Source organism: Streptomyces sp. 3330, assembly GCF_031456635.1.
Taxonomy (GTDB): domain Bacteria; phylum Actinomycetota; class Actinomycetes; order Streptomycetales; family Streptomycetaceae; genus Streptomyces.
This window is the reverse complement of sequence record NZ_JAVDVA010000012.1, coordinates 228,155-277,522: the sequence shown is the minus strand read 5'-3', so window position 1 is coordinate 277,522 and position 49,368 is coordinate 228,155. Positions and strand designations below refer to the sequence as shown.

Annotated in this window: 37 protein-coding genes and 1 pseudogene (1 of these 38 running past the window's edge); 10 read left to right on the top strand and 28 right to left on the bottom strand. The window is 72.4% G+C overall.

The features are described from left to right. From J2X68_RS21920 to dxr, 3 genes are all read right to left on the bottom strand, one after another. Window positions 1-230 (bottom strand): flavodoxin-dependent (E)-4-hydroxy-3-methylbut-2-enyl-diphosphate synthase (locus J2X68_RS21920; RefSeq protein WP_310434220.1); only part of this gene is annotated, 230 nt, incomplete at its 3' end. Between the two features lie 235 nt (window positions 231-465). Beyond that, window positions 466-1,770, bottom strand: coding sequence for a site-2 protease family protein (locus tag J2X68_RS21915; RefSeq protein WP_310434219.1), 1,305 nt, complete (start codon window positions 1,768-1,770; stop codon window positions 466-468). Next, a complete protein-coding gene (gene dxr / locus J2X68_RS21910; protein ID WP_310434218.1) occupies window positions 1,767-3,020 on the bottom strand; it encodes a 1-deoxy-D-xylulose-5-phosphate reductoisomerase in 1,254 nt (417 codons plus the stop codon). Before dxr ends, J2X68_RS21915 begins: the two co-directional genes overlap by 4 nt. A 279-nt stretch (window positions 3,021-3,299) precedes the next feature. On the opposite strand from dxr, the gene J2X68_RS21905 reads away from it, so the two are divergent. Further along, window positions 3,300-3,875: a hypothetical protein gene (locus J2X68_RS21905; protein ID WP_310434217.1), complete on the top strand. Its 576-nt coding sequence runs from the start codon at window positions 3,300-3,302 to the stop codon at window positions 3,873-3,875. 38 nt (window positions 3,876-3,913) lie between these two features. On the opposite strand, the gene J2X68_RS21900 is transcribed toward J2X68_RS21905, so the two are convergent. Next, window positions 3,914-5,848: an acyl-CoA dehydrogenase family protein gene (locus J2X68_RS21900; RefSeq protein ID WP_310434216.1), complete on the bottom strand. Its 1,935-nt coding sequence runs from the start codon at window positions 5,846-5,848 to the stop codon at window positions 3,914-3,916. 416 nt (window positions 5,849-6,264) lie between these two features. Between J2X68_RS21900 and J2X68_RS21895 the strand changes: the two genes are divergently transcribed. Continuing rightward, entirely contained in the window at window positions 6,265-7,278 is a 1,014-nt protein-coding gene (locus J2X68_RS21895; RefSeq protein ID WP_310434229.1) for a LacI family DNA-binding transcriptional regulator, read from the top strand. Window positions 7,279-7,362: 84 nt separating this feature from the next. After that, window positions 7,363-9,405 (top strand): TIM-barrel domain-containing protein, encoded by a 2,043-nt coding sequence (locus J2X68_RS21890; RefSeq protein ID WP_310434215.1) that lies wholly within the window; start codon window positions 7,363-7,365, stop codon window positions 9,403-9,405. Window positions 9,406-9,593: 188 nt separating this feature from the next. Here J2X68_RS21890 and J2X68_RS21885 read toward each other — a convergent pair whose 3' ends face one another. The 7 genes from J2X68_RS21885 to J2X68_RS21855 all read right to left on the bottom strand — a co-directional run bounded on the left by J2X68_RS21885 (window position 9,594) and on the right by J2X68_RS21855 (window position 20,654). Next, complete coding sequence (locus tag J2X68_RS21885; protein ID WP_310434214.1) at window positions 9,594-10,307, bottom strand: GH12 family glycosyl hydrolase domain-containing protein; 714 nt, start codon at window positions 10,305-10,307, stop codon at window positions 9,594-9,596. Window positions 10,308-10,333: 26 nt separating this feature from the next. After that, window positions 10,334-12,574, bottom strand: a complete 2,241-nt coding sequence (locus J2X68_RS21880; RefSeq protein WP_310434213.1) for a glycosyl hydrolase family 95 catalytic domain-containing protein — start codon at window positions 12,572-12,574, stop codon at window positions 10,334-10,336. After that, entirely contained in the window at window positions 12,571-14,550 is a 1,980-nt protein-coding gene (locus J2X68_RS21875; RefSeq protein WP_310434212.1) for a beta-galactosidase, read from the bottom strand. The genes J2X68_RS21880 and J2X68_RS21875 overlap by 4 nt, the downstream gene beginning before the upstream one ends. Next, window positions 14,547-16,745, bottom strand: a complete 2,199-nt coding sequence (locus tag J2X68_RS21870; protein ID WP_310434211.1) for a 1,4-beta-glucanase — start codon at window positions 16,743-16,745, stop codon at window positions 14,547-14,549. Before J2X68_RS21870 ends, J2X68_RS21875 begins: the two co-directional genes overlap by 4 nt. A gap of 222 nt (window positions 16,746-16,967) precedes the next feature. Next, window positions 16,968-17,903 (bottom strand): carbohydrate ABC transporter permease, encoded by a 936-nt coding sequence (locus J2X68_RS21865; RefSeq protein ID WP_310434210.1) that lies wholly within the window; start codon window positions 17,901-17,903, stop codon window positions 16,968-16,970. Further along, the gene (locus J2X68_RS21860) at window positions 17,900-18,934 is read right to left on the bottom strand and encodes an ABC transporter permease subunit (protein ID WP_310434209.1); all 1,035 of its coding nucleotides are present in this window, start codon (window positions 18,932-18,934) and stop codon (window positions 17,900-17,902) included. The genes J2X68_RS21865 and J2X68_RS21860 overlap by 4 nt, the downstream gene beginning before the upstream one ends. Window positions 18,935-18,959: 25 nt before the next feature. Further along, the gene (locus J2X68_RS21855; RefSeq protein WP_310434208.1) at window positions 18,960-20,654 is read right to left on the bottom strand and encodes an extracellular solute-binding protein; all 1,695 of its coding nucleotides are present in this window, start codon (window positions 20,652-20,654) and stop codon (window positions 18,960-18,962) included. A 326-nt stretch (window positions 20,655-20,980) separates the two neighbouring features. On the opposite strand from J2X68_RS21855, the gene J2X68_RS21850 reads away from it, so the two are divergent. Next, on the top strand, window positions 20,981-23,869 hold the full coding sequence (locus J2X68_RS21850) for a glycoside hydrolase family 3 C-terminal domain-containing protein (protein WP_310434207.1): 2,889 nt from the start codon (window positions 20,981-20,983) through the stop codon (window positions 23,867-23,869). A 132-nt stretch (window positions 23,870-24,001) separates the two neighbouring features. Here J2X68_RS21850 and J2X68_RS21845 read toward each other — a convergent pair whose 3' ends face one another. The 4 genes and pseudogenes from J2X68_RS21845 to gabT form a co-directional block, all read right to left on the bottom strand. Beyond that, the gene (locus J2X68_RS21845) at window positions 24,002-25,447 is read right to left on the bottom strand and encodes an aldehyde dehydrogenase family protein (RefSeq protein WP_310434206.1); all 1,446 of its coding nucleotides are present in this window, start codon (window positions 25,445-25,447) and stop codon (window positions 24,002-24,004) included. 36 nt (window positions 25,448-25,483) lie between these two features. Continuing rightward, the gene (locus tag J2X68_RS21840; RefSeq protein WP_399040512.1) at window positions 25,484-26,371 is read right to left on the bottom strand and encodes a phosphatase PAP2 family protein; all 888 of its coding nucleotides are present in this window, start codon (window positions 26,369-26,371) and stop codon (window positions 25,484-25,486) included. A 333-nt stretch (window positions 26,372-26,704) separates the two neighbouring features. Continuing rightward, window positions 26,705-26,923: pseudogene (locus J2X68_RS21835) on the bottom strand (phosphoesterase); the annotation flags it as partial. Between the two features lie 122 nt (window positions 26,924-27,045). Next, on the bottom strand, window positions 27,046-28,380 hold the full coding sequence (gene gabT, locus J2X68_RS21830) for a 4-aminobutyrate--2-oxoglutarate transaminase (RefSeq protein ID WP_310434205.1): 1,335 nt from the start codon (window positions 28,378-28,380) through the stop codon (window positions 27,046-27,048). Window positions 28,381-28,617: 237 nt separating this feature from the next. Between gabT and J2X68_RS21825 the strand changes: the two genes are divergently transcribed. Continuing rightward, window positions 28,618-30,999: an ATP/GTP-binding protein gene (locus J2X68_RS21825; RefSeq protein ID WP_310434204.1), complete on the top strand. Its 2,382-nt coding sequence runs from the start codon at window positions 28,618-28,620 to the stop codon at window positions 30,997-30,999. A 104-nt stretch (window positions 31,000-31,103) separates the two neighbouring features. Then, window positions 31,104-32,729, top strand: coding sequence for a PucR family transcriptional regulator (locus J2X68_RS21820; RefSeq protein ID WP_310434203.1), 1,626 nt, complete (start codon window positions 31,104-31,106; stop codon window positions 32,727-32,729). Window positions 32,730-33,166: 437 nt separating this feature from the next. Here J2X68_RS21820 and J2X68_RS21815 read toward each other — a convergent pair whose 3' ends face one another. The 7 genes from J2X68_RS21815 to J2X68_RS21785 all read right to left on the bottom strand — a co-directional run bounded on the left by J2X68_RS21815 (window position 33,167) and on the right by J2X68_RS21785 (window position 40,907). Continuing rightward, a complete protein-coding gene (locus J2X68_RS21815; RefSeq protein ID WP_310434202.1) occupies window positions 33,167-33,619 on the bottom strand; it encodes a hypothetical protein in 453 nt (150 codons plus the stop codon). 135 nt (window positions 33,620-33,754) lie between these two features. After that, window positions 33,755-35,173 (bottom strand): FAD-dependent oxidoreductase, encoded by a 1,419-nt coding sequence (locus tag J2X68_RS21810; protein ID WP_310434201.1) that lies wholly within the window; start codon window positions 35,171-35,173, stop codon window positions 33,755-33,757. 28 nt (window positions 35,174-35,201) lie between these two features. Continuing rightward, the gene (locus J2X68_RS21805) at window positions 35,202-36,002 is read right to left on the bottom strand and encodes an ABC transporter permease (RefSeq protein WP_310434200.1); all 801 of its coding nucleotides are present in this window, start codon (window positions 36,000-36,002) and stop codon (window positions 35,202-35,204) included. After that, entirely contained in the window at window positions 36,003-36,932 is a 930-nt protein-coding gene (locus J2X68_RS21800) for an ABC transporter permease (RefSeq protein WP_310434199.1), read from the bottom strand. Next, window positions 36,932-38,083 (bottom strand): ABC transporter ATP-binding protein, encoded by a 1,152-nt coding sequence (locus tag J2X68_RS21795; RefSeq protein WP_310434198.1) that lies wholly within the window; start codon window positions 38,081-38,083, stop codon window positions 36,932-36,934. The genes J2X68_RS21800 and J2X68_RS21795 overlap by 1 nt, the downstream gene beginning before the upstream one ends. A gap of 5 nt (window positions 38,084-38,088) precedes the next feature. Beyond that, window positions 38,089-39,336 (bottom strand): spermidine/putrescine ABC transporter substrate-binding protein, encoded by a 1,248-nt coding sequence (locus tag J2X68_RS21790; RefSeq protein WP_310434197.1) that lies wholly within the window; start codon window positions 39,334-39,336, stop codon window positions 38,089-38,091. 56 nt (window positions 39,337-39,392) lie between these two features. Next, window positions 39,393-40,907, bottom strand: coding sequence for a gamma-aminobutyraldehyde dehydrogenase (locus tag J2X68_RS21785; RefSeq protein ID WP_310434196.1), 1,515 nt, complete (start codon window positions 40,905-40,907; stop codon window positions 39,393-39,395). A gap of 222 nt (window positions 40,908-41,129) precedes the next feature. Here J2X68_RS21785 and J2X68_RS21780 point away from each other — a divergent pair, with 222 nt between their 5' ends. After that, window positions 41,130-41,690 carry an NADAR family protein gene (locus tag J2X68_RS21780; protein WP_310434195.1) on the top strand — a complete coding sequence of 187 codons (561 nt, stop codon included), beginning with the start codon at window positions 41,130-41,132 and terminating at the stop codon, window positions 41,688-41,690. 358 nt (window positions 41,691-42,048) lie between these two features. Here J2X68_RS21780 and J2X68_RS21775 read toward each other — a convergent pair whose 3' ends face one another. Then, entirely contained in the window at window positions 42,049-42,984 is a 936-nt protein-coding gene (locus J2X68_RS21775; protein WP_310434194.1) for a DUF4190 domain-containing protein, read from the bottom strand. Window positions 42,985-43,315: 331 nt separating this feature from the next. Between J2X68_RS21775 and J2X68_RS21770 the strand changes: the two genes are divergently transcribed. The 3 genes from J2X68_RS21770 to J2X68_RS21760 all read left to right on the top strand — a co-directional run bounded on the left by J2X68_RS21770 (window position 43,316) and on the right by J2X68_RS21760 (window position 47,195). After that, a complete protein-coding gene (locus J2X68_RS21770; RefSeq protein WP_399040497.1) occupies window positions 43,316-44,452 on the top strand; it encodes an adenosine deaminase in 1,137 nt (378 codons plus the stop codon). 26 nt (window positions 44,453-44,478) lie between these two features. After that, entirely contained in the window at window positions 44,479-45,165 is a 687-nt protein-coding gene (locus tag J2X68_RS21765) for a glycerophosphodiester phosphodiesterase (protein WP_310434193.1), read from the top strand. Window positions 45,166-46,037: 872 nt separating this feature from the next. After that, window positions 46,038-47,195, top strand: a complete 1,158-nt coding sequence (locus J2X68_RS21760) for a serine hydrolase domain-containing protein (RefSeq protein WP_310434192.1) — start codon at window positions 46,038-46,040, stop codon at window positions 47,193-47,195. A 13-nt stretch (window positions 47,196-47,208) separates the two neighbouring features. Here J2X68_RS21760 and J2X68_RS21755 read toward each other — a convergent pair whose 3' ends face one another. The 5 genes from J2X68_RS21755 to J2X68_RS21735 all read right to left on the bottom strand — a co-directional run. Then, window positions 47,209-47,733, bottom strand: coding sequence for a hypothetical protein (locus J2X68_RS21755; RefSeq protein ID WP_310434191.1), 525 nt, complete (start codon window positions 47,731-47,733; stop codon window positions 47,209-47,211). Continuing rightward, entirely contained in the window at window positions 47,717-48,217 is a 501-nt protein-coding gene (locus J2X68_RS21750; protein WP_310434190.1) for an RNA polymerase sigma factor, read from the bottom strand. Before J2X68_RS21750 ends, J2X68_RS21755 begins: the two co-directional genes overlap by 17 nt. After that, window positions 48,214-48,834 (bottom strand): class F sortase, encoded by a 621-nt coding sequence (locus J2X68_RS21745; protein WP_310434189.1) that lies wholly within the window; start codon window positions 48,832-48,834, stop codon window positions 48,214-48,216. Before J2X68_RS21745 ends, J2X68_RS21750 begins: the two co-directional genes overlap by 4 nt. Continuing rightward, window positions 48,831-49,196 carry a sortase-dependent protein gene (locus tag J2X68_RS21740; RefSeq protein WP_310434228.1) on the bottom strand — a complete coding sequence of 122 codons (366 nt, stop codon included), beginning with the start codon at window positions 49,194-49,196 and terminating at the stop codon, window positions 48,831-48,833. The genes J2X68_RS21745 and J2X68_RS21740 overlap by 4 nt, the downstream gene beginning before the upstream one ends. Window positions 49,197-49,311: 115 nt before the next feature. Further along, window positions 49,312-49,368, bottom strand: the end of a protein-coding gene (locus tag J2X68_RS21735) for a spermidine/putrescine ABC transporter substrate-binding protein (RefSeq protein WP_310434188.1). The gene runs 1,137 nt beyond the window's last position; the window shows 57 of its 1,194 coding nt (coding positions 1,138-1,194); its start codon lies off the right edge, out of view; it ends in the stop codon at window positions 49,312-49,314.

Genomic DNA, 49,368 nt, shown 5'->3' with positions numbered 1-49,368 from the left:
TCGTCCTGCGTGGGACAGGCCACCCGCACGATCTGGCAGCCCGACGCGGTCAGCTCCGCGATCTGCTGGAGCGTGGCACCGATGTCCGAGGTACGGGTGGTGGTCATCGACTGCACGGAAACCGGGGCGTCTCCACCGACCGCCACGGAGCCGACCTGGATCTGCCGGCTCTTCCGGCGCTCGGCAACCCTGGTCGGAACGGACGGCATGCCGAGAGAAATCGCAGTCATCTGCTGTGCAACCCCAAGTCGTGGATCAAGGCCCAGGTCCCGTCTTCAGGCGGGTTCCAGGCTTCGAGATTACGGCACCGGCCCCGGCCCGAGCACTCCCCCACCGCGAACCACTCGGTGGGGGGACCCCGTCCGCCGTCAAACCCACTCGATGGAAGGCGGCCGGGAACACGACGGGGACGGCCCGGAACATATCGTCCCGGGCCGCCCCGAACCGCGTGTGACGGGAGAGCGGCTACGAGATGCGCACCGGGTTCACCACGTCCGCGATGAGGACCAGCACCGTGAAGCAGATGAAGATGCCCGCCACCACGTAGGCCACCGGCATCAGCTTCGCCACGTCGAACGGGCCCGGGTCCGGCCTGCGCAGGACCTTGGCCAGGTTGCGGCGCAGGGACTCCCACAGCGCGCCCGCGATGTGCCCGCCGTCCAGCGGCAGCAGCGGGAGCATGTTGAACAGGAACAGGGAGAGGTTGAAGCCCGCGACCAGCATCACGGCCATGGCCAGCTGCTGCGAGGCCGGGATGTCGAGGGTGAAGATCTCACCGCCGACCCGGGCCGCGCCGACCACGCCCATGGGCGAGTCGGGCTCGCGCGGGGCGCCGTCGAAGGCGGCGTCCCACAGAGCCGGGATCTTGCCGGGCAGGGCGGCGATGGAGTCGACGGCCTCGCCCACCCGGTCGGTCATCCAGGACACGGAGTCGCCGAAGTCCTGCTTGACGACGCCGGTGGCCGCGCTGAAGCCGAGGAATCCGGCCTTGATGTACTCGCCCTGGACGTAGGTCCCGTCGGAGTCCTTCTTGGCGACCTGGTTGGTGGCGATCGTCGTGTGCAGGGTCAGTTCCTTGCCGCCCCGGTCCACGACGATGGCCACCTCCTTGCCGGCGCTGACCCGGATCAGGTCGGAGAGCGTGTTCCAGTCGTCCGTCCTCTCCCCGGCGAAGGAGACGATCTTGTCGCCCGGCTTCATGCCCGCGGCCGCGGCCGGGGAGGCCGGGTCGGTCGACCTGCACTCGTCGCGGTTCTGGCTCTGCGAGATGACGCAGGGGGAGATCGAGCTGACGGTGGTGGTCTGCTGCTGGATGCCGAAGCCCATCAGGACGGTGAGGAACAGGCCCACCGCGAGCACCAGGTTCATGAAGGGGCCCGCGAACATCACGATGACCCGTTTCCACGGCTTGCGCGTGTAGAACATGCGCGTCTCGTCGCCCGGCTGGAGCTCCTCGTAGGCGGCCGAGCGGGCGTCCTCGATCATCCCGCGCCAGGGTGAGGTGGAACGGGCCGTGATCCGGCCGTCGTCGCCCGGCGGGAACATGCCGATCATCCGGATGTAGCCGCCGAAGGGGATCGCCTTGACGCCGTACTCGGTCTCGCCCTTCTTGCGCGAGAAGATCGTCGGGCCGAAGCCGACCATGTACTGCGGCACCCGGATGCCGAAGAGCTTGGCCGTGGACAGGTGTCCCAGCTCGTGCCAGGCGATCGAGACCAGCAGGCCGACCGCGAAGACGACTATGCCGAGGATCATCATCAGGGCTGTCATGCACGCGCCTCCGCGATAGCCGTCAGTTCCTGGGACCGGGCCCGTGCCCAGGTCTCCGCTTCGAGGACGTCCGACACGGTGAGTGAAGTTCCCGTCGCCGGCGTGCCGTGCTCCTGCACGACCCGGGTGACGGTCTCCATGATCCCGTTGAACGGCAGCGCGCCCTTGCGGAACGCCTCCACACACTCCTCGTTGGCGGCATTGAACACCGCCGGGGCCGTGCCCGCGAGCTCGCCCACGTGCCGGGCGAGATTCACCGAGGGGAAGGCCTCGTCGTCGAGCGGGAAGAACTCCCACGTCGACGCGGTACTCCAGTCGAAGGCGGGCGCCGCGTCGGGGACCCGCCGGGGCCAGCCCAGACCGACGGCGATCGGCCCTCGCATGTCGGGGGGCGTCGCCTGCGCCAGCGTCGATCCGTCCGTGAACTCCACCATCGAGTGGACATACGACTGAGGATGCACGACCACCTCAATGCGGTCGAAGGGAATGTCGTAGAGGAGGTGCGCCTCGATGACCTCCAGTCCCTTGTTGACCAGGGTCGCGGAGTTGATCGTGATCACGGGGCCCATGGACCAGGTGGGGTGGGCGAGGGCCTCCTCGACGGTCACGTTCGCCAGCTGCTGCTTGGTGCGGCCGCGGAAGGGGCCTCCCGAGGCGGTGACGACCAGCTTGCGCACGTCCGCGCGGGTGCCGGCGGCGAGTGCCTGGAAGAGGGCCGCGTGCTCGGAGTCCACCGGGATGATCTGGCCGGGCTCGGCGAGCGCCTTGACCAGCGGGCCGCCGACGATGAGCGACTCCTTGTTGGCGAGCGCGAGGGTGCGGCCCGCCCGCAGGGCGGCGAGGGTGGGCGCCAGGCCGATGGAGCCGGTGATGCCGTTGAGGACGGTGTGGCAGTCGGAGGCGGCGAGCAAGGTGGCGGCCTCCGGGCCGGCCAGGATCTCGGGGAGCGGCTCCCCCGTCCCGTACGCGGCGGCGAGGGCCTCGCGCAGGGCCGCCACGACGTCCTCGCGGGCGACCGCGACGGTCCGCACCCGCAGCCTGCGGGCCTGCTCGGCGAGGAGGGCGACCCGGCCGCCGTTGGCGGACAGGCCGGTCACCCGGAAGCGGTCCGGGTTGCGCAGCACGAGGTCGATGGCCTGGGTGCCGATCGAACCGGTGGAGCCGAGGATCACCACGTCCTTCGGGCCGTCGCCCGCGACCGGGTCGTAGACGAGGTGCGGGTCGGCGAGGGGGGCTGGACTGTCGCTCATCCCCCCATTGTTGCCGCACCGGATGCGCGGCAGGACCGGGGTGTCCCCCCAGGAGGGTCCACCGGTCGCGCACGCCCCACCCCGCACGACCGGACGTGGTCGACCGTGTGCATTTCACATCGTCAGCTGTACGGAGTTTTCCGCACAGATTTCCATACAGATCATTTGGCCTATTTCGTTGGCACTTCACCTACCTGGGCCGCTAACTTTCGGCCCAGGATCTGCGGATCGATCGGGGGGACGTCCGCCTGGCTGGTCTCGCGCAGCATCTCCGCCCCGGTGTTCACCCGTCGGCTGCTCGCGCAGGAGCCGGGCTTCGGCACCCTGGCGCCGTCCCAGCTGGACGCGGCCTCCCGGGTGCTGACGTTCCGGCTGGGCCATGTGCAGCGCCGGCGGCTGCTGTGGGTGGTGTCCACCGACGGGCCCAGCCAGTTCACCGACGAGCGGACGGTGCGGGTGGGCGTCAGCGAGGAGCCCGCCCGGGAGCTGGCGACCACCATCGGCCTGGAGGCGAAGCTGGACATCCCGTTCCTCGCCGCGCAGGCCAGCGCGCAGTGGTCCCGGCTCACCCGGTCGACCATCTCGGTGAACACGGAGTCCGAGTTCACCCGGACGCTGTCGTACGACGTCCCCGAGGGCGGTCTGGACATCGCGCTGTGGCAGCTGGAGTCGCAGCTCGTCAGGCTGCTGGAGCTGCGGGCCGGCGCCGCCCTGCCGCCGGATCCGCTGCCGCCCTGGGTCGAGCCGGCGGCGACCGCGCGGGCCAGGAGCCGGGTGATCACCGTTCCCACGAACGTGGTCCGGGTGCTGACCAGGAGGGCACCCGGGGGCGGGGGCGACGCCGCCGGGACGTGAGTCCGCGCACCGTGGCGGGCTCACGTCCCGGCGCCCGCTCAGCGCACGGGCCGGTGGACGTTCGTCCGCTCGCTGGGGCCCGGTGTGGTGTCGGCGATCCAGGGACCGTCCCCGGACGGGTCGACGATGCCGTGCTCCAGCCATTCGTAGGTGCCGGACATGACGCCCTTGACGACCTTGCCGTCCACGTCGTCGGTGTTGCTCCACAGCCGGCCGAACAGCTCGTCGACGCGGATCCGGGACTGGCGGCAGAAGGCGTCGGCGAGCTGGTAGGCCTCCCGGCCGTTCTCGCCGCGCGAGCGCAGCATCTCGGCGCGCACACAGGCGGCGCTCATCGCGAACAGCTCCGCGCCGATGTCGACGATCCGGCCGAGGAACGCCTGCTTCGTCTCCATCCGGCCCTGCCAGCGGGACATGGCGTAGAACGTGGAGCGGGCGAGCTTGCGGGAGTGCCGCTCGACGTGCCGCAGATGCGGCGAGAGATCGATCCCGTGCTTGAACTCAGCGTAGGAGGAGGGCAGTTGGCCCGGACCCGCGACCAGCTTCGGCAGCCACTTGGCGTAGAAGACGCCCGCGTTCGCGCCCGCCTTCGCCTTGTCCTGGAGGGACTTGTCGGGGTCGATGAGGTCACCGGCGACCGAGAGGTGGGCGTCGACGGCCTCACGGGCGATGAGGAGATGCATGATCTCCGTCGAGCCCTCGAAGATGCGGTTGATCCGCAGGTCGCGCAGGACCTGCTCGGCGGGGACGGCCTTCTCGCCCCGGGCGGCCAGCGAGGCCGCCGTCTCGAAGCCGCGGCCGCCGCGGATCTGGACCAGCTCGTCGGCCATGCGCCAGCCCAGCTCGGAGGCGATGAGCTTGGCCAGCGCGCCCTCGATCCGGATGTCGTTGCGGTCCTCGTCCGCCATCTGCGAGGAGAGGTCGAGCACCGCCTCCAGGGCGAAGGTGGTCGCCGCGATGAAGCTGATCTTCGTGCCCACGGCCTCGTGGCGGGCGATCGGCCTGCCCCACTGCTCGCGGGCCGCGGACCACTCGCGGGCGATCTTCAGCGACCACTTGCCCGCCGCCACGCAGGACGCGGGCAGCGAGAGCCGGCCCGTGTTGAGCGTGGTCAGGGCGATCTTCAGGCCCACGCCCTCGGGGCCGATGCGGTTCGCGGCCGGGACCCGCACCTGGTGGAAGCGGGTCACACCGTTCTCGATGCCGCGCAGGCCCATGAAGGCGTTGCGGTTCTCGACGGTGATGCCGGGCGAGTCCGCCTCCACGACGAAGGCGGTGATGCCGCCCTTGTGGCCCTCGCTCTTCGGCACCCGGGCCATCACGACCAGCAGGTCGGCCACCACGCCGTTGGTGGTCCACAGCTTCACGCCGTCGAGGATGTAGTCGTCCCCGTCCGGCACCGCGCTCGTCGCGAGCCGCGCCGGGTCGGAGCCGACGTCCGGCTCGGTGAGGAGGAAGGCGCTGATGTCGGTGCGGGCGCAGCGCGGCAGGAACCGCTGCTTCTGTTCCGGGGTGCCGAACAGCTTGAGCGGCTGCGGCACGCCGATGGACTGGTGCGCCGAGAGCAGCACGCCGACCGCGGGGCTGGCCGAGCCCACCAGGGCCAGCGCCTTGTTGTAGTAGACCTGGGTGAGGCCGAGGCCACCGTACTTGGGGTCGATCTTCATGCCGAGGGCGCCGAGCTCCTTGAGCCCGTTGATCACCTCGTCGGGGATGCGGGCCTCACGCTCGATGAGGGCCGAGTCCACCTTCGTCTCGCAGAAGGCGCGGAGTTTCGTCAGGAACTGCTCACCGCGCCGGACGGCCTCGTCGGTGGGCAGCGGATGGGGGTGGATGAGGTCCAGCCGGAAGCGGCCGAGGAACAGTTCCTTGCCGAAGCTGGGTTTGCGCCAGTCCTGCTCCCGGGCTGCCTCGGCGACCTGGCGCGCCTCGCGCTCGGTGACAGTGGGTTTCTTGAGGGGTGGTGCGGACATGAGGCTCACCTCGCCGCGAATCGGGATCTCGGGCCACATTGGTTACCGATGGGTGCTACCCGATCGTTGGTACCCGATCCGGGGCGAGGTGGCCACCCCACGCGCGTGCGTCCGGCGGGTACCGGCCGGGCGGGGATCCGGTCCGGGCCGCCCGTTCCCTCGAAGGGCCCGGCACCGGCTCGGCCGACGGGGAGGCCACCGTCGTCGAGGCGGAGCTTGCGCCGAACGAGTGGTGGCCGCGGGAGCCGGAAAAGCTTGCCGTACTCTTCTCCACCAATCCCCCACAACTCGCTGTCGAAGCGCTTCGACAACCTATGGACACCCACTCCCGCTGGAGCTACTGTCGAACCACCCTCACCCGCCCCTGTTCGCCCTGCGCACTGTCGAAGCGCTTCACAAAAAGCTTGGAGAGCTGGATGGTCACCCTCGCCGAGGTCGCCCAGCACGCCGGAGTCTCGGCGAGCACGGTGAGCTATGTCCTCAGTGGCAAGCGGTCCATCTCCACGACCACCCGGCAGCGGGTCGAGCAGAGCATCCGGGAGCTCGGCTACCACCCGAACGCGGGCGCCCGCGCCCTGGCCAGCAGCAGGTCGAACATCGTCGCGCTGATGATCCCGCTGCGCACCGACATGTACGTGCCGGTGATGATGGAGATCGCCATCGCGGTGGCCACCACCGCGCGGACCTACGGGTACGACGTCCTGCTGCTGACCGGCGAGGAGGGTCCCGACGCCGTCCGCCGCGTCACCGGCAGCGGGCTCGCCGACGCGATGATCCTGATGGACGTCGAACTCGACGACGAGCGGCTGCCGCTGCTGCGCTCCACCGACCAGCCGTCCGTGCTCATCGGGCTGCCCGCCGACACCTCCGGTCTGACCTGCGTCGATCTGGACTTCGCGGCGACCGGCGCGCTGTGCGTGGAGCACCTGGCGATGCTGGGGCACCGTGACATCGCTGTCATCGGCGAGGCGCCGGCCGTCTACGAACGGCACACCGGCTTCGCCGAGCGCACGCTCGACGGTCTCCGCCACCGGGCGAAGGAGCTGGGCCTGCGGCTGCTGCACCGCCCGTGCGAGGGCGGGTACGACGCGATGGCCGTGACCCTGGCCCGGGTCCTCGACGAGCGTCCGGGCACCACCGGTTTCGTCGTGCAGAACGAGTCGGCGGTCGAGCCGCTGCTCGCGCTGCTGCGCCAGCAGGGACGGGCCGTGCCCGAGGACGTGTCGGTGGTGGCCATCTGCCCCGACCAGGTCGCCGTCCAGGCCTCGGTGCGGCTGACGTCGGTCGCCATCCCCGCGCAGGAGATGGGCCGGCACGCCGTGGAACGCCTCGTCGCCAAGCTGGAGGGGCACGGCGGCGACGAGGTCGTGCTGATCGCTCCCGAGCTGACCGTCCGGGCGAGCACGGGACCGGCGCCCACCGCCTCCTGAACCACCCTGCCACCCCGCCTTTTCCGTCGTCGCGCCCGTTGCCAGGGCACCGCCATGTCTGCACTCCTTCAAGGAGCACCTCACATGAACCAGCCTGCCGAGAACCAGCCTCAGGTCAGCCTCGCGCAGTCGTCGCCCACGGTCGGCACCTTCCGTGAGCACGGCGGCGCACTGGAGTGGAGCGGCCGCCAGGAGACCCTGCGGGTCGAGCCGTGGGGTCCGGACGCCGTCCGCGTGCGCGCCCGGCTGGGCGGGCCGATCCTCGAAGGGCTGCCGGGCGCGCTGCTCGACGAGCCGCCGGCCGCCGAGAGCAGCGTCAAGATCACCGACGCCGAGGGGCGGCTGACCGTCGGCGCCCTCACCGTCGAGGTGGACGCCGAGGGCATGATCAGGTTCCTGCGGACGGACGACCGCGCCGAGATCCTCGCCGAGGAGCGCGCCCACTTCTGGTGGCCGGGCACCCGCCTGTACACGGCCGTCGGCAACGGCCACCACCGCCTGGAACAGCGCTTCGCCGCCTACGACGACGAGAAGCTGTACGGCCTGGGCCAGCACCAGCACGGCCGCCTCGACCAGAAGGGCCTGGTCGTGGACCTGGTCCAGCGCAACGCCGAGGTGAGCATCCCGGTGCTCACCTCGAGCCGCGGCTACACCCTGCTGTGGAACAACCCGGCGATCGGCCGGGTCGAACTGGCCGGCAACGGCACCCGCTGGGTCGCGGACTCGGCCCGGCAGATCGACTACTGGATCACCGCAGGCACCCCGGCCGACGCCCAGCGCCGCTACAGCGCGGCCACCGGCCGCACGCCGATGCTGCCGGAGTGGGCGGCGGGCTTCTGGCAGTGCAAGCTGCGCTACCGCACCCAGGACGAACTCCTCGGCGTGGCACGGGAGTACAAGCGCCGGGGGCTGCCGCTCGACGTCATCGTCTGCGACTTCTTCCACTGGACCCACCTGGGCGACTGGAAGTTCGACCTCGCCGAGTGGCCCGACCCGGCGGCGATGGTCCGTGAACTCGACGACATGGGCGTCAAGTTGGCGGTGAGCGTCTGGCCGTCGGTGTCGCCGCTGAGCGAGAACCATCCGGTGCTGGAGCAGCGCGGCTATTTCATCGGCACCCAGTACGGCCCGATGGCCCACGCCGACTGGCCGGACAAGGGCGTCGCGTCGACGGTCCAGGTGGCGTTCTACGACGCGACGAATCCCGGCGCCCGGGAGTTCGTGTGGTCGAAGGTCCGCGACAACTACCTGACCCCGTACGGGATCACGGCGTTCTGGCTGGACGCCTGCGAGCCCGAGCTGAAGCCCGGCTTCCAGGAGAACCTGCGCTACTGGGCGGGACCGGGCCTGGAGGTCGGCAACAGCTACCCGGCCGAGAACTCCCGCACCTTCTACGAGGGTCTGCGCGCCGCGGGCGAGAACGAGATCATCAGTCTCAACCGCTCGGCGTGGGCGGGCAGCCAGCGCTACGGCGCCGCCCTGTGGTCCGGTGACATCGGCACCGACTTCGCGACCCTGCGCCGGCAGATCGCGGCGGGCCTGAACACCGCGCTGTCGGGCATCCCGTGGTGGAACACCGACATCGGCGGCTTCCACGGCGGCGACCCGGGCGACCCGGCGTACCGGGAGGTGATGGTCCGCTGGTTCCAGTTCGGCGCGCTGTCCCCGCTGATGCGGCTGCACGGCTTCCGCGACCCGGGCATGCCGCTGGGCCCGGACATGACCGGCGGCCCGAACGAGGTGTGGTCGTACGGCGAGGAGGCCGGCGCGGTCCTGGAGAAGTACCTGCGGCTGCGCGAGCGGCTCAAGCCGTACGTGCTGCGCGTGATGCGGGAGGCCCACGAGGAGGGGCTGCCGCCGATGCGGCCGCTGTTCCTGGAGTTCCCGGACGACCACGCGGCCTGGTCGGTGGACGACTCCTACCTCTTCGGCCGGGACCTGCTCGTCGCCCCGGTGCTGACGGCGGGCGCCACGGCCCGCACGGCCTACCTGCCGGCGGGCGCGGCCTGGACGGACGCGTGGACGGGTGAGACGTACGAGGGCGGCGCGGCCGTGACGGTCGACGCCCCGCTGGACCGCCTCCCGCTGTTCCTGCGGGACGGCGCGCGGCTGCCGGTGACGGAGTAGCCGCGCGGGGAGGGGAACACGGGCGGCCGGTCCCGGCTCAGGGGAGGGACCGGCCGCCCGCGGAAACCTCCGGCGCCGGCGCACTCCCGTCACGGAAAGGGGCGCCCGTGAGGCGCCCGTGCACGTCCTGAGGCTCGCGGGCCGGGGCCGACCGGACGCGGGAACGCCGGCCGGCCCCGGCCCCGGCGTCAGCTGCTGCTGACCGTGAGGTTGTTGGTCACGAAGTCCAGCCCGCCGGAGGACGAGGTGATCTCATATCCGAACTGCACGTCGCCGATGGTCTCGTTGCCGAACCAGCCCTTCGTGTCCTTGATCCACTTGAGGATCGGCAGAATGCTGACGGTGCCGGACGACGAGTCGGACGTGCGCAGGAACGAGAACACCTCGTTCGCGCCGTTGTCGCCCTTGTAGACGGTCCAGGTGTGGCCGCCGAGGGTGACGTTGCCCTGCGAGGTGCCGAGCGGACCGACGGCGCCGTTGTAGTTCACCCAGAGCATGATCTCGTAGTCGTAGTCCGTGTCCCAGATGTCGTACGACGTGTTGTAGGCGCCGGACGACGGGACCGTGACGTTGTAGCTGCTGGACAGCGAACCGAGCGAGGTGATCGTCTTGTTGATCACCTTCTTGGAGTTGGGGTACGACTTGATGCCGCCGGTGTTCGGGTGGTTGGCCCAGACGCCCCAGTTGGTACCGGAGTTGGCCCAGACGCACTGGCTGCCGGCGCCGGAGCCCCAGATGTTGTTGTAGAGCGTGTAGCCGTTCAGGCTGGTGTTGCCCCACTGGTCGCAGGAGTTCCAGACGGCGGCCTGGGCGGGGGCTGCGGCGAGTCCGACGGTCGCGCCGAGGGCGAGCGCCGGGGCCAGCAGGGCTGTGCCGACCCTGCTCGGCATGCGTGTTGCCATGGTGTCCCTTCCATGGGTGGGGGGAGTCACCACGTCCCCGAGGTGAGGACGTGGTCTTCTCCGGCGACCAGGTCGAGCGGCGATGCGCCGCCGGAGGAAGTCCGGACTTCGATGCGGTGACCGCGTCGCGGCCGCAGGACGGCCCGGGCGCCGCCGGGGCCCCAGGTGAGGTCGATCTCGGCGCCGAACCGGGTCCGCACGCCCCGCAGTTCGCCCGACACGAGCGCCGGGGGGAGAGCGGGCAGCAGGACCAGCCGGTCGGGGGTCGACTGGACGAGCATCTCGATCAGCACGGCCGGGAGGGTGTGCGCGGCGTCGGCGTTGTACACGTCGCGGCGCGGGTAGTGGGAGCTCATCAGGGAGGCGTGGAAGAAGTCGCCGTCCAGGACCTCGCCGAGGGCGTGGGCGGCCCGCCGCCCGTCCCGGAGACGGGCCGCGATCAGCGCGTGGTGCAGGTGGCCGTGCGCGGAGTCGTTCTCGGCGCCGCGCAGTTCCAGGGCGCGCAGAGCGGCGGCGGCCGTCCGCGGGGTGTCGTAGGGGTTGATCTCGTCGAGGGGCCAGACGCCGTAGAGGTGGCTCAGATGACGGTGCTCGTAGGTGTCGCCGAGGCCGGGCCCGGCCCATTCGGCGAGGGCGCCGTCGGCGTTGATGCGGTGCGGCGGGAGGCGGTCGGCGAGGGCACGCCAGCGGTCGGCGTCGGCGGAGTCCGGGTGGTGACCGGCGGCCGTCAGCAGCGCGTGCCGGGCCGCCGAGAGGTCCATCGCCGCGTTCACGGCGCCCCAGCTGCCGCCCGTGGGCCGGTTCTCCGGCGAGTAGGAGGGGACGACGACGAGCGGCCCGTCGGGGTCGCCGGGGTCGGTGCGGGTGAGGAAGTCCTCGTAGAAGCGGGCGACCTCGGCGAGGGCGGCGGCGGTGCGCGGGTCGCGTTCGCCGCGGGTCGCGTCGTGGTCGACGAGGGGTTTGAGCAGCCAGTCGGCGCCGGCCGTCCACAGGTGGAGCGGGTATTCGCGGCTGAAGTGGTAGGTCAGCCCGGACTCGCCGTCGGAGTGCGCGGGCGCGACCACGCCCCGGGCGCCGAAGACCGCGCGGGCGTTCTCCCGCCAGTCGTCGAGCTGCCGGTGGATCAGGGAGGCCAGCGCCTCGGTGACCTCCGGCAGCGCGCCGGCGGCGGCGGAGGCCGTCTGGAGGTTGACGTTGGCGTCGTTGGTGAACGCCCCCGCCCAGGCGGTGTCCCAGTCGCCCGTCCACAGTCCCGGCAGCCGGGGCGGGTTGAGCCCGGAGGAGGAGAGGAGGTGGTAGCGCCCCGCCGCGAAGAGACGCTCGAGCAGCGCCCTGCTGCGGGGCCGCTCCAGCAGCTCGGAGCCGGGGAGCCCGCGCTCGTCGGGCTCCGCGTGCAGGTCGAGGCTGACGCGCTCGTAGGCGGTGCGGTGCAGCGGGAGGTGGCGGGCGAGCAGATCGTCGTAGCGGTGCGGCAGCTCGCTCAGGGCGCGCTGTTCCCCGGTGACGTCCAGTTCGCCGGTGTGCCTGCGGACCCGGGTGAGCAGCAGCACGGACTCCGCGCCGGTCACCCGCACCCCGGGGTGGACGAGCCGGGTGCGGCCGCCGGTGACGACGACGAGGGTCACGCCCGTGTACGCGCGGTCGCTGCCGGGGTAGCGGGCGCGCAGGGTCAGCAGCGCGCCGCCCGGGGTGAGGACGGACCCCTGGCCGACGGCGAGGTCGGCGGGGGCGCCCGGCAGCCGGTGGTCCAGCCGGATGTCCAGGTCCGGGCCGGTGGCCTCGTGGACGATCACGTCGTCGGCGCGGGAGACGAAGAGCCGGCCGGCGCCGCCCGCGCAGCTCGCGGCGGTCTCGCCGGTGGTGAAGTCGACGGACCGCATGAGCCCACGGCGCGGCTCGTCCGAGGGCGCTGTCAGCCGTATCAGGAAGGCCGGGTGGAAGGGCTGGACCCACTGCAGGGGCCGGTGGTCGGTGAAGTGCTCGGCGGCATCCCCCTGCCCGGCCAGCAACTTGTCCTGGAGCGCCGCGAGTTCGGCGGCGAGTTCCGGCGGACGGGCGTGTTCCGCGCCGTTGGGACGGACCAGGGTGTGATGGGTGACGACGACCCGCTCGTCGTACGGATCACCGGACATGAGGGTGCCGTGCCGCCCGTTGCCGCTGAGGAAGGCGTCCTCCCAGCGGTCGGCGGGCCGGTGCTCGTGGGTTCCGTGCACGGGACGGCCGGTGCCCGGGAGGCCGGGACGCGCACGGGGCGCGGAGGCGGTCATGGTCGCAGCACCGCCACGCCGTAGCGGCCCAGGGTGATCTCGTCGGTGCAGGGCTTCCCGGTCAGCAGGTCGTGCCGGGTACCCGGGAGCGCGACGGTCACCGGCTCGCGGCCGTGGTGGAGCAGGAACAGCAGCTCTCCCCGGCGTACCGCCTCGACCTCCGGCGGGAGGCCTTCGAGGACGGGGCGGGCGCCCGCGTCGGCGGCGATGCGGGCGAGCAGCGCGCGGAGGGCCTCGGGTTCGGGGAGGGTGGAGACGTACCAGGCGCGGTCCTTGCGCAGGACGGCGGGCAGCCCGTCGAGTTCGCCGCCCCGGTAGACGGCTTCCACCGCGTCCGGTTCGGCTTCCAGCTCCTCCGACCACAGGGTCCCGCGGAACCCGTCGGTCACGACGTCCTCGCCGGGCTCCAGCGGCCACCACTCGTGCAGGGTCCGGATGCCGAACAGCTCCCGCAGGCGGGCGTCCATCCCGCCGGGGCGGACCCGGTCGTCCTGGTCGGCCACCCCGGTCAGGAAGCCGGTCACGAGGGCGCCGCCGCCGCGGACGTGGGCCAGCAGATTGTCGATCGCCGCGTCCGTCATCGCGTACAGCTGCGGGACGACGACCAGCCGGTAGCCGCCGAGGTCGTGCTCGGGGTGGGCGAAGTCGGCGGTGAGGTGGGCTTCGCACAGGGCGCGGTGCCAGGCGTGCAGGACGGCCGCGTGGTCGACGTGGGTGGAGGGGCGGCCGTCCTGGGAGCCGGCCCACCAGGCGTGCCAGTCGTGCAGGATCACGATGTCCGCGCGGATCCGGCTGCCGCTCACCTCGGGGCCGATCGCGGCGAGTTCGGCGCCGAGCCGCTTGACCTCCTGGAAGGCGCGGCCCCGCTCCCCCGCGTGGCCGACCATCCCGGAGTGGAACTTCTCGGCGCCCTGCCGGGACTGGCGCCACTGGAAGTAGCAGACGGCGTCCGCGCCGCGGGCCACGGCCTGGAGCGACCAGAGCCGGTTGAGGCCCGGCGGCTTGGGGTGGTTCACTCCGCGCCAGTTGACCGGTCCCGCCGCCTGTTCCATCAGCATCCAGGGGCCGCGCGCCTGGGAACGGGTCAGGTCCTGCACGAGGGCCCCGTGCCGGGCGCCCTGCGGGTCGCGCGGGTCCGGGTACAGGTCGACGGAGACGACGTCCTCCTCCTCGGCCCAGCGCCAGGTGTCCTGACCGAAGAAGAGCGGCATGAAGTTGGTGGTGACCGGGAGGTGCGGGGTGTGCCGGGCGACGATGTCCCGTTCGGCGAGGTAGCACTCCAGGAGCATGTCTGAGGTGAAGCGCCTGAAGTCCAGCACCTGGGCGGGGTTCTTCAGGTAGTGGGTGCGGCGGGCGGGCAGCACGGACTCCCAGCTGTCGTGGCGCTGGCTCCAGAAGTCCGTGCCCCAGGCGGTGTTGAGGGCGTCCAGGGTGCCGTACCGCGCGCGCAGCCAGCGGCGGAAGGCGACGGCCGCCTCGTCGCCGTGATCGGCCGTGCAGTACTCGTTGTTGATGTGCCACATCGTGAGGGCGGGGTGGCCGCCGTAGCGGGCGGCCAGGTCCTCGGTGATGGCGGCCGCGTACCGTCGGTAGGTGGCGCTGGAGTGCGAGAAGTGCTGCCGTCCGCCCCACCACTCGACATCGCCGTTCTCGTCGCGGGGCAGGGTGTCCGGGTGCAGCCGGCCCAGCCACGGGGGCGGGGCGGAGGTGGGGGTGGCGAGGACGACGCCGACGCCGTTCGCGTGCATCAGGTCCATCAGCGTGTCGAGCCAGCCGAACTCCCGTGCCCCCGGCTCGGGTTCGAGCCTGGACCAGGAGAAGACGCCGAGGGTGACCGAGTTGACGCCGGCGTCCCGCATGAGCCGGACGTCCTCGTGCCAGGTCTCCTCGGGCCACTGCTCGGGGTTGTAGTCGCCGCCGAAGAGGATCCGGCCGCGGGTGGCGTCGGCGAGCGAGGGCCGGTGGGCGGCGGTCATCGGACGGGCTCCCCGTACTGGATGCCCCGCCCGTTGGTGGCGATGTACACCCGGCCGTGGATGCGCGGGTCGGCGGCGAGAGCCGCGCCGATCCAGCCCCACTGGTGCCGGTCGTCGTTGATCCGCACCCAGGTCTTCGCGCCGTCGTCGGAGCGGTACACGGCGGTGATCGCCTCGGTGGAGCCGACCAGGTAGACCGCCGGGTACGCGGCGCCCTCGGCGGCCTTGCCGAAGGCCAGCGTGGAGGAGGCCCGGCAGCTGGTCAGCTTGGCGAAACCCGCGCCGCCGTCGGTCGATCGGTACAGGCCGTTCCCCTTGGTGCTCAGCCACAGGTCGCCGGAGCGCCCCGGGGCCGCGGCGAGCTGGAACTGGCTGTCTCCCGAGGGCAGCCCGCCCGCCCGCGCGGTGAAGGTGAGGCCGGCGTCGGCACTGGCGAACAGGGTTCCGGTGTCGGTGTCGTACGCGTAGAAGCGTGCCGGGTCGGCCGGGTCGGCGAGCGGGGTGGCGCCCTTGGGGAAGGAGGGGACCTCCGACCAGGTCGCCCCGTTGTCCGCGGAACGCCGGGCGGGGTACTTGGTGCCGTCCCAGTGCACGAAGGTCCACAGCAGGACACTGCCGTCGGCGTTCACGGCGATGGGCCCCGGCGCGTTCACGGCGAGGTCGGGCTGGGCGGCGAAGGGCGCCCAGGATCTGCCGCCGTCGGCCGACCAGGCGCCGTTGCCGTGGTCGCCCCAGCCGGTGCGGACGACGTACGACGGTTTGTCCGCGGCCTGCGCGAGTCCCGTCACCGTGCCGAACACGGGGTTCGTCGCCATGCCCCGGGACGGTGAGGCCGTGAGCCGCTCGTGGTACATCACCCCGACGTCCCCGAGGCCGCTGATCAGGTGCGCCTCCCCGGTCGGGGGCGAGATCAGCTGGCGTACGGAGGCCTCCTCCAGGCCGCGGGTCCGCGGGGCCCAGTGCTTCAGGTCCCGGGTGCCGTAGAGCGTGGCGCCGGTGCCGAAGACGACGTGCTCGGAGTCGTACGGGTCGACGGCGACGGCCTGGATCCACCAGCCGAACTTGGGGGTTTCGGTGCCGAAGGTGAGGAACGGGGTCTCGGACACGTCGAGGACCGCCGTGTCCTTGAGGGAGGTCCAGGTGCGGCCGCCGTCCGTGGTCCGGTACAGGGTGTCGACCGCCGCCCAGCGGTTGTTGGTGGAGACGACGACGGTGCCGGGGCGCCGGGCGTCCACGGCGGCTCCGCCGTAGCCGAAGGTGTCTCCGGGCGCGGGCCGGACCGGGGTGACGTCGGTCCATCTGCCGCTCGCGGTCGCCAGCTTGTGCACGCTGCCGTCCGCCTGGCCGTTGGGCCCCGGCGCGTCGGCGTACGTCACGTACAGTTCGCGGGTGTGACGGTCGTAGGCGGCGCGGACGGGCACCTTCGCGAAGGCGCCGGCGGGCCGGCCGGGGACGGCCTCCCAGGTGGCGCCGTCGGCGGTCCGGTACAGGTTGGCCGTCGTCCCGTCGGAGTCGCCCCAGCCGGCGTAGAGGGTGCGGCCCGCGGCGACGAGCAGGGTGACGCCCTGGCCGCTCGCGCCCGGGGCGCCCGGGAAGCCGGTGACCGCCGCCCAGGTGGCGCCCCGGTCGGTGGACCTGAGGAGGCCGTCGTGGCGGGTCCCCAGCCACAGGGTGTCGCTGTCCCGCGGGTCGACCAGCAGCCGCTCCCCCGCTCCCCGGCCGTCCTCGTTGCCGCCGAGCTTCACGGCGAGGTCGCTGCGGCTCCAGGTGGCGCCGCGGTCCTCGGAGCGCAGCACGGCCCCGTTGCCCGCCCAGGACTGGGCGTACGCGCCGAGGGCGAGGTAGAGGCGGTCGGGGTGCGCGGGGTCGACGGCGAGGGCCTCGACGCCGAGGAGGTTCCAGTCGTCCCAGCCGAGATGGTCGGTGAGCGGGGTCCAGCGGGCCGTGCGGTCGTCCCAGCGGTAGGCGCCGCCGATGTCGGTACGGGCGTAGGCGAGACCGCGGACGGCCGGGTGGAAGAGCACGCCGGTGACGAATCCGGTGCCGCCGATCACGGCGTTGCGCCAGCGGTAGCCTCCGGCGGTCGTGCCGGGTCGCGTCGGTGCGGCTTGGGCTCGGTTGTAAGTGCCTGGGAGTGCGGTGAGCGTGGCGGCGCCTGCGGTGCTGGTGAGGAGGGTGCGGCGGGTGGGGTGCATGTTGGGGTACCTCGGTGGGTGAAGGCCAATGGGTCCGGGGTGTGTCGTTCGTGTGCGGGTGGTGGGGGCTGGTCGCGCAGTTCCCCGCGCCCCTGGCAGGGCCGGTCGCGCCGGCCCTGCCAGGGGCGCGGGGCTGTTTCGTCCTGCGGCTCCGCCGCGCGGACGCGGCCGACCACGGCGAACCCTCGGCCGCCGTAGCTCCCGCGCTCCGGACGCCGGAGGTCAGCCCTTGACGGCCCCCGTCAGCATCCCCTTCTTGAAGTGCTTCTGGACGAACGGGGACAGCACCGCCACCGGCAGCAGCGCCAGCACCATGACCGCCATCTGCACGGCCAGTCCCGACAGCTGCCCCGTCTTGATCGCCTGCCCCAGCCCGACCGGCGCCTCCTGCTTCTGCACCAGCTGGATCATGACGTTCTGCAGCGGCATCATGTCCTGGTCGTTGAGGTACAGCGACGCGTTGAACCAGGCGCTCCAGTACCCGACGGCGTAGAACAGCGTGATGACGGCCAGCACCGCCCTGGACAGCGGCATGACGATCTGCCAGAGGATGCGGAGGTCGCCCGCCCCGTCGATCCGCGCGCTGTCGATGAGCTCCTGCGAGATCCCCATGAAGAAGCCGCGCAGGACCAGGATGTTGAACACGCTGATCGCGCTCGGCAGGATCAGCGCGAGATAGGTGTCCATCAGGCCCAGGGACTGCACCAGGAGGTAGGTGGGGATCAGGCCCGCGCTGAAGAACATCGTCGCCAGCAGGACCATCAGGATCCAGCGGTGCCCGAGCGAGCCCGAACGGGAGAGGCCGTAGGCGCACAGGACGGAGACGCCCATCGAGAAGAGCGTGCCGACGAGGGTGATCAGGACGCTGATCACCGCGGCGCGGGTGACCTGTCCGCCGCTGAGCAGCTCCCGGTAGGCGATGAAGGTGATCCCCTTGGGCACCATCACCAGGCCGCCGGCCTCGTCGATGGTCTTCCGCGAGGAGAGGCTGGTGACGAGGACGATCCACAGCGGGAAGAGGATCGCCAGGCAGGCGAAGGACAGGGCGATGCCCTTGCCCGCGAGGCCGGCCCTGCTGGGCTCCTCCTCCCACGCGGGTCTGGGTGGCGCCGCCCACCGGCCGGGTGTGCGCACGGGTTCGTCCATCACGGCGGTCACTTCTGGTACACCCCCTGCTCGCCCATCAGATGGGCCACCTTGTTCGCGACGAGCACCAGTCCGAGGCTGATGACGCCCTTGATCAGACCTGCGGCGGCCGCGTAGCCGAAGTCCTGGTTGCGGACGCCGTTCCACCACACGAAGGTGTCGAGGACCTCCGAGGCGCCCGGTCCGACCGCGTCGCGCTGGAGCAGGATCTGTTCGAAGCCGACCGTCAGCGCGTCGCCCACCCGCAGCACCAGCAGCAGCGCGATCACCGGTCGCAGGGCCGGAAGCGTCACGTGCCACATGCGGCGCCAGCGGTTCGCGCCGTCCATCGCGGCCGCCTCGTACAGGTCGGGGTTGACCGAGGCCAGCGCGGCGAGGAAGACGATGATGCCCCAGCCGGCGTCCTTCCAGACGCTCTGCGCGGTGATCAGGAACTTGAAGGTCTCCGGGTCCGTCATGATGTCGATGCCGTCGTACCCGTGCTGCCGCAGCAGCTGCGAGAGGATTCCCGCACCGCCGAACAGCTGCTGGAACACGGCGATCACCAGCACCCAGGAGAAGAAGTGCGGCAGGTAGAGGATCGCCTGCGACACCGCCCGGACCCGGGGCCTGACCACGCTGTTGATGAGCAGCGCCAGCCCGATCGGGATCGGGAAGTACAGCACCAGCTGGAGGAAGAACAGCACCAGGGTGTTCCGGACGGCCTCCCAGAAGGCCGAGTCCTCGAAGAGCCGCTGGAAGTTCTCCAGGCCCACCCAGGGGCTGTGGAAGAGGGCGACGACCCCGTTGTCGCTGATGTAGGGGTCGTAGTCCTGGAAGGCGACCACGTTGCCGAGGATCGGCACGTAGTTGAAGAGCAGGATGAGGACGACCGCCGGGAGCGTCATCAGCAGCAGGACGCGGTCCCGTCTGAGCCTGACCCGCAGACCCAGCTTCGCGGAGGGCCGTTTCCCCCGGTGGCCGGTGGCGCCGCCGGGCGCCACCGGGGTCCTTCCCGTCTCGTCGGCCTCGGCCCTGCTCCGAGGCACCGTGCTGTGCGACACGGTCGTTCTCCTCGCCTCGCTGCCGTCAGCCCGTCGCCGTGCCGTTGTCGTCGAGCAGCTTGCGGTACCAGGCGCGCAGCTCGTCGCCGCCCTTCTTCTTCCAGTCGGAGACGGCCGCCTGCATGTCGCTGATCTTCTTGCGGCCGCGGACGATGTCGTCCTCCAGCTGCTCGAAGTCGTTGGAGAGGTTGGTCCAGCGGCTGGGCTCGGTGATCTGCATGCCGTAGAAGGCCGACTTCTTGGTGAAGGCGCCCATCCGCTGCTGCCACTCGACCTGGCCCTTGGCGATGTCCGGGAAGTCGGGGTGGGCGATGGTCGAGGCCGGGCTCGCGACCATCACGAAGGCGTTGAGGACCTCCTGGTTGCCCTTGTCGTTCTTGACGGGCACCCCGTCCTTGACGCTGTAGTGCGTGCCCTCCACCCCGTAGTTGGTGAGCATGTACTCCTTGGTGCCGTACGGGGCGGCGGTGACGTTCGCGACGGCCAGCACATCGCGGATGACGGCCTCGGAGGCCTTCTTGTTGACGAAGGCGAAGATGTTGGCCGGCTGGGTGGCGTAGATGACCGGGTCCGCGTCGCCGTGGCCGAAGATGTCCATGCCCCAGATCCGGAAGTCCGGGTTCTGCGCCGCCTGCGAGGCCTGCTGCCCGTACCAGCTGGAGATGTCGTTGTTGTAGATGAGGAACTCGCCGGCCGCGAACTTGGTGCTCGGGTCGACGGCCTGGCTCTTGCCCAGCTTGAAGTCCGGGTGCACGTAGCCGGCGGCGAACAGCTTGCGCGTCCACTCCAGCGCCTCGAGGTACGCGTCCAGCTCGATGCGGTTGACCAGCTTGTCGCCGTCGAGGATCCAGCCGAGCGGCTTCTCCCCGCCGGACGGGACCCCGAAGCTGTTGAAGGCGGTCCACTTCATGTCGCCGCAGGCCCACACCTTGGCCTTGGCGTTGGTGATCTCCTTGGCCAGGGCCGTGAACTCGTCCGTCGTCGTCGGGACCTCGTAGCCGTTCTTGTCGAACAGGTCCTTGCGGTAGAAGGGCACGATGTTGGTGACGTAGGACGACGGCATCGGCAGACCGCGCAGCTTGCCGCCGAAGAGGGAGCGCTGCCAGGCGTCGGTCGGGATCGCCGCGAGGTTCGGGTACTCCTTGACCTTGTCGCCGGACAGGTACGGGCCCAGGTCGGCGAACTTGCCGAGGATGGCGCTGGGTATCTTGCCGCCCATGTTCCAGCCGGGGACGACGACCACGTCCGGCACGTCGCTGGAGGCGAGCACGGCGCCGAGTTTCTGGTCGTAGGTGTTGCCGTCCTGGTTCTGCCAGACGACGTCGACGCCGATGAGGGCGTTCATGGCCGTGTAGTAGGCGTTGTCGCCCTTCGGCGGCGAGCCCCAGAACGGCGACATGACGGTGACCTTGCCGCCCTTGCCGAGCTTCTCCTGCACCGAGGTCTTCAGCGTGGCGAGGTCGAGCTTGCTCGTGAAGCCGACCGAGGAGCCGTTCTTGGACGGGATGTCGGGCGTCACCACGTTGCTGGCCACGTAGGCGGGCAGGAGCTTCTTGGCGTCCTTGCCCGAGGTGGTGCCGTCGCGCGAGCCGCTGTCCGTGCCGCCGCAGGCGGCAAGCAGCGGCATCCCTCCCGCCACCGCGGCGGTGGCGACCGCCGTGGAGGCGAGGAAGCTTCTCCGGCTCGGGCCGGAGGAGGCGGAAGCGGCGTTCGGCGTCATTGCGTCAACCCTTCATGGCGCACCAGGACACCCGGCGGTGGCCGTCGGCTGCGGTGTCTCGAGTGGAACTGGCTGAGCTGAAGCGATCCTCCGACGAACGTCTCGTCGCGGTCCAGTCGAAGCGCTTCGATGTTGCTGCGAGGTTAAGTGAACACCCCGGGGTGCACAAGGGTCGCTCCCAACATTCCTCCGAGGTATCAGGGGCGACCTCTCCTTATGTGCCGCTTGAAATAGCGGTGAAGTCCCCTTGACACCCACCGCACCGTCGAATGAGCATCGAAGCGCTTCGAAAGAGCCTCCCCGCTCCACCGCAAAGGGATCCCCACGTGACCGCACACACGCCGCCCACGCCGCCGTTCCGCGACCCGCAGCTGCCGTTCGCGAAGCGCATCGACGATCTGCTGTCCCGGCTGACCCCCGAGGAGAAGGTCTCCTTCCTGCACCAGTTCGCACCCGCCGTCGAGCGCCTCGGCATCGCCGCCTTCCGCACCGGCCAGGAGGCGCTGCACGGCGTCGCCTGGATGGGTCCCGCGACGGTGTTCCCGCAGGCGGTAGGTCTGGGCGCGACCTGGAACACCGACCTGGTGCGCCGGGTCGGCGAGGCGGTGTCCAAGGAGGTCCGGGCGATGCGCGCCCACGACGAGCGGGTGGGGCTGAACGTGTGGTCCCCCACCGTCAACCTGCTGCGCCATCCGCTGTGGGGCCGCAACGAGGAGGGCTACTCCGAGGACCCCCGGCTGACCTCCGCCATCGCCACCGCCTACACGCACGGTCTGCGCGGCGATCATCCGACCTACTGGCGCACGGCGCCGGTCCTGAAGCACTGGCTGGCCCACAACAACGAGACCGGCCGGGACGTGACCTCGTCCTCGGTCCGTCCGCGCGTGCTGCACGAGTACGATCTGCGCGCCTTCCGCGCCACGGTCGAGGCGGGCGCGGTGGCCGGCGTGATGCCGGCGTACAACCTGGTCAACGGCCGCCCCAACCATGTCTCGCCGTATCTGCGCGAGCATCTGCGCACCTGGGCCGACGAGGAGCTGCTGGTCTGCTCGGACGCGGGCGCGCCCTCCAACCTGGTGGACTCCGAGCACTACTTCGACACCCACGAGGAGGCGACGGCGGCCGCGCTCGTGGCCGGCGTGGACAGCTTCACCGACCACGGCACGGACGGCTCGAAGATCGTCGCCCGGGTCGAGGGGGCCCTGGAGCAGGGGCTGCTGACCCCGGCCGACGTCGACGCGGCGGTCCGCCGCCAGCTCTCGGTCCGCTTCCGGCTGGGCGAGTTCGACCCGCACTACGACCCGCACGCCGGCACCGGCGAGTTCGACTCCCCGGCCCATCGCTCGCTCGCCGGGGAGGCCGCCGAGCAGGCGATCGTCCTGCTGCGCAACGACGGTGTGCTGCCGCTGGCCGCCGACACCCGGATCGCGGTGGTGGGTCTGCTCGCGGACGAGTGCAAGCTCGACTGGTACAGCGGCACGCTGCTGCACCGCTCCACCCCGCTGGAGGGCCTGTACGAGCGGTTCGGCGCCGAGCGCGTGGAGTTCGCGGAGGGTGTGGACCGGGTCCTGCTCAAGACCTCCGCGGGGACGTTCCTGAAGGTACCCGCCGCCCCCGAGGCCACCGACCGGGCACGCGGCGCCGAGGGCGCCCTCGACCCGGCGCTGCTCGCGGGCCGTACCGACCTGCCTCCGCTGACCGCGGACGCGACCGGCACGGAGCTCGCGCTCGTCGACTGGGGCGAGGGCGTGCTGACGCTGCGCGCGCCCGACGGGCGCTACCTCTCCGTCGCCGAGGACGGCTTTCTGCGCGCCTCCGCCGACCGGCCCGGCGGCTGGGTCGTCCAGGAGACGTTCCGCCTGCACCCCGTGGCCGACGCCGACGAGGGCTCCGGGAAGACCGGGAACACCCACGGAAACGGTCACCTCCTGCTGCACCTGGGAACGGGTCGCCCCCTCTGTGTCGCCGCCGACGGCGTCAGGGTTGCCGGGCCGGACGAGGAGAGTCCCGAGGTCGTCGAGGTCGTCGTCGTCGAATCCGGCGAGGACGCGGTGGCCCGGGTCACGGCCGGGGCCGACGTGGTGGTGGTCGTGGCGGGCAACGACCCGCACATCAACGGCCGGGAGACCGAGGACCGCACCACGCTGCGGCTGCCGGCCCACCAGGAGCGGCTGCTGGCGGCCGCCCGCGCGGCGAACGCGCGCACGGTGCTGGCCCTGGTGTCGGCGTATCCGTACGCGATCGAGCCGGGCCCGCTGTCCGCGGTGCTGTGGACGGCGCACGGCGGCCAGGCCGCGGGCACCGCTCTGGCGCGGGTCCTGGCCGGCGACGTCTCCCCGGCCGGACGCCTCCCGCAGACCTGGTACGCCGACGACGCCGATCTGCCCGACCTCCTCGACTACGACGTGATCGGCGCCCGGCAGACGTACCTCTACTTCGAGGGCACCCCGCTGTTCCCGTTCGGGCACGGCCTGTCGTACGCGTCGTTCTCCTACGCGGACCTGGCGGTGCGTGTCGAGGACGGCACGGCGCACGTCTCCTGCACGGTCACCAACACCGGGGACCTGACGGCCGACGAGGTCGTCCAGCTCTACACCCGCGCCGTGGATCCCTCGGTCACCCGGCCGCGCCGCGAGCTGCTCGACCACCGCCGGGTCACGCTCGCCCCGGGCGCGAGCGCGGCGCTCGCCTTCGACGTGCCGCTGTCCGCCTTCGCCTTCTGGGACGTGGCGCAGGGCCGGTGGCGCCTGGAGTCCGGCCCGTACGACCTGCTGGTCGGCGCGTCCAGCGCTGACGTCCGGCTGCGGACGACGGTCGCGATCGAGGGCGAACCGTCCGCCCCGCGCCCGGTCCGCCGGCGCGGTCTGGAGGCCGCCGACTTCGACGAGCAGAGCGGCGTCGAGATCGTCGACCGGACGAAGGCGTCGGGTGACGCGGTGACGCCGGCGGCGGGCGGGACCGGCGAACTGCTCTACCGGGCCTGCGACTTCGGCGACGGCACGACCGGCGTGACCGTGACGGCGGCGGGCTCGGGCACCGTGGAGCTGTCGCTGGACGACGGCCCGGTACTGGCCACGCTGACGGTCGCCGAGTCCGCGCGGGGACCGTACGAGCACGTCACCGTCGACGCCGCCTTCGGCGCCGGGGGCGTCCGCGATCTGCGCCTCGGACTGCGCGGCCCGCTGCGGCTGGCGCATGTCGGCTTCACCGGCTGAGGGTCCGGGGAAGCCGGCACGAAGAAGGGGTCCGGCACCGGAAGGCATCGGTGCCGGACCCCTTCGGGGACGGCGTGTGAGCGCCGACCAGGAGCCTATATGAAAATGGTTCCTATTAGCTGGAGGGTGACCTCAGAGCGCGAGGCCGGTCAGCACCAGCACGCGCTCGTAGGTGTAGTCCTCCATCGCGAACCGGACGCCCTCGCGGCCCACGCCGGACTGCTTGGCGCCGCCGTACGGCATCTGGTCGGCACGGTAGGACGGCACGTCGCCGACGATGACACCTCCGACCTCCAGCGCGCGGTGGGCGCGGAAGGCGACCTGCACGTCGTGCGTGAACACGCCCGCCTGGAGGCCGTACTTGGAGGAGTTGACGGCGGCGAAGGCCTCGGCCTCGCCGTCCACCTTCGTCACGGTGAGGACCGGTCCGAAGACCTCCTCGCAGGCGAGGGTGGTGTCCGCCGGCACGTCGGTGAGGACGGTCGGCGCGTAGGAGGCGCCGTCGCGCTTGCCGCCCGCGAGGAGGGAGGCGCCGGCCGCGACGGCCTCGTCCACCCAGGTCTCGACCCGCTTCGCCGCGTCCTCGCTGACCAGCGGACCGACGTCGGTGCTGTCGTCGGAGGGGTCGCCGGTGACCTGCGCCTCGACGGCGGCGACGATGCGGGGCAGCAGCCGGTCGTAGACGGAGGCGTCCGCGATGACCCGCTGCACGGAGATGCAGGACTGGCCGCCCTGGTAGTTCGAGAAGGTCGCGATGCGGCCCGCGGCCCAGTCGAGGTCGGCGTCGCTCGCGAAGTCGCCGAGGACCACGGCCGCGCCGTTGCCGCCCAGCTCCAGGGTGCAGTGCTTGCGCGGCACCGAGTCCATGATCGCGTAGCCGACCTTCTCGGAGCCGGTGAAGGAGATGACCGGCAGGCGCTCGTCCTGGACGAGGGCGGGCATGCGGTCGTTGGAGACCGGCAGGATGCTCCAGGAACCGGCCGGCAGGTCGGTCTCGGCGAGCAGGTCACCGATGATCAGGCCGGACAGCGGGGTCGCCGGGGCCGGCTTGAGGATGATCGGCGCACCGGCCGCGATCGCCGGGGCGACCTTGTGGGCGCACAGGTTCAGCGGGAAGTTGAACGGCGCGATGCCGAGCACGACACCCTTGGGGAAGCGCCGGGTGAGGGCGAGCCGCCCCTGGCCGCCGGCGTCGGTGTCGAGGCGCTGCGCCTCGCCGCCGTTGAACCGCCGGGCCTCCTCGGCGGCGAACCGGAACACGGAGACGGCACGGCCGACCTCGCCGCGCGCCCACTTGATCGGCTTGCCGTTCTCGGCGGAGATCAGGCGGGCGATCTCCTCGGTGCGCTCGGCGAGCCGCTTGCTGACGTGGTCGAGGGCGGCGGCGCGCACATGGGCCGGGGTGGCGGCGAACTCGTCCCGCACGGCGTACGCGGCGGCCACGGCCTCCTCGACCTGCGCGTCCGTCGGCACGCTGACCTTGCCGACGAGACGGCCGTCCCACGGCGAGGTGACGTCGAAGCTGTCCTCGCCGGTGACCTGGCGGCCGGCCAGCCAGAAGGCGTGGGTGGCTCCCACATTCTTTTCCTGGGGCATTGAGTCCGGCCCTTCCGCTTAGGGGGTGTCCTGTGGCTTTCGAGCTCCACGGTAGGGGCGGGAGGCCGCAGGAGCGCTTGTCCGAGTCGTACGGGTGGACGGTCCGGGTGCGCCGGTTTGGCACGGTCGTCCCGCTGCCGCCCCGGGCCCCTCCCGCTCCGGCCGTGCACCCTCCGGACCCTCCCGCTCCGGCCGTTCACCCTCCGGCCGCTCGCATTGCGGCCGTTCACCCTCCGGCCTCTCCCGCTCCGGCCGTTCGCCCTCCGAGCGCTCGCGTTGCGGCCGCTCGCGTTCCAGGAGGAGCCACAGCGCCCCGAGCAGCACCGCGCACAGAAACCAGCTCGCCACGACGTCCAGCGGCCAGTGGTAGCCGCGCCGGACCAGCCCGTACGAGACGGCCAGGACGAGAAGAGCGCTGGTGGCGAGAGCCAGCCACCGGGCGAACGCGGTGCGCAGCCACGGCAGCAGGACCAGCGCGGCCGCGCCGTAGGCGACGGCCGCCGTCGCCGTGTGTCCGGAGGGGTAGTAGCCGGTGGCCGGGGGCACGGCGGGCGTACCGGGCCGGTCGGTCCACAGCTTCAGGGGGACGACGACCAACGGCACCAGCGCCATCACGGCGAGCGCGGCCAGGGACGGCGCCCACCAGCGCGCCACGCCCGCCGCCCTCCCCCGCCACGCCGCGTATCCGGCGACCAGCACCAGGACGGGCACCGCGATCTGCACCTCGCCCAGGTCGGCCAGCAGCTCGGCGGCCCGGCCGGGACGGACGAGGGCGCGGCTGAGGCGCTGGTCCTGGCGCAGCAGCGGGCCGCCGGCGACGACCTGCCAGGTGATCAGCGCGAAGAGCAGCGCGGGCGGCAGGAGGCCGAGGACGGCACGCGTCGGGCGGAACGGACGGGACGGCATGGGCCCCAGCTTGTCAGGGGCGGCCGGACGGCGGAAAAGGAATCCGGAGCGAAAGCCCCGATCGGGGACCCGGAGCGGCAGCGCGAAGCGGGAAGCGGGAAGCGGACCGGGGGTCCGGAGCGAAGACCCGGACCGAAAGCCCTGACCGCAAGCTCGGATCGCCGGGTCCCGGAGGGCCGGGTCCGGAGGGCCGGGTCCGGAGGGCCGGGTCCGGAGGGCCGGGTCCGGAGGGCCGGGTCCGGAGGGCCGGGTCCGGAGGGCCGGGTCCGGAGCGAAAAAAGACCCCGGATTCGGATCCGGGGTCTGCTTTCCGTGGTCTGCACCAGAGGAGGAGGTCGGCCACCCCGGAACAGGGGGGGTGGTTCCGGGGTGGCCGTCCGGACCGGAGTGCCGGCCGCCCCGGGGGGTTTGGGGCGGGCGGCCGTCCGATCGGTGTGGAGATCCGAAGCCGGAAGCTCCGGTTGTGTGCGCGAGGGCACGACCAGGTCGAAGCTGGGGAGGCCCCGGCCTGGATCCGCCCGCAGTCCCCTGCGGACGGGGTGTATCTCTCATCTGCAGAGAACCTACGGCAGTGACAGGCGGTACGACAGGCCGTATCCCGTCCCGCCATCCTCCTCGCACACCTTCTTCACACGCTCTGCGGGCGCTGCGAATCAGCTGTGCGGGACCTGGGCTCAGATGCGCGCGAAAGCCTGCTCGATGATGTCGAGGCCCTCGTTCAGCAGGTCGTCGCCGATGACGAGCGGCGGCAGGAAGCGCAACACGTTGCCGTAGGTGCCACAGGTCAGGACCAGCAGGCCCTCCTGGTGGCAGGCCTTGGCCAGCGCGCCGGTCGCCTCGGGGTTCGGCTCCTTCGTCGTCCGGTCCTTGACCAGCTCGATCGCGATCATCGCGCCGCGCCCGCGGATGTCGCCGATGACCTCGAACTTCTCCGCCATGGCCGAGAGACGGCCCTTCATGACGGACTCGATGTGCTTCGCCCGCGCGTTGAGGTCGAGCTCCTTCATCGTCTCGATCGCGCCGAGCGCGCCCGCGCAGGCGACCGGGTTGCCGCCGTAGGTGCCGCCCAGGCCGCCCGCGTGCGCGGCGTCCATGATCTCGGCGCGGCCGGTCACGGCGGCGAGCGGCAGACCGCCCGCGATGCCCTTCGCCGTCGTGATCAGGTCCGGGACGATGCCCTCGTCCTCGCAGGCGAACCACTGGCCGGTGCGGCAGAAGCCGGACTGGATCTCGTCGGCGACGAAGACGATGCCGTTGTCGGACGCGAACTTGCTGATGGCCGGGAGGAAGCCCTTGGCGGGCTCGATGAAGCCGCCCTCGCCGAGCACCGGCTCGATGATGATCGCGGCCACGTTGTCCGCGCCGACCTGCTTGGTGATCTCGTCGATGGCCTGCGCGGCGGCCTCGGGGCCCGCGTTCTCGGCGCCGGTGGGCCAGCGGTAGCCGTAGGCGACCGGGACGCGGTAGACCTCGGGCGCGAACGGGCCGAAGCCGTGCTTGTACGGCATGTTCTTCGCCGTCAGCGCCATGGTCAGGTTGGTGCGGCCGTGGTAGCCGTGGTCGAAGACGACGACCGCCTGCCGCTTGGTGTAGGAACGGGCGATCTTGACGGCGTTCTCGACGGCCTCGGCGCCGCTGTTGAACAGCGCGGACTTCTTGGCGTGGTCACCCGGAGTGAGCTCGGCGAGGGCCTCGGCCACCGCCACGTAGCCCTCGTAGGGGGTGACCATGAAACAGGTGTGGGTGAAGTCGGCGAGCTGGGCGGTGGCGCGGCGCACGACGGCCTCGGCGGAGGCGCCGACGGACGTCACGGCGATGCCGGAGCCGAAGTCGATCAGGCGGTTGCCGTCGACGTCCTCGATGATGCCGCCGCCCGCGCGCGTGGTGAAGACGGGGAGCACCGAACCGACACCGGCCGCGACCGCGGCGGTACGGCGGGCCTGGAGTTCCTGCGACTTCGGGCCGGGGATGGCGGTGACGACGCGGCGCTCCTGCGGAAGGGCGGTCATGAGGGGCTCCTGGGGTGTTGCGGACACTTTCGTTCTTTTCTCGCAGGCTAGGACGGGGAGTGGAGGGTGGGCATGCTCCATGTGGGCGGTGTCGGCGCGGCGGCTTGTCCGTCATGGACAGTGCCGCCGGACGGCCATCGTCACGGGCCCGGCCGCGTAAGCGGTGAACTCCCCTTGCGGGCGCGTTAGATTGACTCGCTGATGGTGGACGGAGCGGCTGGTCAGGGGGCACGGGCGATGGACAGCGACGGGACGCAGGACGCGCGGGGTACGCAGGCGGATCCTGTGCCGCGCCCGGCGGGGCCGGCGCGGCCGCCCTCGACGCCGCCGCGGCCGGACCGGGCGCCGGGCGTACCGCCCGCCCCCGGGCACGCCCCGCGGGCCGCGTCCGCCGTCGCCGACTGGCTCGACGAGGCGCGCCCCGCGGCCGGGACCGGGATCTGGCGCTTCGGGTACCGGCCGCCCAAGGCGGCCCGGGCGACGGAGCGGCTCGCGCCGGTGACCGTCGTCGGCATGCTGGTCCCGCTGGTCGTCGCGCTGGTCCTGTGGTCGCTGTGGCGCCGCGGCGGGCTGCCGTACCAGTTCACCCTGCTGCGGCTGTTCACCCCGGACGACTGGTGGTGGGGCGGCACGATCGCGTCCCCGAAGTCCATGGAGGGCGCCGAGGCGCGCGTGGTGTACGACGGCCTGTTCTTCGCCGTCCTCGTCTACGGGATGGGCCGGCTGGGCAGCTGGGCGCACGCCGTGCGGCACTTCGTGGGCCGCCGGCCGCAGCCCGCGCGGGCCCTGGTCGCCCTGCTGGGCGCGCTCGCCGCCCTCAGCTTCGTCTTCCCCGACGCCTTCGGGGTCGGCTGGGACGCCCTGCCCGTCATCGACCCGCTGTTCTCACTGATCGTCCTGATCTCCGGCAGCTACGAGCTGTTCGCCTCGCCCCTGTTCACGAACGCGCTGTACGCGGTCGTCACGCTGCTGGTGCTGTGGCCGTTCGCGAAGGTCGGCGGCTGGTGGGCGTACGCGCAGGAACGACTCGCCGCCCGGCGCGCCGGACCCGGCCAGGACGCCCCCGCGGTCGAGCGTCCGCGCTCCCGGTGGCCCGAGCTGCGGGACGCGGGGCAGTACGAGGCGGCCGAGCTGCTGACCGCCGAGGTCGCCGCCGGCCGGCTGACCGACGTGGACTGCGTCCGGGTACGGCGGGCCTGGACGGCGGGGCTCGCCGACTTCCGGGAGACCGTGCTGCGCCAGGGCGGGGCGGCCTGGACCCACCCCTCCGGCGCCCGCGACCTGCCCCGGCGCGCCGCGCGCCACGATCTGCTCACCGGGCAGGTCCGCGTCGGCCGCTGGGTGGCCGCCGAACGCACCCCGGCCGCCTATCACGACGCGGGCGCCGCGCTCGGCCCGGAGGTGCTGGGCACCTCGCTGCTCGCCGTCGGGCCGTCCGGATCGGGCAAGACCCGGACCCTGGTCGAGCCGCTGACCGAGGCGCTGGCCCTCCAGGCGCTCACCGGGGCGTGCGCGGTCGTCGCGGTCTCGTCGCCCGGGGGCGGCCGGCTCGGCTCCGACTCCGCCTTCGACGTCATCGTCGGGATCGGGGACCCCGCGTCCGTGCACGACCTGGACCCGTACGCGGAGTCCGAGGACCCGGACGAGGCGGCCGAGATCCTCGCCGAGGCGCTGGTCGGCGACCTCGACACGGTGAGCGGCCAGAGCGCGACGACGGCGCTCGCCCAGCTGCTGGGCCCCTACCGGAGCGCGCACGGCTGCTTCCCCACCCTGCCCGAGCTGCGTGAGCTCCTCGAAGGTGAACCGGCCGCGCTGGCCGCGCTGCGGGAGGCCGTGGCCGGTGACGAGGTGATGCGCCGTGAGCTGGAGGCGCGCGCCCGCCAGACCGGGACGCCGGGCGACGCGGGCCGGGCCCTCGCCGACCGGCTGGCGCTGCTCAACCGTCCGGTGTTCGCGGAATTCTTCGGCGGCGGCAGCAACGCGCACCGGGCGTTCTCGCTGCGCGCCGTGGCCCACCACCCGCTGCGGGTCCGCGTCGACCTGCCGGAGCGGGGGCACGAGGAGGCCGCCCGGCTGATCACCCGGCTGGTCCTCGCCCAGTTCCACACCGTCGTACGGGAACGGCGCGACCACTTCGCCTGTCTGGTCCTGGACGACGCGACGGGAACGATCACCGACGGGGCGGTGCGCCGGCTCCAGCGGCTGCGCTCGCAGAACGCGGGCGTGGTGCTCGCGCTGCGCTCGATCGGCGACGTCCCGGAGGCGCTGCACGGCCCGCTGTACGGGGCCGTCGGCTGCCGGATGGCGTTCTCCGGCATCACCACCTGGGACGGCAGCAGGTTCGCGCAGACCTGGGGCACCGAGTGGGTGGAGACGACCGAGGTCGCCCAGCACACCGTCTTCGCCGATCAGCCGATGACCCGCGCCATCCACGCCCTGCGCAAGCTGGTGACCGGCAAGGCGGTGACCACGGACGCGGTGACGGTGCGCCAGGTGGAGCGGGAGCGGTGGTCGGCGTCCCGGCTGGCGCACGAGGTGCCCACCGGCCACGCCGTGCTGTCGCTGACCGATGTGCGGGGCGAGCACGCGCCACCGCTGCTGGTGGACCTGCGCGGCTGAAGGCGCGTCCGCCGTCCGTACAGTGAGGCAGAATCGGGAGAGACCGTTCATACGCGGCGGCCAAAAGATCACGCCGCCGCTCCCTCCCCCGACCTGAAGGCCCCATGCCTCCCACGCTCGCCTCGCTCGTCCATCACTCCGCGCTGAAACTGACCGTGCGGGCGGGCGAGGACCGCCTGGACGTGCCGGTGCGCTGGGCGCACGTGAGCGAGCTCGCGGACCCCGTGCCGTACATGGAGGGCGGGGAGCTGCTGCTGATCACCGCGCTCAAGCTGGACGCCGAGGACCCGGAGGCCATGCGGCGCTATGTGCGGCGGCTGGTCAAGGCCGGGGTGGTCGGCCTGGGCTTCGCCGTCGGCGTCAACTACGCGGACATCCCGAAGGCCCTCGTGGACGCGGCCGAGGAGGAGGGGCTGCCCCTGCTGGAGGTGCCGCGCCGCACCCCCTTCCTCGCCATCAGCAAGGCGGTGTCGGCGGCCATCGCGGCCGATCAGTACCGGGCGGTCACGGCCGGGTTCGCGGCCCAGCGCGAGCTGACGAAGCAGGCGCTCACGGACGGCCCGCAGGGCCTGCTGCGCGCGCTCGCCGCCCAGGTCGACGGGTGGGCCGCGCTCTACGACGCCTCGGGCGCCGTCGTGGCGTCCGCGCCGGAGTGGGCGGGCCGGCGCGCGGCGCGGCTCACGGCGGAGGTGGAGCGGCTGCGGGAACGGCCGGCCCCGGCCTCGGTGGTGGTGGGCGGCGGGGGCCCGGAGCACTCGGGACCCGACGACCGGCACGACGACCGGGTCGAGCTGCACTCCCTGGGCACCGGCCGGCGCCCGCGCGCCGCGCTCGCGGTCGGCACCGCGTCGGCTCCCGGCACCGCCGAGCGGTACGCCGTCCACTCGGCCATCGCGCTGCTCACGCTGACCACCGAACGCTCCCGCTCGCTGAACGCGGCGCAGCAGCGGATCGGCGCGGCGGTGCTGTGCATGCTGCTGGCGGGCGAACCGGACCACGCGCGGGCCGTCGCCGGGGACCTGTACGGCGGTCTGCTCGACGCGCCGTTCCGGGTGATCGTCGCCGACGCGACGGGGGCGCCGGCCGCGGCCGGAGGAGGCGCGGACCCCTTCGACGGTCTCACCGAGGTGGTGGAGTCGGCGGCCGCCCGGGCCGGGGAGGCCGTGCTGGTGGTGCCCGAGGGCGACCGGCTGGTGGCCCTGGTGACGGACGGGGGCGCGGCCGTGGAGGCGTGCGCGCAGTACACGGCGACGCTGGAGAGCGCCCGTGCGGCCGGGGGCGTGGGGCCGGAGTCCGGCGACGAGGGCGGACTCGTCGTCGGCCTGTCCGCGCCGGCCGGGCCGATCGCCGCTGCGGCGGCGTACAAGCAGGCCGAGCAGGCGCTGTCGGTGGCGCGGCGCCGGGGCCGGGTCTTCGTGGAGCACGAGCAGCTCGCGGCGGGCTCCGTGCTGCCCCTGCTCGCGGACGACGCGGTGAAGGCCTTCGCGGACGGTCTCCTGCGCGCCCTGCGCGAACACGACGCGACCGGTCGCGGCGACCTGGTGGCCTCACTGCGGGCCTGGCTCTCCCGCCACGGCCAGTGGGACGCGGCGGCGGCCGACCTGGGCGTCCACCGGCACACCCTGCGCTACCGGATGCGGCGGGTGGAGGAGATCCTCGGACGTTCCCTGGACGACCCCGACGTCCGGATGGAGCTGTGGCTGGCGCTGAAGGCGACGTCGACGGAGTAGCAGGGCGGACAGCCCGGGGCCGGACCGGGCGAGATGTCGAACCGGGCGAGCCGGGCGAGCCGGGACAGGCGGCGACATCGGCGGCGCGGCACGGCGGGCACGGCAAGGCAGAGCCGGGCGGAACAGGGCGGAACAGGGCAGGCCGGAGCGACAGGGTCGGTCGCTGTCCCCGGCGGCCCGCGTCGGCACGGACACGCGCAGGGACCACACGCATACGCACGCACACGCGCACCCACCGGACGCCGTGTGCCGGGCGCCCGCGAGCGAGCGGCGCAGCGTGGAGCGGCGGTTCCGCGCCGGGGACGGAGGCGTCCGCGTCGGCCGCACGGGCGGCCGACGTGAAAGGGATCTGCCGTGCCTCCCGATCGGGGGACGTGGAGGCACGCCCGTCCCGCCCCGGCCGGCGGCCGGGTACGGCGGCGAAGGTGTCCGGCCGGTCAGCCGTCCTCTCCGGCGGCCGGGCCCGCCGCCGCCTCGTGCATCGCCAGTTCCAGCAGGGCCGCGTCGGTCAGGGTGCCGGAGCCGTCCGGCGGGACCAGCCAGCGGACCCCCCGGGTGGAGCGCCCCGGATACGGCACGACGATCCAGGTGCCGGCCCCCGCCGTGCGGATACCGGTGCCGAGCCAGCGCGCGGCCGTGCCGGGCGCCACGAAGAAGCCCATGCGGTTGTCTCCGAAGTCGACCAGCACGGGGCCCGGCCGGTGGAGGATCCGGGTGAGGACGTCGAGCGTGGGATAGCCGAGCTCGCCCGGCAGGATGAGTACGTCCCAGGCCTTGCCCGCGGGCAGCAGCGCCACCCCCAGGGGGTTGCGCTCCCATTCCCGGCGGCATGCCTCGGGATCCGGTGCGACGGATGCCAGCCATTCGACAGCCGTCTTCGCCCCAGTCATGAGAAGACCTCCCTCTCTCTCGTGGACGCGGTCGCGTCACGAGGGAGAGGGAGGTCCCCGGCGGGCATTACGCGGGTCGGGGCCACCCGTTGGGGTGAACCGGGTCACGCCGGCCCAAAAGCGGCGAGGCGCCGGTCAGCTGTCGAAGCCCAGCCCCAGCCGGTCCATCGTCCGCAGCCACAGGTTGCGCCGCCCGCCGTGCGCGTCGGCGCGGGCCAGCGACCACTTGGTGAGGGCGATGCCGGTCCAGGCGAAGGGCTCGGGCGGGAACGGCAGCGGCTTCTTGCGCACCATCTCCAAGGACGTCCGCTCGGTGCTCTCCCCCGACAGCAGGTCCAGCATCACCTCGGCCCCGAAGCGGGTGGCCCCGACACCCAGGCCCGTGTACCCGGCCGCGTAGGCCACCTTCCCCTGGTGCGCCGTGCCGAAGAACGCGGAGAAGCGCGAGCACGTGTCGATCGCCCCGCCCCACGCGTGGGTGAAGCGCACCCCCTCCAGCTGCGGGAAGCAGCCGAAGAAGTGCCCGGCGAGCTTGGCGTACGTCTCCGGCCGGTCGTCGTACTCGGCGCGTACCCGGCCCCCGTAGGGGTAGACCGCGTCGTAGCCGCCCCACAGGATCCGGTTGTCGGCCGACAGCCGGAAGTAGTGGAACTGGTTGGCCGAGTCCCCGAGGCCCTGCCGGTTCTTCCATCCGATGGAGTCGAGCTGTTCACCGGTCAGCGGCTCGGTCATCAGCGCGTAGTCGTAGACCGGCACGGTGTACGACCGCACCCGCTTGACCAGGTTGGGGAAGATGTTGGTGCCGAGCGCGACCTGCCGGGCCCGGACCTGTCCGTACGGGGTGCCCACCGCCATGCCGGCGCCGTAGGGCTTCAGCGACAGCGCGGGGGTGTGCTCGTAGACGCGGACGCCCAGCCGCATGCACGCCTGCTTCAGACCCCAGACGAGCTTGGCGGGGTGGAGCATCGCGACGCCGCGGCGGTCGTGCAGACCCGCCTGGAAGGTGGGCGAGGCGACCTGCTCGCGCACCGCGTCCGCGTCCAGGAACTCGATGCCGTCGGCGAGCCCCTTGCTTTCGAGCTCCTCGTACCAGTCGCGCAGTTCCCACGCCTGGTACGTCTCGGTGGCGACGTCGATCTCGCCGGTGCGCTCGAAGTCGCAGTCGATGCCGTGCCGGGCGATCGCCGCCTCGATCTCGTCGAGGTTGCGCATCCCCAGCTCCTCGAGCCGGTGGATCTCGTCGGGCCAGCGGGCGAGCCCGTTGGGCAGCCCGTGGGTGAGGGAGGCCGCACAGAAGCCCCCGTTGCGGCCCGAGGCGGCCCAGCCCACCTCGCGGCCCTCCAGCAGCACCACGTCCCGCTGCGGCTCGCGCTCCTTGGCGACGAGCGCGGTCCACAGTCCGCTGTAGCCGCCGCCGACGACCAGCAGGTCGCAGGTCTCGGGGCCGGTGAGCGCGGGCTCGGGGTGCGGCTTGCCGGGGTCTTCCAGCCAGTACGGGACCGGCTGTGCGTCGGAAAGAGAAGTGATCCACCGGTTCATGGCGCTCGGGGCCATGATTTCAACTCCCTACGGACTCTTGCGCTTACGCCTTTTGCTTGTTGCGGCGATTTCCGATGACCATCGAGGTCAGTACGAACAGTACGGCGATCAGGAACATGGCCGTACCGATGACATTGATCTGAACGGGCGTTCCGCGCTGCGCCGAACCCCAGACGAACATGGGGAAGGTGACGGTGGAGCCCGCGTTGAAATTGGTGATGATGAAATCGTCGAAGGAGAGCGCGAAGGCGAGCAGCGCGCCCGCGGCGATCCCGGGGGCGGCGATGGGCAGCGTGACGCGCAGGAACGTCTGCGCCGGCCCGGCGTAGAGGTCCTGGGCGGCCTGCTCCAGACGCGGGTCCATCGACATGACGCGCGCCTTCACCGCCGTCACGACGAAGCTGAGGCAGAACATGATGTGCGCGATGAGGATCGTCCAGAAACCCAGCTGGGCACCCAGGTTGAGGAACAGGGTGAGCAGCGAGGCGGCCATCACGACCTCGGGCATCGCCATGGGCAGGAAGATCAGCGAGTTCACGGCGCCCCGGGCGCGGAAGCGGTAGCGCACGAGCGCGAAGGCGATCATCGTGCCGAGGGCGGTCGCGCCGATGGTCGCCCAGACGGCGATCTGGAGGCTGAGCGACAGCGATCCGCACAGCCCGGCGACCCCGCAGGGGTCCTGCCAGGCGTCGGTGGAGAACTGCTGCCACTGGTAGTTGAAGCGGCCCTTCGGTTTGTTGAAGGAGAACACCGTGACGACGATGTTCGGCAGCAGGAGATAGGCGAGCGTGAGAAGTCCCGCAATGACCACGAAATGGCGCTTGAGCCAGTTGACGAAGGGCATTTAGACCAGATCCTCCGTCCCGGACCTGCGGATGTAGAGAGTCACCATGAAAAGGATCGCGGCCATCAGGATGAAGGAGAGGGCCGCCGCCGTCGGATAGTCCAGCACCCGCAGGAACTGCGTCTGGATCACGTTTCCGATCATGCGGGTGTCCGTCGAGCCGAGGAGTTCCGCGTTGACGTAGTCGCCGGCCGCCGGGATGAAGGTCAGCAGCGTCCCGGAGACCACGCCGGGCATCGACAGCGGGAAGGTCACCTTGCGGAAGGTGGTGGCCGGTCTGGCGTACAGGTCCCCGGCCGCCTCGTGCAGCCGGCCGTCGATGCGCTCGAGCGAGGTGTAGAGCGGCAGGATCATGAACGGCAGGAAGTTGTACGTCAGACCGCAGACCACCGCGAGCGGGGTGGCCAGCACCCGGTCGCCGGCGGTCCAGCCGAGCCAGCTGGTGACGTCGAGGACGTGCAGGGTGTTGAGAGCGCCGACGACCGGGCCGCCGTCCGCGAGGATCGTCTTCCAGGCGAGGGTGCGGATCAGGAAGCTGGTGAAGAACGGCGCGATCACCAGGATCATGATCAGGTTCCGCCAGCGACCCGCCCGGAAGGCGATCAGATAGGCCAGCGGGTAGCCGAGCACCAGACACAGGATCGTGGCGGCGGCCGCGTAGAGGACCGAGCGCAGGAACTGCGGCCAGTACTCGCTCAGCGCGTCCCAGTAGGTCGCGAGGTGCCAGGTGACCTTGTAGCCCTCCTCCAGCGAGCCCGTCTGCACGGACGTGGAGGCCTGGTAGATCATCGGCAGCGCGAAGAAGACGAGCAGCCAGAGCAGGCCGGGCAGGAGGAGCCAGTACGGCGTCCAGCGCCCGCGCTTGCGGGGCGGCTTCGTGTCCGGTGCCGTCGGGGAGAGAGGCGGAGGCGCCTCGGTGAGCGTCGCCATCAGACCGCTGCCTCTTCCTGGATGCCCGCGTCGATGTCCTGGGCGGCGTCCAGGCCGAAGGTGTGGGCGGGGCTCCAGTGCAGGACGACCTCGGCGCCGGGGGTGAGCCGGGCGTCGCGGTCGACGTTCTGGGCGTAGACCTCGAACTCGGGGCACACGGTGCTGTCGATGACGTACTGGGTGGAGACGCCGATGAACGACGAGTTGGCGATCCGTCCGGTGATGCGGTTGCGGCCCTCGGGAATCTCGCCGGCGTCGTCGGCGTGGGTGAGGGAGATCTTCTCCGGGCGGACGCCGACCAGCACCTTGCCGCCGGTCGTCGTGGGCGCGGAGCAGCGCGACTCGGGCAGGACGAGCTTGCCGCCGCCCGCCTTCAGCACGATGTCGTCGCCGTTCTTGGTGTCGACCTCGGCCTCGATGAGGTTCGACGTGCCGAGGAAGTTGGCGACGAAGGTGGTGTTCGGGTTCTCGTAGAGGTCGGCGGGGGAACCGAGCTGCTCGACCCGGCCCGCGTTCATCACGGCCACGGTGTCGGCCATGGTCATGGCCTCCTCCTGGTCGTGCGTGACGTGCACGAAGGTGATGCCGACCTCGGTCTGGATCCGCTTGAGCTCCAGCTGCATCTGGCGGCGCAGCTTGAGGTCGAGGGCGCCGAGGGGCTCGTCGAGGAGCAGCACCTTGGGGTGGTTGATCAGCGCGCGGGCCACGGCGACGCGCTGCTGCTGGCCGCCGGAGAGCTGGTGCGGTTTCTTGCGGGCCTGCTCGCCGAGCTGCACGAGCTCCAGCATGTCCTCGACCTGCTTCTTCACGCTCTTGATGCCGCGCCGGCGCAGGCCGAAGGCGACGTTCTCGAAGATGTCGAGGTGCGGGAAGAGGGCGTAGGACTGGAAGACGGTGTTCACCGGCCGCTTGTACGGCGGGAGCGCCGTCACGTCCTGGTCGCCGAGGTGGACGGTCCCGGAGGAAGGTTCCTCCAGACCGGCGATCATGCGCAGAGTGGTGGTCTTGCCGCAGCCGGAGGCGCCGAGCAGGGCGAAGAAGGAGCCCTGCGGGACGGTCAGGTCGAGCGGGTGGACGGCGGTGAAAGAGCCGTAGGTCTTGCTGATGCCGGTCAGGCGGACGTCGCCGCTGCCGCTGTCGGTCGTCTTCATCGTCGTCACGCCCCTGTGAGCTTCGCGAACTTCGCCTCGTAGGCGGTCTCTTCCTTCGAGCTCAGCGAGCGGAAGGAATGGGACTTCGCCTGCATGGCCTTGTCAGGGATGATCAGCGGGTTGTTCGCCGCATCCTCGTCGATCTTCGCCAGCGCGTCCTTCACGCCGTCCACCGGACAGACGTAGTTGATGTACGCGGCGAGTTCGGCGGCCGGCTCGGGCTCGTAGTAGTAGTCCATGAGCCGTTCGGCGTTCGTCTTGTGACGTGCCTTGTTGGGGATCAGCATGTTGTCGCTGGACGTCAGGTAGCCGCTGTCCGGGATGACGAAGTCGACGTCGGGGCTGTCCGCCTTCAACTGGACGACGTCACCGGCCCAGGCGATACAGGCCGCGAAGTCACCGCTGGTGATGTCGGACGTGTAGTCGTTGCCGGTGAAGCGGCGGATCTGGCCGCTGTCGACGCCCTTCTGGAGGCGGGCGATGGCTGCGTCGTAGTCGTCGTCGGTGAACTTCTCCGGGTCCTTGCCCATGTCGAGCAGCATCATGCCCACGCTGTCGCGCATCTCGGTGAGGAAGCCGACGCGGCCCTTGAGCTTGGGGTTGTCGAGCAGGTCGGAGACCGACTTCACCTCGACGCCGTCCAGCGCCTTCTTGTTGTACGCGATCACCGTGGAGATGCCCTGCCAGGGGTACGAGTACGCCCGGCCCGGGTCCCAGTCGGGGCTGCGGAACTGGGCCGACAGGTTGGCGTAGGCGTGCGGCAGGTGGGACGGGTCCAGCTTCTGGACCCACCCGAGGCGGATCAGTCGGGCAGCCAGCCAGTCGGTGAGGACGATGATGTCGCGGCCGGTGTCCTGGCCCGCGGCGAGCTGCGGCTTGATCTTGCCGAAGAACTCGTTGTTGTCGTTGATGTCCTCGGTGTACTTGACCTTGACGCCGGTGCGCTTCGTGAAGGCGTCCAGCGTCGGGTGGTGCTTGCCGCTCTCGTCGACGTCCATGTACTCGGTCCAGTTGGAGAAGCTGACGGTCTTCTCCTCGGCCGAGTGGTCGTCGGCGGACGTGCCGCCCTCGGTCTTGCCGGCCGCGGGGATCCCGCAGGCGCTGAGGGCGCCGAGGCCGCCCAGCGCCAGGGCGCCTCCTGTGGAGGCGCGCAGCAACGACCGTCGGGTCATCGCCGCCCTGCCGTTGCGGAGGCTGCGCCGCATGGCGGCGACTTGGGCCGGGCTCAGGCGGTCGGGCTCGTACTGCTCCATGCGCGTGGTGCCCTTTCGGGAGGGTCGGCCGTGGTCGGCGGCCGGTCGTCGTCGCTCTAACAGTCCCCGAAGATGGTGCGGTGCCAGGGCTTGCGGGCCACCGCAGTGTTATCGAACATAACGTGCTTTACCTGTGTGTACTCCTCGAACGAGTACACGGACATGTCCTTGCCGAAGCCGGAGGCCTTGTAGCCGCCGTGGGGCATCTCGCTGATGATCGGGATGTGGTCGTTGACCCACACGCACCCGGCCTTGATCTCGCGCGTCGCCCGGTTCGCCCGGAAGACGTCCCGGCTCCACGCGGACGCCGCCAGCCCGTACGGGGTGTCGTTGGCGAGCGCGATGCCCTCGTCGTCGCTGTCGAAGGGCAGCACCACCAGGACCGGACCGAAGATCTCGGACTGGACGACCTCGCTGTCCTGCGCGGCGTCCGCGATCAGGGTGGGGAGATAGTACGCGCCGCTCTTGAGGTCCCCCTGCGGAACCTCGCCGCCGGTCACCACGCGCGCGTACCCACGCGCCCGGTCGACGAAGGCGGCGACCCGGTCGCGCTGCGCGTGCGAGACCAGCGGGCCGAGGTCGGTGCCGGGGGCGAAGGGGTCACCGAGCCGGACGGTCTCCATGAGGGCGGCCGTCCGCTCGACGAACGCCTCGTAGAGGGGCCGCTGCACGTACGCGCGCGTGGCGGCCGTGCAGTCCTGCCCGGTGTTGATGAGGGCTCCCGCGACCGCGCCGTTGGCCGCGGCCTCCAGGTCGGCGTCGTCGAAGACGACGAAGGGCGCCTTGCCGCCCAGCTCCAGGTGCAGCCGTTTGACGGTCGCGGTGGCGACCTCGGCGACGCGCTTGCCGACGGCGGTGGAGCCGGTGAACGAGGTCATGGCGACGTCGGGGTGGCCGACGAGGCGCTCACCCGCTTCCCGCCCGGTCCCGGTGACGATGTTGATCACGCCGTCGGGGAGACCGGCCTCCGTCGCCGCCTGGGCGAAGAGGAGCGAGGTGAGCGGGGTGAGCTCGGCGGGCTTGAGCACGATGGTGTTGCCCGCCGCGATCGCCGGGAGGATCTTCCAGGCAGCCATCTGGAGGGGGTAGTTCCAGGGCGCGATGGAGCCGACGACCCCGATGGGTTCCCGGCGGACGTAGGAGGTGTGGTCGCCCGAGTACTCCCCGGCGGACTGCCCCGCGAGGTGCCGGGCCGCACCGGCGAAGAACGCGGTGTTGTCGATCGTGCCCGGCACGTCGAACTCGCGGGTCAGCTTCAGCGGCTTGCCGCACTGGAGGGATTCCGCGCGGGCGAACTCCTCGGCGCGGTCGGCGAGGACGCCGGCGAACCGGTGCAGCGCGTCGGAGCGCTCGCCCGGCGTGGCGCCGGCCCAGCCCGGGAAGGCGGCGCGGGCGGCGGCGACCGCCGCGTCGACGTCGTCGGCGCCGGCCAGCTGGTAGGTGAAGACCTCCTCGCCGGTGGCGGGGTCGACCACGGAATGGGTCCGCCCCGATGTGCCGTGCCTGAGACGGCCTCCGATGTACTGAGCGCCGTCCGCGAAATGCTCCCGTGCGGGGAACCGGTCCTGCATGTCGCTCTCCTCCGCCTTCGCCCCGCTGTGCGCGGCGGCGGCTGGCGTAGCTCCAGCTTGATTTGATTGCCGATCCTGACAGAGCAAGGGCACTCCAACAAGTGATTCCGTTGTTGCCTTTTGGTTACGCGACGGAATCTGTCGACGGTGGGTCGACCAGGTGTCGAGTCGGAGCGGAAAAGGCGGGACGCAGTGTCAGTGGCGCGTGCCAGACTCGCGTGCATGGAGAAGATCGACAGCCGGGAGGCCCTGGTCAGACAGGTCGGGGCCGGGGCGAGGATCAAGTACCTGCATTTCTGGGGGCACCGGCCGAGGCCCGACGGCCGGCTGGGCTCGAGCTGCCTGAGCCAGTGGTGGCCGTCACCCTTCGTGGTCGACGGAGTCGGCTACGCGACGGCCGAGCACTGGATGATGGCCGGGAAGGCCCGCCTCTTCGAGGACGCCGAAGCGGAGAAGCGGGCGCTGGCCGCGACGTCCCCCGCCCAGGCCAAGAAGGAGGGGCGGCTGGTGCGCGGCTTCGACGAGGCGGTCTGGCAGCGGGAGCGGTTCCGCATCGTGGTCGAGGGCAGCGTCCACAAGTTCGCCTCGGAGCCCGGACTGCGGTCGTTCCTGCTGAGCACGGGCGACCGGGTGCTGGTGGAGGCCAGCCCCGTGGACCGCGTGTGGGGCATCGGCCTCGCGGCGGACGACGAGGCGGCGATGGACCCCCAGCGCTGGCGGGGCCCGAACCTGCTGGGATTCGCGCTGATGAAAGCCCGGGAGAGACTCAGGGCGCAGGCCTGAAGCGCCGGGGGACGACCGCCTGAGGCGACGGGTGCGAGCGCGCGACCGCGGGGGCGGGCGGGGCTTGGGGCGGGTGGCTCCGCTCGGCGGCAGGGGGCGGGTGGCTGCTCGGGGCGCTCGCGGGGGCGGGTCGCCGCTCGGGGAGCGGGCCTGAGGGGAGACCGAGCGCGGCGGTGCGAGCGCAAGTGGGGCGGAGGCCAGGCCCGCGGACGCCGGCGGAGGCCTGGCCTGCGGATGCCGACGGAGCCCCGAACCGTGAGCGCGAGCGGCGGCCGGGGGCACCGGCGGCCACCCTGGGCGCCGACGCGGGCGAAGGCCCGGGCCGCACGTACGGGCGGCGGCCGCGCTCGCCGGGGTCTCAGCCCTGCGCGATCACCAGTACGCCCAGTCCGATCGCGAGCGCGATGCCCACGCTCCCGCAGATGATCCCGGCCAGCGCCTGACCGGGGTTCGAGGCCTCGCCCCGCCTGGCCTTGCCGCGCCCGACCGCGCCGAAGGTGATGCCCAGGATGCCGAGCACGACGGCCAGCGGCCACATGCAGAAGCCGACGGCCGAGATGATGCCGAGCACCATCCCGGCGACGCCCATCCCGTTGCGGTCCGCCATCCCGCCGGGCCAGCCGTAGGGGCCCGGCACGCCGCCCCCGTAAGGGATGTGGGACGGATAGCCGTAGCCGCCCGGATATCCGTACGGGATCTGGCCGGGCCCGTGGGGCGCGAGGGGCGGCGGCGGGACCGGCCCGCCCGGGCCGGGCGGAGCGTAGGGGTCGACGGGCGGGCCGCCGAACGACGCCGTGCCGGGGTGGGGCGGCGGGTAGGAGCCGAGGCTGCCGTTCACGGGCGGGCTCCCGAAGGGGGTGGCCCAGGGCTGCGGGGTGACGCCCGCGGGCGGCGGGGACACGCTGGGCAGCGCGGTGACCGTCCGCTGGTCGTGCACGGTCGGTGGCACCTGGTCCGCGGGGCCGGCGGCCGGGCCGGGGGCGGGCGCGAGCGGCTCGGGCGCGGCGACGGTGTGGCCGGCCCCGCTCCGCGCGCTGTCGCCCGGGGCGGCCCAGGGGTCCGGCGCGGCCGGGGGCCCGGCGGGACCGGCACCGTGTTCCGGAGTGCCCGCACCCGTGCCCCTGCCCGTAACCGTAGCCGTACCCGCGCCGGCGTCCGTCGCGTCCGGGCCCGTCCTCTTGTCCAAGGGGACCTTGGGAGTCGCGTCCCGGGGACCGTCCGTCTCGTCGGCGGCGGGCGCGGGCCACGGGTCCCGGGCGGCGTCACCGGCCGGAGTCGGCGCGTCGTCGGACATGCGTGGATCCCCTCTGTCGCCCTCCGCCCCGCGTTCCGCCGGGCGTTCGGTCGTGCGCGAACCGTCCTGCGCGGCCCCGCGTTCCCGCTTGCGTTCCGTCGTCCGTACGCCGTTCCGCCCTGCGTACGGACCGTCATGCTACGGCCCACGGCCGGTGCGGTGGGCGGCGGCCGGTGCGGTGGGCGGCGGCCGGTGCGGGCCGATGCCGCGAGCGGGGCCGACGGCCGTCTCCCGACCGCTCCGCCTACGATGATCCCGACTCATCGATCAGCCGATCACCCGCGTCCCGTCCGGCCCGCTCGGCCCGGGGCGCCGTCCCGGGGAGGACCCCATGACCGACCGCTTCGACGCATCCGCCGCAGCCCCCGGCTCCCCCGGCCAAGGCTCCCCCGCCTCCGGCGCGCCCGCCGGTCCCACCGCGGCCGCGGCGGCCGGCGCCCGTGACGTGCACGCCTTCATCGCCGGGCTGCCCAAGGCCGAACTGCACGTCCACCACGTCGGCTCCGCCTCCCCCCGCATCGTCGCCGAGCTGGCCGCCCGGCACCCCGACTCCAAGGTGCCGACCGATCCCGAGGCCTTGGTCGACTACTTCACGTTCACCGACTTCGCCCACTTCATCGACGTGTACCTGTCCGTCGTGGACCTGATCCGCACCCCGGAGGACGTCCGGCTGCTGACGTACGAGGTCGCCCGGGACCTGGCCCGCCAGCAGGTGCGGTACGCCGAGCTGACCATCACCCCGTTCTCCTCGACCCGGCGCGGCATCGACGAACTCGCCTTCATGGACGCCATCGAGGACGCCCGCAAGGCGGCCGAGGCGGAGTTCGGGACCGTGCTGCGCTGGTGCTTCGACATCCCCGGTGAGGCCGGACTGGAGGCCGCCGAGGAGACGACGCGGCTCGCCACCGACGACCGGATCCGCCCGGAGGGGCTGGTCTCCTTCGGGCTCGGCGGGCCCGAGATCGGCGTCCCGCGCCCGCAGTTCAAGCCCTACTTCGACCGGGCGATCGCCGCCGGGCTGCGCTCGGTGCCGCACGCCGGCGAGACCACCGGCCCGCAGACGGTGTGGGACGCGCTGACCCACCTGCGGGCCGAGCGCATCGGCCACGGCACCAGCTCCGCGCAGGACGAGAAGCTGCTCGCGCACCTCGCCGAGCACCGGATCGCCCTCGAGGTGTGCCCGACCTCGAACATCGCCACGCGGGCCGTCCGCACGCTCGACGAGCACCCGATCAGGGAGTTCGTCCGGGCCGGAGTCCTGGTCACGATCAACTCGGACGACCCGCCCATGTTCGGCACCGACCTGGACAACGAGTACGCGGTCGCCGCCCGCCTCCTCGACCTCGACGAGCGGGGCCTCGCCGCCCTCGCGGGCAACGCGGTCGACGCGTCCTTCCTGGACGAGTCCGGCAAGGCGCGGATCAAGGCCGAGATCGAGACCTACACGACGGGCTGGCTCGCCCCCTGAGGACCGGCGGCCGCCACAATGGGCCCATGCGCAACGTGACTGCCGTGGCCCATCGCGGCGACCCCTACCGCTTCCGTGAGAACACCGTCGACTCGCTGCGTTCCGCGCTCGACCAGGGCGCGGACGCCGTCGAACTCGACGTACGGCTCACCCGGGACGGCGTGCCCGTCCTGCTGCACGACGAGACGTTGAAGCGGCTGTGGGGACGGGACCGCCCGCTGCGGTCGCTGTCCGCCGCCGAGGTGCGCGGGCTGACGGACGGCGCGCTGCCGACCCTCGCGGAGGCGCTCGCGGCGGCCGACGGCAGCCGGCTCATGCTCGACCTGCCGGGGACCCGCGACGCGCGCACGGCCCGGCGGATCGTGGACGCCGTCCGCGAGGCCGGGGCGGCGGACCGGGTCTACTACTGCGCCGACGCCACCGCGATGCTCGCCGTGCGCGCCGCCGATCCGTCCGCCGAGATCGCCCTGACCTGCACCAGCCTGGCTCCCCCGCGGCCCGCGCTGCTCGACGCGGTGAAGCCGCGCTGGCTCAACTACCGCTTCTCGCTGGTGGACCGGGACCTGGCCGCCCGCGTCCACCACGACGGCTGTCTGCTCTCCGTCTGGACCCCCGACACCCGCCGTTCCATGCGCCGGCTCATCGACCTGGGCGTCGACTCCCTCACCACCAACCGGATCGAGGTGCTGACGGCTCTGCGCAACCAGGGCTGACGGGACCTCCGCCCGGCCCGGCACCGCTGCACGCGCGCGGACCGAGCGACCGTCGCCGGGTCGGCGGGCGTCTCGCGGGTGACGTACTGCGGGACCGGGGTGTCGTCCTCACCGGTGTCACGGACTCACCGGTGTCACGGACCGGGCCGCAGCGCCCGGCGCTCTGGCCGGGGCAGCTCCTGACGTCCTCCTCCACCGCCTCCCAGGTCGTCGGGCAGACGCCGAGGCCGTGGCCGGCGCCCCGTCCGTTCACGGCGGGGGCGACGCTTCCGGCGAGGTGGAAGTACGCGTTCTGCCACGTCTGCCGAGCGCCCGCCGGTCGCCGGCCTGCGCGTCGGCGACGGCGGCACGCCCGTGCCGGCCGGCGTCGGCGTACGTCCTCGTGCCCGCACCCTCTCAGCCGGGCCCCCGCTGTCGGCGAGGTCGGAGATCACACCCGGGAGACGGCCGGGACGGCCTGCGGACACCACGTTTCGCTCCCCGGACCACCGTCCGGACGCCCACCCGGACCACCGGCCGCCCCGGCCCGGCCCGGCACCCGGATCGCCACCCGGCCCGACGCCCCGCCCGGCCTGCGATCCACTCCCGCTCCGCCACCGGCCGCCACCGGGCCCGCGCCAGGCCGGTCCCCCACCGGCTCGCCGGTCCGCCACCCGTAGGGGACACCCCCGGCAACTGCCGCCGCTTTCAAGCGAGTTGCTCAGGGTTTCGCCAGGGTCGAGCACCCTCCTCGGTGACGATCCGCGACGGCGACACCCCAGCGGAAGATCGTGCCGAGCCCTCCGAACCCCTTCCTCCGCACCCCTTCCTCTCCGCCGCGCCCCCCTCCGCCCCCCTCCTCTCCTCCGCACCCCTTCCCTTGGAGCCCCCGTATGCAAGCTCGCCGTCGCACCACCGTCGTCGCCGCCTCCCTGGTGGCCGTTCTCGCCGCGGGTCCGCTGGCCGCCCCCGCGTTCGCGACGCCCGCGCCGGCCCCGACCTCGTCCCGCCCCGCGAGCACCGTCGACGCCAAGGCGCTGGCCGCCGCCCTCACCGGACTCCCGGACCCGGACGCGACCGCGGCCCTCGTCCGGGTCGGGGGCACCGACGGCGCCTGGCGCGGCAGCGCGGGCGTGCACGACCTGCCGAGCGCCGCACCGGCCGACCCGGACGCCCGCTTCCGGGCCGGTTCGACGACGAAGGTCGTGACGGCCGCGGCCGTGCTGCGCCTGGCGGCCGAGCACAGGATCGACCTCGGCACACCGGTCCAGCGCTATCTGCCCGGCCTGCTCGGCGGGAAGTTCCGGCCGATCACCGTACGGCAGTTGCTCAACCACACCAGCGGCATCCCGGCGGGCGACGGCCTGGGCGAATCCTTCGAGGAGGTGTACGCGCACCGCTTCGACACCCTGACCCCGCAGCAGGTGGTCGCGTCCGCGGCGGCGAAGGGGCCGGAGTTCCGCCCGGGGACGAAGCAGCACTACCTGAACATCAACTACACGGTCCTGGGCCTGCTGATCGAGAAGGTGACCGGCCGCTCGTACGCGTCCGAGGCGACCCGCCTGGTCCTGACGCCCGCGGGCATGAGGGACACGTACTTCCCGGGCGCCGACCCGCGCATCGCCGGCCCGCACAACCACGGCTACCAGGCCGTGCAGCAGGCGGACGGGACGACGGAGTTCGTGGACGTCACCGAGTGGAACCAGGCGGACCGGTTCGCGGCAGGCGACATGATCTCCACGACCGCCGACCTGGAACGCCTCCTCACCTCGCTCTTCCGGGGCCGCATCGTCCCGGGGCCCCGACTGCGGGAGATGTTCACGGTCCCGGCGCACATCGACGGCGCCACCTACAGCGCGGGCCTGCAGCGCTTCGCGTACGAGGGGAAGGTCTACTGGCTCAAGTCGGGCGCCCGGTACGGCTACAGCGCGCTGATCGCCGGCACCCGCGACCTGAGCCGCACCCTCGTCTACTCGGTCAACTCCACGGACGCGAAGGGCGAGGACATGAACCCGGTGGCCCAGCGCATCGCGGTGGCCGCACTCAGGTGACGGCCCGGCGGCCTCATCGCGACGGGCTCGCCGTCGGCTCGGACGACGGGGTGGGCCGGGCCGTCGCGGGACGGTCCGGCTCGCTCGCCGTGGTCGCTTCCGGTGACTCGCTACGGCCGTCGCGGCCCGTGGTCGGGACAGCGGTGTCGACGGGCGCAGTCGACCTCCGCTGACCGGGGGCCGGGGTCGCGGCCCCCTCGGTAGGGCGGTCGGTGGCCGGTGCCGGCGAGGGAGAGGGCGGGGGCGGGGTCGACGGGCGGCTCACCGTCGGCGGGGCGAGCGGGACCACGGGGCGCGCGGGGGCGTCGGACGCCGTCAGACGCAGCGGCAGCAGGACGGCGAGCGCGGCGATCCCGCAGGCCGCGCCCACCCCGGCCGCGGTGCGCAGCAGCCTGCGGCGGACCGCGCCGCGGCGGATCGCCTCGTAGCGGCCGGGCGGCGGGCCGAGGTGGCCGGGGACGGGCCGCAGGATGACGGTGAGGGGGTCGTCGGGGTCGAGGTCCGGGCCGTCGTCGAAGTCGTCAGTGGGTGTGATCAAGGCTTCTCCTCAGGTGGGCGCGGAGCAGTTCGCGGGCCGCGTGCAGGTCGGCCTTGACGGTTCCTTCCTTGCGCCCGGTCAGCACGGCCACCTCCCGGATCGGCATGTCAGCGTAGTAGTGCAGCAGGATCGGGACGCGCAGCCGGTCGGGCAGCGACTGCACGAGCAGCCGCACCGAGGGGTCGGCCGGTTCGGCGGGCGGGGCGACGGCGGCCTCGACGGTGGCCCGGCGCAGGGCCCGGCGCTCGCGTTCGAGCTTGCGCCAGTGGTCGCGGACCAGGTTGGCGGCGGTGACGTAGAGGAACCCCTGGGGCTCCGCGACGGCCGTCCAGCGGGCCCAGAGCCGGGTGAACGCCTCCGAGGCGATCTCGTGGGCCGTCTCGTCGTCGTCGACGAGACGGCGGCACCAGCCGGCCAGGCGCGGGTAGAGGGCGGCGAACAGCTCGGACGCCGCCCTCTCGCGGGAACGAGCGGGCCGTTTCAACGTTCTCCCGCGGGAGTCAGGGCGGCGAAGACGATCACGTTGTCGCGGTATCCGTCGCCGGACCGCGGGCCGCCGCACGTGATGAGACGCAGTTCGGGCCGGTCCACGTTCCCGTAGACCTCCTCGGTCGGGAACCGCGCCTTGTCGACGGTCGTCACCTCGGTGACGGCGAACTCGGCCGTCGTGCCGTTCTCCAGGCGCGCCCCGATCCGGTCGCCCCGGCGCAGGCGGTCGAGGTGGCGGAAGACGCCGTCCCCGTAGCCGCCCACCGTGACATGGGCGAGGATCACCGACGGTCCGGTCTGTCCCGGTGTCGGCGAGTTCTCGTACCACCCCGCCCGGTCGTGCTCCTCGACCGGAGGCACCCGCACACTGCCGTCGGCGGCCAGCCCCAGCCGCATGACCGGGGTGTCGACCCCGATGGCCGGGATCCGCAGCCCGACCGGCACCGAGCGCGCGAGGGGAGGCGCCGCCCGGACGGAGGGGGCCGGCGAGTCGCCGGGGGTCCGTGCGGCCGCGCCGGAGGCGGCGGGCTCCGCGGGGTCGCCGGCGCAGCCCGCGACCAGCGGGGCCGCCAGCGCCGAGAGGATCAGGGCGCGCCTGGAGAGCGGGCTCATGCGCCGGTCGCCCTCCGGCGCCGTACGACGTAGAAGCCCGCGCCGGCCGCCCCGAACGCCGCGGCCGCGCCGCCGCCGATCAGCCCGCCGTGGCCCTCGGAAGGCTCGCCGACCCCGGTGTCGGCCCCGCCCCGCGGCACCACGGCGACCTGGCTCGGAACGGCGGACGGAGCGGTGCCGGCCTCCGTCGGCGCCGGGACCGGGGTCGCGGCGCGGCTGTCCTCGGCGGGGGCCGGTGTCGTGCTGCGGCCCCCGGTGGTGGGGCCCGGCGTGGGCGTCGCGCCGTCGGCCAGCGCGGGCGCCGCGCCCGCCAGTAGGGCGGTGCCCGCAACTACCAGGGCGGCGAGGCCCGTTCGCGGCATGAGTCGCATGAATCGCTCTCTTTCGTCGGTCCGTTGACGGATCGAGCGAAGAGACGAGACGGCCGGGCGACGGGTTGTAAAGACCTGGCAAAGTCCCGGTCGGGCGAGAGCGCCGTCACAGCCCCGCGATCGCGTTCCACCGCTGGGCGAACTCCAGCCGCTCCGTGGAGGT

Bases quoted from the DNA above. Each gene is read 5' to 3' on its own strand.
- J2X68_RS21915 (WP_310434219.1), bottom strand. From the start codon at position 1,770: ATGACAGCCCTGATGATGATCCTCGGCATAGTCGTCTTCGCGGTCGGC.
- J2X68_RS21810 (WP_310434201.1), bottom strand. From the start codon at position 35,173: ATGGCCCCGAGCGCCATGAACCGGTGGATCACTTCTCTTTCCGACGCA.
- J2X68_RS21895 (WP_310434229.1), top strand. From the start codon at position 6,265: ATGGTCACCCTCGCCGAGGTCGCCCAGCACGCCGGAGTCTCGGCGAGC.
- J2X68_RS21840 (WP_399040512.1), bottom strand. From the start codon at position 26,371: ATGCCGTCCCGTCCGTTCCGCCCGACGCGTGCCGTCCTCGGCCTCCTG.
- dxr (WP_310434218.1), bottom strand. From the start codon at position 3,020: ATGAGCGACAGTCCAGCCCCCCTCGCCGACCCGCACCTCGTCTACGAC.
- J2X68_RS21885 (WP_310434214.1), bottom strand. From the start codon at position 10,307: ATGGCAACACGCATGCCGAGCAGGGTCGGCACAGCCCTGCTGGCCCCG.
- J2X68_RS21765 (WP_310434193.1), top strand. From the start codon at position 44,479: ATGCGCAACGTGACTGCCGTGGCCCATCGCGGCGACCCCTACCGCTTC.
- J2X68_RS21800 (WP_310434199.1), bottom strand. From the start codon at position 36,932: ATGGCGACGCTCACCGAGGCGCCTCCGCCTCTCTCCCCGACGGCACCG.
- J2X68_RS21785 (WP_310434196.1), bottom strand. From the start codon at position 40,907: ATGCAGGACCGGTTCCCCGCACGGGAGCATTTCGCGGACGGCGCTCAG.
- J2X68_RS21870 (WP_310434211.1), bottom strand. From the start codon at position 16,745: ATGCACCCCACCCGCCGCACCCTCCTCACCAGCACCGCAGGCGCCGCC.
- J2X68_RS21815 (WP_310434202.1), bottom strand. From the start codon at position 33,619: ATGACTGGGGCGAAGACGGCTGTCGAATGGCTGGCATCCGTCGCACCG.
- J2X68_RS21740 (WP_310434228.1), bottom strand. From the start codon at position 49,196: ATGCCGCGAACGGGCCTCGCCGCCCTGGTAGTTGCGGGCACCGCCCTA.
- J2X68_RS21825 (WP_310434204.1), top strand. From the start codon at position 28,618: ATGGACAGCGACGGGACGCAGGACGCGCGGGGTACGCAGGCGGATCCT.
- J2X68_RS21790 (WP_310434197.1), bottom strand. From the start codon at position 39,336: ATGGAGCAGTACGAGCCCGACCGCCTGAGCCCGGCCCAAGTCGCCGCC.
- J2X68_RS21875 (WP_310434212.1), bottom strand. From the start codon at position 14,550: ATGACCGCCGCCCACCGGCCCTCGCTCGCCGACGCCACCCGCGGCCGG.
- gabT (WP_310434205.1), bottom strand. From the start codon at position 28,380: ATGACCGCCCTTCCGCAGGAGCGCCGCGTCGTCACCGCCATCCCCGGC.
- J2X68_RS21775 (WP_310434194.1), bottom strand. From the start codon at position 42,984: ATGTCCGACGACGCGCCGACTCCGGCCGGTGACGCCGCCCGGGACCCG.
- J2X68_RS21745 (WP_310434189.1), bottom strand. From the start codon at position 48,834: ATGAGCCCGCTCTCCAGGCGCGCCCTGATCCTCTCGGCGCTGGCGGCC.
- J2X68_RS21795 (WP_310434198.1), bottom strand. From the start codon at position 38,083: ATGAAGACGACCGACAGCGGCAGCGGCGACGTCCGCCTGACCGGCATC.
- J2X68_RS21900 (WP_310434216.1), bottom strand. From the start codon at position 5,848: ATGTCCGCACCACCCCTCAAGAAACCCACTGTCACCGAGCGCGAGGCG.
- J2X68_RS21805 (WP_310434200.1), bottom strand. From the start codon at position 36,002: ATGCCCTTCGTCAACTGGCTCAAGCGCCATTTCGTGGTCATTGCGGGA.
- J2X68_RS21760 (WP_310434192.1), top strand. From the start codon at position 46,038: ATGCAAGCTCGCCGTCGCACCACCGTCGTCGCCGCCTCCCTGGTGGCC.
- J2X68_RS21880 (WP_310434213.1), bottom strand. From the start codon at position 12,574: ATGACCGCCTCCGCGCCCCGTGCGCGTCCCGGCCTCCCGGGCACCGGC.
- J2X68_RS21855 (WP_310434208.1), bottom strand. From the start codon at position 20,654: ATGACGCCGAACGCCGCTTCCGCCTCCTCCGGCCCGAGCCGGAGAAGC.
- J2X68_RS21770 (WP_399040497.1), top strand. From the start codon at position 43,316: ATGACCGACCGCTTCGACGCATCCGCCGCAGCCCCCGGCTCCCCCGGC.
- J2X68_RS21780 (WP_310434195.1), top strand. From the start codon at position 41,130: ATGGAGAAGATCGACAGCCGGGAGGCCCTGGTCAGACAGGTCGGGGCC.
- J2X68_RS21820 (WP_310434203.1), top strand. From the start codon at position 31,104: ATGCCTCCCACGCTCGCCTCGCTCGTCCATCACTCCGCGCTGAAACTG.
- J2X68_RS21890 (WP_310434215.1), top strand. From the start codon at position 7,363: ATGAACCAGCCTGCCGAGAACCAGCCTCAGGTCAGCCTCGCGCAGTCG.